Below are 57,671 nucleotides of genomic sequence, written 5' to 3' on the forward strand. Positions count from 1 at the left end.
ATGACCAGCCTTCGTTACATTGTCAGACTCGCTACTTTATTCAGAGTCCTAGGTTCATCTGGTGATACAGATGGTTCACACATTAAGCGGTGAACAGCGCTTCATACGACCTCACGTCGCACGCCCCGAAATGGTTTAGTGTAAATGCCCATCGAACTCTTGACTCCATACCTATTAATTAGCAAAACTTATCCGAATTAACTGGCTGAAGCATTCGATAGAATAACTCTAGAGTATCAAGGTCAATGCCTTACAACGTAGTACTTCTTTTAACCAATTTGACCGGCACCATCATCTTCACCAAGCTACTGTTTTTATTTTTTATTTGATCAACGATGATCTTTACACATTCACGAGCGAGACGACGGAAGTCTTGGCGGAAAGTGGTCAGTTGGTAGCTCAACCATTCCGTTTGTGGAATGTTGTCGAATCCGATGACTTTCAGATCTTGAGGTATGCGAATACCACATTCGATACGCGCAATGTCCATAACAGCCATTGCAAGGTTGTCTGTCGCGCAGAACACGGCTTCCGGACGATTCTTATCGGCCAGCATGGCACGTACTTTATCCAGTGAACCTGCATAGTCGTAGCTTGCTTCAATGATGCGCGGCGTTTTACCTGTTAGATCTTCAAACTCTGAGCAGAAGCCACTTTGGCGTTCGTCGTTGGTAAACGTTGGCACTTCACCTGTCAGGTAAACCGCATTTTCCACACCGCTATCGTGTAACACTTGTGCGGCCTGTTGGCCCGCTTCGTAGTTGTCACTGATGACGTAACTGCTCTTGGTGCCTTCTACGACGCGCGCGTACTGAACTATAGGGATATTGAACTCTTCACACTCTTCATAAAGTGATTTGTTGAAGGTGGCCGAAGCGGCGATCACACCATCCACTCGGTATTGGAAGATGTTTGGGATCGAGTGGTTGTCTTCATCATCCACTTGCCATGGAATCAACACCGCTGAGTAGCCTTGCTTCTGCAATTCACTTGAAATTAATTGAAGTGTTTTCATGTGGATAGGGTAGTCCGCATCTGGGAATACCAAACCGATCAACTTAGATTCGTTTGTGGTCAGGCTACGTGCAAAAGCATTTGGACGGTAGTTTAGGGCTTTCGCGGCTTCGAAGACCTTTTGCTTGGTCTTTTCTGACACTGAGCTGCCCGGAACAAACACACGCGATACAGTAGATTGAGAAACGCCAGCCAGTTTGGCGACGTCCTTCGATGTTACGGTTTGTTTTGCAGGATTCATGTGAGTTGATTCATAAGTCAGTTTAACTGTGACTAGGTTAACACAAATAGGTACGTAGTCATAAGTGGAAATAAGCAAGATTTAAGTAAATAATGGGTTAGTTTGCCTTTGGTGGTGTAATTTGGGTAGAACCCAAGTCACATTTCATATTTAGTATACGAAAAAAGCCTTACCCAAAAAGGTAAGGCTTGCTCTTATTTCCCATTTCCACTGAATCGGATAAGTTACGTAACCGGAATAACTTATCTCGTGGTTATCAGAAGTAGTAGCGAATACCAGCCGCGAATTGGTCATCGCGGTTTTCGAATTTGCTGCCATCGTACTGATCTTTACCTAGGTCGAACTGGTATTCAGTCCAAACTAGGAATTTGTTCTTCTGGAAGTGGTATTCAAGACTAGGAATTAGTAAGTTACGTTCGTAACCTTCCGTCTCGTCACCACGATCTTCCATGTAGTTGTAGTTCAACGTTGGGCGTAGGCCGTTGTCGAAGTGGTAGTAAGTGTAAATTTCACCACCTAGGGTATCGAACATCACCTCCGTACCGCCTTGGCTTACTGCTTCCCAGTTTTCGCCCACATGGAAAGTCGCACCCGCATAGAAGCCGCCGTGGCTATAGTTTGCACCCAATAGCATGATGCGCATGCTGTCGCCGTTTTCTACGCCAACCACGCTTGCGTCTAGATCGGCAACTTCATTTTGATGGTAAGCCGCCCCAAGTGTTACGCCATCAACTGGTTTGTAAGTGATCGACGCACCCATGCCGTTTTTCAGTGAGGCTGTCGCATTGCTTGCTAGGGCAACATCTTCACGCGTGGTTTGGTATGTAAAGCCGTAGCTCACTTTCTCATTGATCGAGTTGCGGTACGTAATAGAGTTTTCTGCACGACCAGCACCTGATGCGATACCCCAGTCTGCTAGGTTGTAAACACCTGAGCCGCGAGTACCAAATACACGACCTAAGTCGGTGTACCATGCTACGTCGTAGAAGGTAGACCACTGCTTAGTACCCGCAGCAATCTTGCCGTATTTTTCGTGATCAACACCTGCGTATAGCAAGCGATCGTAAATGTTGTCGCCGTTCGCGCCAGAGTTGTAGCCCCATTCCGCGTGACCGAAACCAGTCCAGCCGTTATCCAGACCCATTTGGCCTTTCAAACCGAAACGTGAGCTGCCGCTGTTCCATTCGCCGTTGTCATCACCGCCACGGTCTTGGTAGCGAAGATCGAAACGACCATCGATGGTTAGGCTGTCGCCAGCGTCATTAACAAAAGTGTGTGCAGCAAAGGCTGAGCTAGAAGTAAGCGCTGCTAAAATCACTGCAGAAAGGGTCGACTTTTTCATCATCAATCTCATTATTCAGGGTGCAGAAAGCCACCGTACGTTCATGCCCGTTTTGAATAAGGGTTCTATCTTGAGGTTGTGCCCCATCCTTGAGGCACGAGTTGGGAGCATGTCACCTGAACCGAGAGGGGATTCAGGCAACATAAAGGCGGGTTGACAATCCGCCCCTAGGACTTCTTATAGAGAAGGGTTTAGGATCTGTTGAGTACGCTCGAACACGTCTAGACCTTGCTGTTTTAGCCAATAAGGAAGGTCGATCAGTACCCAGTTCTCAGATAGCTTGTCGCCGTCACGGTAGTAAACGTCAACCACTTGCATGTCTGCACGTACTTCACCACCTGTCATACCTAGGAAACCACCGATTGGCGTGTTAGATAGGTTTGGCCAGCCGAAGAAACAAGAGAAGTTACCTTCTGCGAAACGACATACGTGGCCGTTAAACTTCTTGTCTTTTAGGTTGTTACGGAACGGCAATTGGTGCTGCTGTTGGTAACGAGGGATTGTGTAAGACGCACCGATACCACATGGACCGTACCAGATCATGTCTTTAGACCAGCTCTTCGCTAGTACTTCTGGTGGGCATCCCATTGCGCCGCTGTCGTTTAGTGCAGATAGGTCATCAACCATCTTGTTCACTAGTGCTAGTGTTGCTACGCCTTCTTCTGGTGCTGCGTCTTCGAACAGCAGACCGTCGTGGTTACGAGGCCCAGGATATACGAAGTGCTTACCTGTTGATGGTGGTAGTGGGTAGCAACCCGCTTGATCCATCGCACCAAGTAGATCTAGGAACAAGCCAGTTTTAGTGATTTTGCCGTTTTCAACACAGTTAAATTCTGCGTAACGGATGTTCATGATCTTGCCTGTTGGGCGCATGCCTAGGTATTCAGCGTCGAATAGACCCATGAAGTGACCCATGCTCATTACCCAAATTTCACCTGATGTTACTTCGTTCTCACCACCGATGAAGATGTCTTGACGACGCTGCATGCGAGTCATTGATTTCATCAAAGGAGCCCAGAACACGTCAGCCGCTGCTTGAGCGCCTTGTTGCTCACGGAATGGGTAAACACCACGCCATAGGTAATCTTCTGAAGTATGTGCTTTTAGTACTTCTGCCACGTTCTCGTGAGTTGCATTTTCCATTGCGCTGAAGTATTCACGTACAACGCGTTTCGCTTCTTGATATTTAGACATAATAATTTCTCTTTGTGTTGTCGAGTCAACATTCGGAACAGGACTCGATTTGGATTTTGTTACCGGCTGACTATTCAGCCGGATTGATGTTTGTTTCTTGCCTGAGAGACCTTCAACCAAAGGGGATTAAGCTTTTGTTGTTTCCGCTTTTTTGTTTTTGTCGAAGATGCCGCCTTTCAGTGTTTCTGGTAGAGATAGCCACAGTAGACCAGCAACAATCCATACGATTGGTGAGCCCCACATTGCTGTCGCAAGGTCGCTGCGCTCTTGGATGAATACCAACACCATTGGTGCCCACATGCCGATGATACGACCGCCGTGGAACAGTGCTGCACCGAAACTACGTAGGTGAGCAGGGAACAACTCAGAGAAGTAACCACCCCATACCGCAGAAGCCGCTAGACCGAAGTTATAGATAAGACCTAGGATAGCCAGCATGTTTAGGCTGCCGATCATCACGTCGCTTGGCGCTACGAAGAATACTGAAGCCATTACACCCGCAAGGATGAAACCAAACGCGTTCACTTTACGGCCGTACTTATCCGCGATTGCGCCCCATACCCAAGCACCGAATAGAGAACCGAATGCAGAGATAGAGAAGATGATACCGATAGTTGAACCGTCAAACTGGCGAACTTCTTTTAGGTAAGTTGTCACGAAGCCAGAGAAGAATTGGTAGCCGTAGAAGTTAAGGCCCGCCAGTAATAGACAAGTGATGGTTAGCTTGCGGTAAGGCGCGCTTAGCATTTCGCCCCAAGAACCTTTTTGTGCTGGTGTGTTTGACGCTTCAGCTTCTGCTTGTCCTTCTTCGCCGTAAGCGATCACTTTCTTGTCGCTAGGCAGGACGAAGATCATTAATGCAGCGGCAACTAAAGGAGGAATACCACCTACCCACATTAGGCTCTGCCAAGGAGCGTCAATGCTAGAGATAAACGCTGCGTACGCACCCATTGCCATCAGAGCCACAGAGAACATAGAAGAAGCAAATGCCGTTAACTTACCGCGAACCGTTGGTGTAAAGAGGCCGATCATCAAGCTTACCGCTACCGTGAAGTAACCACCTAAAGAAATACCGATAATGAAACGCATCGCTGCCCACATAGCGTAGTCAGTAAACATCATGTTGATGATGGTTGCACCGCCGTTCAGTGCTGTGATGACAATAAGAGTCGACTTCTTACCAAAGTTTGATGCAACCCATGCACAGCTTAGAGCACCAATAAGTGCACCAAGCGACTGCCATGTATAGAACTGAGCGGTATCCGCCAAGTTAATACCATCATACGCATCAACGATGTATGGGCGTACGTAGTCAATAATTACAAAGTTATAACAATAGAAAAAGTAGCCCACTAGAATTGCAAGATAAGCAGCTACCCTTTGAATCATAGGAACTTCGCTCATGTGTTTTTTAGTTGTCATGGCCGATAAACCTTAATTTTATGGGGTGTTTTAAGTTTTGAGTACTGTGTAGTGGTAATTGATGTTCACCACACGATCTTCATTTCGAGAGGGATAATAGATTTTTTATGGTTATTAGATCCGTGATCAAAGTCAATTTTGGAATGAATACGCACCCATTGAGTGTGCGTTGGTGACCTTGATCTCATAATATCGCTAGATTGCGATTTATTGGGCGTTTAATCATCTATATTGGTGATGATAATCACATTTGTTGTGATTTTTTGGGGATTATAGTTATTTTTGAGTAATATTGGTGCGGAATGAATTGCGAAATATTATAAACGGAATCCCATGTATGGTTACGTGCTCAAGCCTTTTTGTTGTTGCTCTTTATGTAATAACCACTTTATTTATCAGTTATTTAGTAAACAGACGCTATAAAGTTGGTGGTGATTTTTCAACGGGTGGAAAACAATTTGGTTGGTTTACGGCAGGTGTGTCGATTCTTGCAACTTATATCAGCGCGATGACATTTGTGGGTATGCCGGGCTGGGTTTATAGCTCTGGCATGGAAGCGATGAGTATTCATCTTAACTATCCCATCGTTATATTTTTCACCGTTATTTTCTTTGTGCCCGTCTTCTACAAGCTAGGGCTGACTTCGATTTATGAATACCTCGAACATCGATTTGGGGTGTATGCAAGAACCATTAACTCGATTGTTTTCATTGTGATTCAATGCATTTCTGCAGGTGTGATTCTGTATGCGGTAGCGTTGATATTAGTGCAAGTTTTGCCAATAAGTATTTCGGAGGCGATTATCTATATCAGTATATTCACCGCTTGTTATACCTATGCCGGTGGGATTTCTACGGTTATCTGGACCGATATGCTGCAATCCGCAGTATTGGTTGCGGGTAGTATCGCCATCTTCGTTATTCTGATGACAGAGATTAATGCGGCAGATTATTTGTCGCCAGATTACCTCAATATCATCAACTTAGACTTTGATTTTGGGGTAGATACGACGCTTTGGGCTGGAGTGGTCGCCGTGAGCTTTTTGCATTTAAGTGTGTACGGCACCAATCAATTGATCATCCAACGTACGCTGGCGACGAAGTGTGAGAAAACCGCACAAAAATCGATGTTGCTTTGTGGCTACGGTTCTTTTTTCATTTACTTGTTCTTTGCTGTACTTGGAGTATTGTTGAGCGTCTTTTATCAAGAGCAATCGTTTGAGAACAGCAATGAAGTGATCTTGGATTTTGTCTTCAACCATACCAATCCAATTGTGGTTGGCTTGGTTATCTCTGCACTCGCAGCGGCAGCGATGTCGACGTTGGATTCGACATACAATTCAATGGCAACCGTTGCCACTTTTGATATCTACAAACGGTTTGTTCGTAAAGGTGCAAATGACGAGCACTACGAGAAAGTAGCAAGGAAGATGAGTCTACTTTCTGCTGCACTGGTGGTTGTGCCTGCACTTCTGGCGGTGTCGAATGAATCGGTACTCAAAACTATCGCAAGTTTGACCTCTATTTTCGTTGGTATTCGCTTGGGTTCATTCGTGCTTGGCTTATTCTGGGCGAAAGCGAATGAGAAAGGCGTCATCGTCGGCAGTATCATGAGTGTGATTGCGGTGTTTACTGCAATGTACCTAGATATGGCTTGGCCGTGGTTCGCGCCAATCGGTACGTTTGTCTTCCTTTTGTTTGGTGTGTTGGTGAGTCGTCGTTGGGGCTCCGTGACTGCCGAACAACAAATCTTTATCAATAATCAAAAACATCTTTTTGCAAAGCCAACTGCAAGCCATTACGGGCTATTGGTGTTCGCCGTGGCGACCATTGCTGCTTGTATGGTTCTCCCTGATTGGCTTTATGCTGTATTGTCGTAATAGGTAAGTTTATGCTGTCCATCTTTGATATTTACAAGATTGGTGTTGGTCCTTCTAGCTCTCACACTAATGGTCCAATGATCGCGGGTTACCGCTTCACACGTTTGATTGAATCGAACTTGGCAAAAGTGGTTCGTATTCAAGTCGATTTATACGGCTCACTTTCGTTAACGGGGATTGGTCACCATACTGACCGTGCAACGATTTTGGGTCTGTTGGGTAACAAGCCAGATACCATCAAAATTGCTTCCGCGAACAGAGCGATGCGCAAGGCGATTGAAGAGGGCATGATGTCTGTCGATGGCCGTCATGAAATCGAATTCAACTACAAAACGGATATGTTGTTCCATGAAGAAAACCTTCCTTTGCATGAGAATGGCATGACGATTACTGCGTTAGATGCGCACGGCAATCAGGTTGGTTTTGAAACTTACTACTCTATCGGTGGTGGTTTTATCGCAACGGCGGATGAACTGCAAAATGGCAGTGCGACTGCACCCGTAGAGGTTGAGTTCCCATTCTCCAGCGCAGACGAAATGTTGGCACAAGCAGAGAAGAACGGTATGAGCCTAGGCGGCATGATTCTGAAAAACGAACAAGCGTTTCAGGATATGGAAGCCACCAATCAGCGCGCAGAACAGATCTGGCGTGTGATGACGCGTTGCATGGAACGCGGTTTCGAAACGGAAGGTATTCTTGATGGTGGTTTGAATGTCACTCGCCGTGCGCCAAATTTGTTGAAAAAGCTCGAAGCAAACGCTGCGGTCGAAAACGACCCAATGGAAATCATGGATTGGATAAACCTGTTTGCGTTTGCCGTAAGTGAAGAAAACGCCGCTGGCGGCCAAGTCGTGACGTCTCCGACCAATGGCGCGGCGGGTGTTATTCCAGCAGTGCTAATGTACTACCATCGTTTTATCAAAGAGCTAGATACAAAACAGTTAAAGGATTTTCTCGCCGTGTCTGGTGCGATTGGCATTTTGTACAAAACCAATGCATCGATCTCAGGGGCTGAAGTAGGGTGTCAGGGCGAAGTGGGGGTCTCTTCTTCTATGGCAGCAGCAGGCTTGACCGCACTTCGAGGTGGTAGCAATGAGCAGATTTGTATTGCTGCTGAGATTGCCATGGAACACTCATTGGGTATGACATGTGACCCCATAGGGGGCTTGGTTCAGGTGCCGTGTATTGAGCGTAATGCCATGGGAGCGATGAAAGCGATTAACGCCTCTCGTATGGCACTCAAACGTAACAGCAAATGCCTGATCTCTTTAGATAAGGTAATTGAAACCATGTACCAAACCGGCAAGGACATGAACAAAAAGTATCGAGAAACGTCATTAGGAGGATTAGCACTAATTCATCTGTCTCCACCTTGTGATTAGGGTGTAATTATTATCTGACATCTAAAATTTATCTACCGTTATGACAATTATGTAAGAATTGCTTACTTAACCCAAGTAGATAAGTAAAAGCTATTTTTCAATACTTAAAGTTATAACTGAACCTCTAATTTAGCAAACTCATTGACGAGGTTCTGTCCAAATCCCTGTTAGTTGATGCGATACTAATAGAAACCCAACCAATGAAGAATTCGTGATTGCTCAGCGGACAGTGGAATGGTTGTAAGATTCAAAGAATATTGAACATCGAAAGTGAGCTGTTAGATAGCTCGCTTTTTTTGTGGGGGGATTCGTTATTATTAGGGTGTTGGTTTTTATCACTAGCAGTGAATCTTTTGAGCATGAGAATCACTGTAAGATGTCAACGCATCACCTTTATGTGTAAGCGAGCTTGTTATGCCTGATACTTCTCATCCTACCGTTGTTCCATGCCTTCTTCAGACTTGGCATTTAACGGAGTCTGAGCTATTTCATTGGCTACTTAAGCAATGTGGTAACAAAGAGCTAGCCTTTGATCTTCTTCAAGAGACATTTTTACGTGCCTTGCTGCAGAAAAAAGCATTTTGTGATATCAAAAATCAACGTTCCTGGTTGTTTCGTGTCGCCAACAATTTACAAGTTGATGAGTGGAGAAAGACGAAAGAGGTAATGTTTGATGATGACGCAATATTGTCATTACATGGCGAATGTGATGAAGATCCGCACGTAATTGATAGCCTCGCGCAATGTTTACCCAAAGCGTTGGATCAACTTTCTCAAGCGGATAAAGCAATCATAGAAGCGTGTGATCTCAATGGCGAACCACAGCAAATATTTGCACGAAAACATGGCTTAACTTTACCGGCAACCAAGTCACGTATTCAACGCGCGCGTTATAAATTAAAGCAGATTCTGAAAATACAATGCCGGATCCGTTTTGATGAACAGCAGCGAGTTTGCTGCTTTTTTCCTGAAAAATAACTCATCCATCTTATATTTGGTCAATTAATCCTAAAACTTTGCATCTTTTTAGCTCGTCTTTCGTCTTATGACAAAGCGATAAGTCGATGTATCAGGTTATCGGCTCAACAATAGCCATATGGGAGCTGTCATGTTTGAAGTATTCTCGCTGCTTGCAGATTGGTTGACCTATTCAGTCTTTTCTATTACGCCCAATTCAAAATTGGCCGATGGCGTACATTTCTTCATTGAAGACACTAGTAAGATCATGGTGTTGCTAGTGGTCATGATTTACGTAATTGCTCTTTTTCGGGCTTCGCTAAATGTAGATAAAGTCCGCCATTACCTTGCGGGCAAAAGACGTATTTTCGGATATGTAACTGGTAGTTTCTTTGGGGCTATTACACCATTTTGTTCATGTTCTAGTATCCCGGTGTTTTTAGGATTTACAACGGCAGGTATTCCGTTAGGGATAACCATGGCTTTTTTGATCACATCTCCATTAATCAATGAAATTGCGGTGTTGTTGTTAGTGAGTTTACTCGGGTGGAAGTTCATGCTGATGTATGTGTTTGTCGGAATGTTAATTGGTGTTACTAGCGGATGGTTTTTAGATTCGATTGGCGCAGAACGTTGGCTTCAACCATTAGCAATGAAAGCACTTCAGCGTGGTCAAAATGTTAAAGCACAAACGTCAATCCCGACTATGACTGCACAGATGACATTGGCAGACCGCCACGCTTTTGCCAAACACGAAATGGTAGTTATTGTTTCGCGAGTTTGGATATGGGTATTTATCGGGGTGGGTATAGGCGCGGGTTTGCATGGGTTTGTGCCCGATGGCTGGATAGAAGCTCACCTAGGGCAAGGGCAATGGTGGTCTGTTCCTGCCTCTGTTTTGTTGGGCATTCCACTTTATTCTAATGCAACTGGAGTGATCCCCATCATGGAAAGTCTGTTGATTAAAGGATTGCCGATTGGGACGACGTTGGCATTTTGTATGAGTACTGTTGCTGCCAGCATTCCGGAGTTTGTGATGCTCAAGCAGGTCATGCAATGGCGTCTATTAGGGCTACTTTTTTGTTTGTTGCTCGCTGCATTTACGGTCATGGGGTGGGTGTTTAATTTATCTATTTGGAATTATTCCCTTCCTACTTGAAGTTGCAGCGGTGTTGGCCACGTTCACTCACCCCAATCACATAGCTTATCTATGCTCATGGGGATGAACTCACTTGCCGCCTACCTGCAACTTCAAGTTGTTTGGGTATATTAGGAGTCGATGATGAAAATATTTAAAGTGCTAGGTTCAGGTTGTGCTAATTGCCTCAATACAGCGAAGCTTATTGAAAAAGTGGCAAATGAGATGGGTGTCACAGTCACCGTTGAGAAGGTGACGGATCTTGAAACGATTATGGATTACGAAGTGATGTCTACACCTGCGGTAGTTTTGGATGAAACGGTTGTCCATTGCGGCTCCATCCCAACAGTGCAAATGATATGTGGCTGGTTGGAGGGTTAACTAGGTTCGCCTAACACACTTTATGCCAGCGATGATGTTAGGCGACCCCTACTAAGTTTTGTTACTGTCACAAGTTTCTCTTTGTGTCGTTCATATCTCATGTTTTGTATATACCATTTCGGTAGACTGAGTTTATCCATATCCTTCCGACTTGAAGTTGCAGCTGTGTTGGCTAGGTGCGCTCATCCCAATCACATCGTTTATCTATGTTCATGGGGATGAACTTACTTGCCGCCTACCTGCCACTTCAAGTGGTTTGGGTATATATTGGTCTATATTTAAGGTTCAGCAAAGTGATGCACTATCAATATCGTGGCGACAATATTATTTTCAATATTCCAATTCAAGCGAGCAATAATATCTTTTTTGTCGGTAACGCAACCAATTGGAAAGTAAAAGAGGATTTTAAGTTTCACCGAGAGGGCGATTCGCTGACGCTGATTAAACCCAAAGAGCTAGCACTGCACATCGGTAATTCTGGTTATTGTGAATACTTTTTTTGGGATCAAGATTTAGAACAAGCGTTACCTTTCGACCACTGTCATCCGCAAGGTTATTTTTTCAACAATCAGTTTAATGGAAGTTTCAACTATTTGCTGTTGGCTGAAAATCCAAGCCAGAATGAATTGGTACAGATACATCAAGCAAGTGAAGCCTCTTTTATGATTAAGCAGCAACGAGAAGATTATTCGAGTGAAGAGTCGCTAGCCAACTTTAGATCAGTATTAGGAGGAGCTTTAAAACCCAAGCGCCTATATCGTTCTTATCATCCGATTTCACCATCTCGATCTCATATAGCAGAACTTAAATCGCTCGAAGAACTCCGACAAATAGCGGTACGTAAACTGCTCTCACAGTACCAGATCGCCAATATCATCAATTTGTCTGAAACGGATCACCAGCTTAAACAAGAAATAGAACAACAGGGGGCCAGTTATTATCAACAGCTCTGGTCTCAAGGGTGTGTCTATTCAGTGCCGATGTCTTACGAGACGGTTTATTTTATGTCGCATCTTAATCAGGCTTTTAATGATAATGAACTTGGTTTTCAAGATGGTATCAAACAGATCATCACGATCATTGCAAACGAGCAAGCACCATTCCATGTTCATTGCCGGTTAGGGTCTGATCGTACTGGCGTCGTTATTGGTTTTTTACAACTGTTTATGGGGGCCACTAAGTCTGATATAGAAAGCAATTACTTGTTGACCAATCAGCTGGGTATTGGTGAGTATCGAAGCTTTAAATTGCTTGAAGTTGCGCTCACCAACGCGCTTGGAGAGAATTGTTTTGATGATGGTCGTCAGGTTGTGTATGGCTATTTATTAAATTTAGGGCTTGAAAAATCAATGATTAATAGTGCGTATCAAAAGTTGAGTTAGAGAATCAGATGGGCGGTTAAATTTTGGTGGTTAATTATAAATCAGGAGTCTTACCTTTATCTGTTTCAAGCTTTGGTTTAATGCTGACATTTTTTCTACATCGTTGGTGGAATACTCAGCGAATTGATACAAAACTTGATGTTAGTGCACACGAAAGTAAAGAGTCTTTAGGAAAAATGAGGAACTTATTCGTTTTAGCTATGCCATACAGTATCATCCACTAATTCAATCAATAATAATACGTCTTGAAATTTATGCTCAATAAACTAAAACCTTACTTCGGTCCCTTGTATCCTATCGTTGCCGTTTTCCTTATGGGGATTGCAATATTTTTCGTATCTCGCTTAGGGCTCGCGATCTGGCATTTTGACAGAGTCAGTGACGCTCACGGTTGGCTGACCATTTTCTTTAGTGGCTTGCGAGTCGATATTGTATCGCTATGTTATCTACTTATTTTACCCGCGCTGCTCTCTTGTTTATTGTCTGGTGACCACATTGTTGGACGCGCCTGGCATTGGGTGTTAAGAGTCTGGATCACACTGGGTCTATGGCTTATCGTGTATATGGAAGTGGCCACTCCGCCATTTATCATGGAATATGATTTACGTCCAAACCGCTTGTTTGTTGAATATCTTATTTACCCGAAAGAAGTGTTCAGCATGCTGTGGACGGGCTACAAGTTAGAGCTGCTTATTGGCGCGGTCGTTTCTACTTTGACGGTTGTTTTAGGTTGGAAGTGGAGCAAGCAGTTAGTTGCTAACTTAAGTTTTCCTAAATGGTACTGGCGACCGCTATTGGCAGTGTTAGTCATTGCTGTGGGGGTGCTAGGTGCGCGTTCTTCATTGGGTCATCGTCCTCTAAACCCAGCCATGGTTTCATTTTCCAGTGATCCATTGATCAACGATTTAACGCTTAACTCATCATTCTCTGTTATTTTTGCGGCTAAACAGATGAAATCTGAAGCGAACGCATTTGAGTTCTATCCCAAAATGGAGAAGCAAGAGGTGATCGATGAGATTCATGCATCGATGAACATTGATGCTCAATATTTTGTTTCAGATACTCAACCAAGTATGGCTAAGCATCAGGCAACATATCAAGGGAAACCAAAGAACATCGTTATCTTACTACTTGAAAGTCACGGTGCACGCTATGTCAGTCGATTAGGCGGGATTGATGTCTCACCTAACATGGATAAGCTGATTGATGAAGGATGGGCACTTACTCGTTTGTACGCAACAGGTACACGTTCGGTACGTGGTATAGAGGCGATGACAACCGGTTTTTCTCCAACACCAGCACGCTCTGTTGTCAAGTTAGGTAAAAGCCAAACTAACTTTTTCTCGATAGCAGACTTGCTAAAGTCGCGTGGCTACCATACTCAATTTATTTATGGTGGTGAAAGCCATTTTGATAATATGAAGAGCTTCTTCTTAGGTAATGGTTTTGTCGACATGCAAGACTTCCCAACCTTTGCTGATCCTAAGTTTGTTGGTTCTTGGGGCGCATCAGATGAAGATCTATACCAAAAAGCAAACCAACAATTCACACAAATGAATGAAGAAGGGAAACCTTTCTTCAGTTTGGTATTTAGCTCATCCAATCACAGCCCATTTGAATATCCTGACAACGTGATTGAGCCATATAATGAGCCGAAACAGACGGTTGAAAATGCGGTGAAATACGCTGACCATGCGTTAGGGCAGTTTGTTGAAGCGGCTAAAAAATCGGATTATTGGGATAACACCATCTTTATTGCGGTTGCAGACCATGACGCAAGAACGCAAGGTAACCAACCAGTACCAGTTGATTACTTCAGAATCCCTGCGGTGATTTTTGGTGGTGGAATTGAACATCAGATCGATGATCGTCTTGTAAGCCAAATTGACCTAGCACCGACGTTGCTTTCACTAGCCGGTATTAGCAGCCAAAACCCAATGATTGGGCATGACTTGACTCGTGATGTTCCTGTTGAAAAACAGCGTGTTATGATGCAGCGTGATAAGAATTACGGTTATATGACAGCTGATAACCAAGTGGTAGTTATCCAACCTGGACAGGGTATCTCAACTTATGAATACGATCGAAAAACAGACACATTAACAGAAAAAGCGGTAGATCCAGATGTGGTGAAGCGAGCTCACGCAAATGCCATGTGGGGAAGTTTAGCGTTTAAAGAAAACTACTACGTTGCTTCTGATAAATATTAGTTTTTAGCGGTTTAGTGAATAATAAAGTACAAGGCGAACCATTGGTTCGCCTTTGTTATTTCTTTCATTCAATGTTTACAATATATCCCCTTCCTACTTGAAATTGCAGCGGTGTTGGCTACGTTATTTCACCCCAATCACATAGTTTATCTATGCTCATGGGGATGAACTCACTTGCCGCCTACCTGCAACTTCAAGTTGTTTGGGTATAGATGATGATTGAAATAAAAATTACCATTTTCTTTAACATAAGAATGACACACTTGAGTTTGTCAGATAATTTATTCATTTATAAAGACATAAAAATCGTATCAATTGAGCTGATGTGAGTATTTGAACTGTATTGTTGTGAACAAGGTATCAAAATTTCGATAAATTAAGAGAGTTAATGGATTTAACCTCTGGGATTCTATTCACTATTTTCGAATCATTCTTGTGCTAAATATTAATTAATCTAATTTATTCCTAGAAATGTGGATAATTAGTCGTTAAGTGACTATTTATCCGGTTTTTTATGGTCTTCTAGAAAATGATAATTTGTACTATGTCACATTTACACCGAGTAAATTTACTTACCATTGCGCCACTTTAATCATTCTTTCCAATACGATCTATTAAATATAAATACGTATTCCTGCAATATATAATAGGATAAATTTCGATATGACTGGCGATATTGTAAAAGTTTCAAGAAATACAGACAACGCACCTAAAAGCACAGTATCTACTCAAACTGTAGCTTTTTCTCATTATAATAATATTTCAGCTCAACTACCTATAGATCCTACAACAGGTGAAATTGTAGTGGGTTGTGTAAAGGACCAAGCCAAACAGTGCTTAAAAAATCTTAAAGCGATAGTGGAAAGTATTGACCACGTTATGGACGATGTGGTGAAGATTAATATCTTCGTTAAGAATATTGCCGATATTGAGGCTATAGATGAAGTTTATCCAGCCTTTTTCCAAAGTTCTCTTCCTACCCGCACGACTGTCGCGGTTGCCGCTTTACCGATGAGCGATGCTTTAGTTCAAATGGATGCGCTTATTTCAAACGGTGAAGGCACTGCTCCACAAGCTCCATGTGCACTTATTAAAGTTTCAAGGAACACAGATAATGCACCACAAGGCTTGTATTCACAAACCGTTGCCTTTTCTCATTACAATAACCTTTCATCTCAATTGCCTATTGATCCAACCACAGGTGTATTGGTTGCAGGTGGTGCTAAAGAGCAAGCAAAACAGTGTTTAAATAACATTAAAGCCATTCTAGAAAGTATCGATCATGTAATGGGCGATATCGTGAAAACAACGATATTCCTTAAAAATATCTCAGATATTGAAGTGGTCAATGAAGTTTGTGCCGAATATTTCCCAAGCTATGTTCCGGCACGCACTGTTGTTAATGCAGCCGCTTTACCTATGGATGCGTTGGTGCAGATTGATACCGCAGTGTCACACGGTGACGGCACACCACCACAATTGCCAGAAGATACTCGTCTACTTGTGATTGAAGCAAATAATACAGAAAATGCACCACAAGCGCCTTACTCGCATACCGTGGCTTTTTCTCATTACAACCATGTTTCTGGTCAATTACCTGTTGTTCCACAAACAAGTGAAATAGTTGCCGGTGATGTAAAAGCGCAAGCGGAACAATGTTTGAAAAATATTAAGGCTATCATAGAAAGTGTTGATCATGTTATGGATGATATTGTTAAAGTAAATATTCAACTTAAACATATTGAAGATATTGACGCGGTAAACGAAGTTTATACTACTTTCTTTAAAGGTGAGCTTCCTGCAAGAACAGTCGTTGGTGTTTCAGCTATTTCTATGGATGCATTAGTACAAATTGATGCAGTTGTTTCTAATTGTGAAGGAACTCCTCCGCAAGAATAAGTAATTTATTGTTATTTACGAAGGTTAAACTATTTATCCTAATTAAATAGAGAATAAGCAGGTCTATTTGTTTGTTGATTTCAGTATCAGTCAAGTGATTATTCCTGCTTTTAGTTTTTAGTTTTTAGTTTTTAGTTTTTAGTGATCAATATAAAAATGTGTGTAATTTAAAATAACTCACTATAACATTTATGTTCGTGGTGGGTTGATTATCGTCTTCATATAAGCACTTGCTGTTAAGCCAAAATTTAGTGCATGGTTCATCCGTACTTCAGACAATAGCTCTCGGTATTGTGTCCCTTCCTGTTTCAATTTACGTATCAACGTCGTCAGACCATTCTTCAGGGTGTGTGATTAGGGTTTTGCCGGCAAAGGTTTCTGCTCGAATATCTTGCGGGTTGTAGATAGCGCATGATTCCATGGATAAGCAACCGCAGCCAATACAGCCTCCGAGATCATTTTGTAGTGCCTTTAGCTGCCGAATACGATGCTCAAGCATAGCGTTCCAATTTGAGGCCATTTTTTCCCACTGCTGACGACTTGGTGCCTGATGTTTTGGTAAATTAGCCAACGATTCTGCTATTTCTTCTAAGGTAAGACCAACCATTTGCGCTGCTTTGATCACCGCAATTCTGCGCAACACATTTCGATGATAGCGACGTTGGTTGCCTTGATTACGCCAACTATAGATAAGCCCTTTCTGTTCATAAAAATGTAAGGTGGAGACTTTAACACCAGCTCTTTGAGCGACTTCACCAACTGTCATTTCCATATTTTTCTCCAATCGACCGAGCTTTGTCCCTAATTAAATGAAAAAGCGCTTTACCTAAAGTTAACTTGAGGCATTAACGTAGCATCAAATTGGCAATCGATGGAATACAAATATGGAATTGAATGTAATAAAAACTCCCACACAATTTTATCTGGCCGGACGCTTTTTTGATGGCATCTCCTCAGGGCTATTTATGATGGCACTACCTTGGATCATGCTATCTACGCCTAATATGGGTTCTTTTGTTGCTATGGTTGCTTTAGCTTGCACAGGTCTTTCTTTTGTTCTGACACCATTTTTCTCAACCTTGATTGATCGTTGTTCGAGAAAGCGACTGCTGATATTGGTTCAATTATTACAAGCAAGTACTGCCGCATTAGTCGCTTTGACTTATGGGTTTGGATATCAATCTCATTGGTTACTCGCCGCAGCCCAGATGGTGTTTTGGACTTCTAGCAATTTAGCTTGGTCAACCAATAATGCTTTTACCCAAGAGAATTTTTATCAACATGAATATGCTTCGATTTCTGGAAAACAAGAGATCATCATGCAGGGAACGACTTTGGGGGCAGGGGCGTTGGGTGTTGTGCTACTAGAAATATGGGGGATGTTTGAATTCTCGTGTTTCGCTGCGATAGCTTCTGCAATCGCGAGTGTTAGCTATATATTGACACCTTATCGCCGACAATTACGTCAGTCAATGTCGGTCTCTTTTATGGCGCAAATGAAGGCGAGTAGAGAGATATTCACGCAGCGACCACACTTTTATGCTTTTTTAATGCTCTCAGCGTTGAGCTACCCAATACTCACTTTTCTCACTAAGTTAGTGCCTATTTGGTTTTCAGAAATAGGCATCTCGGGTGAGTGGTTTGCAGGTTATAACATCGCCTTTGGAATGGGTTCATTAGTGACTGGTCTGTTTGTCGGAAGGTTATTAGGTTTAGGCTCTCATCGAGTTATTATGATTGGCTCAATGGGGCTAGTCGCTATCATGCTCATTGGCATGAGTTTATCATTTTCTCCGCAACTACTACTGATGTTTACGTTCTTCTTTGGCACATTTAACGCCTTAAACCGTGTTGCTCGTACAAACTGGATGCATCACAGTATTAGTATTGCTCAACGTGGCCGAGCAGACGGAGGGCTACAAATGTTTGCAACCTTAGCCCAAAGTATCAGTTATGTCGCCATCGCCTTTTTAAGTCATTTCGATATAACTCAACTCGGTTTTTTGCTTGCAGCCGGTGTTATGGTTATGGCGGTCTTGATTATGATACGCCTGAACAAAGGGCCAGAGCTTACAACGAGGACGATTATTCAACCGAGCGTAGGCTCATAAATGAGTTTGGTTACTGAGGCTGGAGACGGAAGATTTTTCCACTATCGGTTGAAAAGTAAATATAACCATCGGGGCTGATGGTGATGTCTCTTACACGTTCGCTAAGGTTTTTCAGCAACCGACTTGATTCTGTTAGCTTACCGTTTTTAATCGATACCACATTAATGTGTGCTAATTTCAGTGCACCCGCTAATATTTTACCATTCAATTCTGGGTACTTTTCACCACGATACAACACCATATTACTTGGTGCGATCGAAGGAATGTAAACCAACATTGGATCTTCCATGTTCGGCAGAGATTCGGCTTCACCGACATCCAGTGGTCCCCAATATTCTTTACCGTGAGAGACTCTTGCCCACCCGTAATTTGCGCCTTTCTTAATCAGGTTGATCTCGTCACCCCCACGAGGTCCATGCTCGATAGACCATAGTTGTTTGGTTGCTTCGTCATAAAAGAGACCTTGAGGGTTTCGGTGACCGTAGCTCCAGATTTCAGGTTTGGCTTGGGCTGGATGAAAAGGGTTATCTTGAGGAACAGAACCATCGAGATTAAGGCGCAAAATAGCCCCCGCATGCGTTTGGGTATTTTGTCCGTTGTCGCGATTGCCTCGGTCACCAATGGTGAAGTAAACCTTATCGTCGACAAACGCAATGCGGCTCCCATAGTGCCGGCCAGTATCAGTTATCGCGTCAGCAACAAATAGATCTTTCCAGCCGAGCAGAGCATTGTTTTGTAGTGTTGCGGTGGCTAATGCAACAGTATTACCTTTGTCGGTGCGTTTAGTATAAGTGAAGAACAGTTTCGGATTTTGTGCGTCTGTATTAGGTGAGAGTGCAACATCAAGTAACCCACCTTGGCCGCTAGTGTTAACATCTGAGACGCGATGGAGCATTTCTTTTTTTCCAGACGCAATATCGAGCAACGAAACCGTGCCATTTTTCTCTGTCACAACAACGTGTTGATCGTCAAGAAACTCAATTCCCCAAGGGATCTGGAATCCATTAGCCACTTCTTGAGCTCGGTATTCTGCTGCCAAGGTTGAGAGGGATAGACAAATAAGTAGTGTTGTGACAACTGTTCTCATGGTTCTTTCCGATCTGAAGTATGCCTGTATCTACAAATTAGCATCAAATTCGGCTAATGGCAGGGCATCAGTTGTGTATAAATGTAAAATATTCGATATGAACTAAATCGGCTAGTGCAGAGCATTGCTGTTGTAAAACTCATTTTTATCGCTTAGTCGATTTCGATAAACCAAAGCCAAATGGCGATGAACCAAAAATAAAAATCCAGTATCTTGCCGACACTGGATTTTTTATCATGTATTGATCCTAGAATAATTAGATAACGACTTCAGCCTTACTTACAAGTCTCTTTTGACCAACTCACACCATCATTTGAACACTCAAGAAGGCTTGTTCCATTCTGGTAATAATGACCTCTACTCCAGTTACCTTGAGAATATTTAGACGTTATTATTTGAGTATAATCAAACGGAGTATTTTCAATGTACGCACTTTTATGTCTGACCCAGCTATCAGAGCCATATGAACTATTGTCATCATAATCTAAACCATTTTTCTTCTGGCTATTACGCTCAATATGTTTATTTAAAACCAGTTCAGTATTTAGGTCTGCTGAAACTTCATGTTCGATATACCCAAACAACTTGAAGTTTCAGGTAGGCGGCAAGTGAGTTCATCCCCATGAGCATAGATAAACTATGTGATTGGGGTGAAATAACGTAGCCAACACCGCTGCAATTTCAAGTAGGAAGGGTATAACAATCAGCTTGTCAGCGGTCATCACTGTTTTAACTTTATACCACTTATTAATTTCAGTTTTTTTAGAGTCATCCCAATGCTTCCAGTAATAATCAACATAAGCTTGCTGGGCTGTTGGGTTCTCTTTTTGAATGTCTTTGGTCTCTTGATACGACTTTTTGATAGCTGGCATCATTTTCTGCGCTAACTCATAGAGCTCGGTATTTTTGTACAGCACATTGTGCCTCTTAGCATCGGTGACTAGTCACATAGGGAGGGTATCGTCCTGCATATACGATTAACTTGATTCCCATCACCGCAATAGACTATTGAAGTGTAAGATTAACGCAAACAGACATATGGCTTCTTTGGTAAAAAAAATAGTGGGTATATCAATCTGTGCGTCGCTCCCTGTTTGCAATGTTTTTGCAGCGGAATTTACGATTCAAGGGTTGGCTAAACCATTAGAGAAAAACCTCGAATACTATCTCTCGCCATTGTCTGAAACCCCTGCTAAGAACATTTCTCAAGGGCAACTCAGAAAGTTAGTTAATGATGCACTAAACCCATACGGCTATTATCACCCCAAGTTTAATGTATCTAAAAATGCAGATGAACAGGTGTCCATTGATGTGGACGTTGGTCCAGTAACGCTTATCTCGAGCTCTAGCATCTTGATCACGGGAGAAGCAGCCCAAGATCAAGATTTTATTAATTTGACTGATGCCGCCAAGCTTCAACAAGGGCAGCCCCTTTCTCATTCAGACTACGCTTCATTGAAGCGAAACTTATTGTCCCTTGCACAACAAAAAGGCTATTTAGAAGGTCATTTTGTGCAGTCAGTGATAGAAGTGATCCCAAGCATGAACCAAGCGAATGTAAAGGTGCATTTTGATAGTGGTGTTCGTTATCACTTTGGCGAAGTTTCTGTGGTGAGCTCGGTTATAGAAAACGATCGTATTGAAGCTTTAAGTCCATTTGCTAAAGGGGATGGATTTAATTCCATCAAACTGGGCGAATACCAATCTAACCTTTCACAGACTAACTGGTTTCGCAGTGTCGCGGTAAAAGGCAATTTTGATCAAAAAACCGAAGACAACCAAGTGCCTATCGAAGTGTCGACAGTCCCTAATTCGCGAAACATAGTCCAAGTTGGTGGTGGTTATAAGACAGACTTAGGTCCTAGAGCATCACTTAAATGGACTAAGCCCTGGTATAACAGTCGTGGGCATAGTTTGAATGCGGAAGCATCGCTCTCTCAACCTGAACAATCGCTTTTGATGGGTTACAAAATACCGACCAAAAACGTTCTAACGGATTACTACGGTATTCAGTTTGAATCTACGCGTGTCGATTATAGAGATACAGCGAGTTTTACCAACAAACTTACGTTCGAAAAGCACTGGCAGTTAGAACGTGACTGGCAAAGTACGATGCATGTGAGGTATTTACGAGAGCAATATCAACAGGCATCAGAAGATAGTCAGTCACAATTGCTAATGCCAGGCATCACTTTTTCTCAGCTTGAGCGTAAAAATGATCAACTGGAATTGAATCATCGGCATATTTATTCTTTAGAATACTCAGAGCCTTACTTACTTTCAGATTCTCGGTTGCTTCATTTTGAAGGGAACAGCGTGTTATCTTGGGATATAAGCGAGAAGCAAAAATTTCATTTTCGTTCAAATGTCGGCATTAATATTGTTAATTCACTTGAAGATGTTCCTTCGTCGCTTCGTTTTTTTGCTGGTGGTGACGAGAATTTACGTGGGTATGATTATGAGTCGATCTCACCACGAGATGAAAATGGTGCGTTAACAGGGGCTCGTTATATGTTTGCCGCTGGTTTTGAATATCAGTATCAGGTTTACCAGCAAGTTTGGTTGGGCGCGTTCTATGATATTGGTGATGCGTTTAACGACGATATTGCCTTGAAGCGTGGAACAGGCTTGAGCTTAATTTGGAATTCCAAGTACGTACCAATGAAAGTTGATTTTGCTTACGGATTAGATGCACCTGAGGGCGATGAGTTTCGAATCCATTTCTCAATTGGGACTCAGTTCTAACTTAAAATTGTATTAAAAAAGGGCTTAACCAATGGTTAAGCCCTTTTTTGTTGTCGGTTACAGCTCGAACTCAGCGTCCATTTTCCTAAAAATCCAATCGATAAACTCGTGTTCAGCACCATAGTTAGGGTTATCAACGGATGTTTCACTAGGGGATGACCATAGAGGCTCACCTTGTTCATCCAGTGTCACTTTCCAGAACAAGTCTTTGTCTCCCAGTAGATACTCTTGCAAGTGTTTGGCAAAAGCGTCACTGCGGATAAACAATCCAAACTCCAGATTTAAAAAGTCTGATCTGGGGTCAAAGTTGGAAGATCCAATAAAGCTTAGCCTGTCGTCAAAGATTAGCGCCTTGTTATGATAAAAAGTATCACCATGATAGAAATGATCTTCGTTGTGGGCCGTATCTTTATATTCGTACAGGTCAACACCTTTATTTAATAGTGTGATGCGATGCTTTTGGTAATACGCTGGAATAAACCCAGAGTCATTCGATGCCGAAGAGTTGGTGAGTATAGTCACCTCTGTCCCTTGCTTTTCGAGCTGTTCTATTACAGAGAACTTACCTTGCGTCGGCACCATATACGGGGTTGAAATGATCACATTTTTAGCGGCATTCAACTCAGCTTTGATGGTTCGCTCGGCTCGCGTACGAAAATAAGGCTTGTTGTTTTCGAGTTTTTTTAACGAGTCGAAGACAGGAGTAACCTCAGCACTAATCAAATCAGGCTGTTTCAATTTGGCGACTTGGTCATAGATATCTTGGATGACCGGTGTATTGCCTTTGTTTGCCTTTGCCATTGTTTTATAGAAGTCAGCATAACGATGATTCTCATCGACTTCGATAAGTTCTTGGATGGGGGTCACATGCTTACTGTTCCACATATGGTTGTAGTTGGCATCAAAGGCTTTGATGACATCACCTTGGAATAGTACGTCCAAATCAAAGAAATTTGCTTTTTTGTTGTAACCGAAATAATCGCTACCAATATTCCGCCCACCTAAAATCATGTTCGTATGGTCAACATTAAAATATTTCTCATGTAAGCGGTTGTCTAATCTGTCTTGATTCGAGGCAAAGTTAATCGCACGGCCAAGCCACCCTATTTTTCGAGAATCAAACGGGTTGAATATACGGATTTCAATATTTTCGTGGCTATCGAGTTCGGCAAGCCACTTTTCGTCGAATATCATGAGGTCATCAAGGGTGAGCCTTACTTTTACGCCGCGGTTGGCAGCAAATTTGATTTCGCTTAATAGCAAGATGCCTAAGGTGTCTTTCTCCCAGTCGAAATACGTCATATCAATCGATGATTTTGCGTTGCGAACCAATTGGATACGTTTGGCAAAAGCCTCTGGTGCACTGGCGAGCAGGGCAAGCTCTGCATGATAGCTTTGCGCCTGCCAATCTGATTCAAAGTCTGGTTCTACTTTGGGGTAAGGCTGTGCGCATCCTGCGATAAGCGCCACAAGTAGCAGAGAGCAAAAGGTACGAAGTGTTTTAGTCAACATAGTAACTCTCATCGTAAACTGTTGAAATATGGTTATAAAAAAGGCCAGCATGCTGGCCTTTATTAATCAGTCTTGAAGATAGTTCATTAAAATACCAAGATTGTCGAGGCCGGTGAGTCGACCATCACGAAGCGCAGGGTCCACACCTTTATTTTCTTTGCTATCCCAGTCTTGCTCAGAAAGGTGAACGCCGTTTTCATCAATCAGTAATATAGAATCTTGAGTCGCATCATATTGATAATCTGAGAACAATTCGTCGCTGAACCATACACGTGACATTTCGTTCATTAGTTGCTTATCTTTTGAGCTAGGGTGAGTTTCTGTACCATCCATTTTGACTGCTTTGTTAAACACAAACGGAAGTTCAGAACCGTTACAAGCACCAGTGATACAGCTGATAGATTTAAGTAAGTCACCGAAATCAACTTCACCATTCGGCCCTGTGTTGTAAGTCCAGACATTAAAGCTCGGGTTATGAGCAAAGTAATACATGGTGGCAGCTTCACTTTGAGCCGCTTTCAATCGAGCTGGGCCTGTGAACAAGGTATCGTTCATGATCGTGCGGTATTGCCCCATGTTGTCAAAGGCACCACTTAACTCGTGCTCATCATTTGGATAGAAGTCAGCTAGCGCAAGCAAGTTGCTGCCAGTATCGTTCTTCAAACCAAAGAAAAGAGGAGTGATGGCTTCATAAGCTGACTTTGGCAATTGCTCAATCAAGTCTTCGAGAGCTAGTTGCGCACTAAACTCATCACTGTTTGCCAGCATTTGCATACGTGCTTCAACAAGTTGTTTGTTTTCGTCAACAGATAACCATTCCGCAATACGTTGCGCTGTGTATTTAGCATCACCCATGTCTTCACCCATTAGGTCAATGATAAGTGGTACTAAAGACATTAAGTTTGGTAGAAAACTCATGCTACCCGAGTCTTTCGTATTAACACCAATAACGGTTGGGACAACGAAGTTCTCTTGACTGGGTTGTGGTTTTCCCATTCCATCTTTACAAGTGTCTGTCTTACCACCCAAAATTGAATCTTTAAGCTCAGAACACTCCAAATAGGGGGCGTACGGCATCAGCGCTGCCATAGGGGTATTGTCGGATTTTGGACTCAGTAAAGGAATATTAAGTGCCGACAATAGCCAGTTTTCAAGCTTCTGCAGTGGGTCTAAGCTTACACTTTGTGTTTCAAGTACTTGCTCCATAGAAGTACTACGTAGGCTCTCTACATCAGCCGCTTGCTCTTTCGCAACGTTATAGCTCTTGAACTCATAACCATATGGCATACTTTGCATGATGGTGCGTTGGAAGTAAGACTCGTCAAGGTTGCGCTCTGCCACTTTTTGTTGCAATAAAGCGATCGACATAGCACCTGAGCCTTGGCCCATCAGCGTGACGTTACCAGCGTTACCACCAAAGTATTGAATGTTGTCTTGCACCCATTTTAATAGGGATTCTTGGTCACCAAGACCATAGTTACCATTTACGTCGGTACCTTTTACCCAGTTGGAACCAAGTAAGCCCAAGCGGTAGTTAAACGTCACGGCAATAAATGGATTACCTTCATCTGCGCCTTGCGCCACCACTTTGTCACCGTGGATCATCGGGTTTGCACCTGAGCCGTATTCAAAATCACCACCGTGAATAAATACATAAACAGGTAGGTCTTCACCTTGAACGGTGCCTTCAGGGCGCCAGATGTTAAGGTTTAAACAGTCTTCGCTCTGTGCTTGAGTCGTTGCTTTGATTTGTGGACAAGCATCACCAAATTGAGTCGCATCTATATCACCTGAGAAATCAACGGTTTTGCTGTGATCAAACCGTGTGGCCTCAGCAAAGGTAAGACCTTTGAAAGATTCAACAGAGCCAAGCTTTTCTTCACCTTCAGTAGTTGTGATAACTAGAGATTCTTTCATTGCTTTAACGTTGGCATTGCCAACTGCAACATCAACCGTTTGTGCTGGTTGAGGCTTTAATGGTTCAGGTTTCACTGGCGCACCAGAGTTTCCAGAGTCATCGCTGCCACAGGCAGAAAGTAAAGCTGCAATAGAGATTGCAAGTATTGAGCGTTTAGTGATTTGCATTGTCATGTCCACAGTTGTTTGTTGTTATCAAACAAGCGGCTCCATGCGCTAGTTTCATCCTGAAGTATTGCTTGATATATTTATTTCGCTGATGGGATGTATCTTAAAGCTATTTCTTATATCGATGTAATCGCATAAAGAGGACTCTCTCCTACAAGAGCAGCCCGCAGGTGATTCTTATAGGAGAGTCTGTCTATCACAACGGATTAGAATCGATATCCAAAGTTAATCGTGAAGGCACTTCGAGTTTCACCAGTGTTATACAAGCCAGTGATATTGTAGTTTTTGCCAATTTGCTTGTTAAAACCGATTAAGTAAGCCCATTGGTTGAGATCTACACCGATATCGTAATCAAACTCAACATCACCAGCGATAACATGACCATCCATACGGGCATCAAGACCCTGGTATTCTGCACCGACGAAGATTTGTGCGCGGTAATCAACCAACTGATAGCCCAACATAGGTTGTACGGTTACGATGCCGTCGCCCCAGTCTTGACCGCCTTTGATACGTGTTTGCGAGTATGTGCCTGTGACTGATGCAAAGAACTCTTTATAACCAATCGATAGCGTAGTACCTACACCGCGTAAGTCGTATTCCAAGTGTAGTGGCACATTTAAGCGGCCACGATTACATACTGCCGATAAGCCACCGCTGCAGAATTCATCGCCTAACCCAGGGAACTTATTGTTTAACTTGTCTTGAAGGTACTCTCCTGCAGCGCCAGTATATCCGGCGTCAATATTTGCTTTCACATCTATCTTGCCGACGTAGCCGAAGACATTCCAAAATGGCAGAATGTTAATATCACCACGAATATTCATACTTTCTGCAGAGACAACACCAACCGTATCTTCGGGGTCAAACAGGTCATTTAAACGCACACCCTGAATGGTAAAGTCGTTAAACGGGATGTTCATTTCTTGGTTACGGTATGCGACAGAAACGCCAAATGGTAATGGTAAATCAATACCTTGACGGCGGACCATGTCCCCCATTAGTGGAAAGACGCGGTTAAGTTCGACACTTTCTTCACGCATACGCGGATCAGAGACTTCTTTAAGTTTCTCTTCGTTCATAATTTGTACGTCGACACCTTCATCATAAAAGGCCACAGGCTCTATTTTGGTGATGATCTCAAGCGGTTTCTTTTTATGTTTACCAAGCAGTTGTGTATGTTTGGTCTCGATAATGACCTTACCTGACTCCAAGGTGCTAAAGGTGAGCTCTTGCTTATAGGATTCGATATCATTGCCATCAAAATTGAACGGCTTTTTGTTGGTGATCAGCATGTTTTTAGGCTCACCGTCGACCAAAAAGATTTTGACTGTCAGAAAGCGGAAGTAAGCAATATCTTGTGGCAAACCATACTTAGAGTAGTTAAAGCTAATCTCAACATTACCTTTTCCGTCATCTTTGGCTTCAACACTTGATGAGTCATACGCCTCAGCATAGTTTCTTAGGCGGTATTCATTACGTGTTAAGGTTTCAATCTGATCAATCACATTTTCATGTTTATCCAGATGACTCGGATCATACTTTATATGAAGATCGATATTGCCTTTGGTATCGGTATTTTTAATCAGATACACGGATGACTCTTGAACGTCTTCACCGATAGTTACTTTTCGGTAAGCGTGCTCTACGAGGTGATCGCCTTGCATCAGCGAACTCAGAGCAAGTTTAGGTAGGTCATGATCAATACCATATTGCTCAAATACTTTTTTACCATGAGTACTGATTTCAGAATACGTGGTTAGAGTTTGAGTATGCTCTTCGGCAGAAACAACAGGTGATGTTGCTAGCAACACTGAGCTAGCAATAAGTGACAGTGTCGCCATTTTTGTTGAACGGTTAGGTGTTTTAGTAAAAATCATGTCTAAGTCATTTCCAGTATAAGATTTTCAATACTATGAAAACTCGGCTGTTAATTTATCGCTGGACACCCTGTCCCACATTTTTATTAATGAATAAGTTTCTATTTAGCGTTTAAATGTGAGTTTGAATTTCACATTGGCTTGGCTGATGGATTTATTTTAGGTAGGGAAGGGCAAAACCAATAATCGGTTATGGAGGACAATATCCATCAAAAATTAGATGAGGTTAGTGATAAACGAAAAGTGTTGAGATAATAAAGAGTTAGCTTGTGGTTTGAGACGGATTGAACAACGAACCAATGATTTGGGTTACCGCTAAAACAATAAACAGGACAGTGATCATGACAAACGACGTAGTTATCTCTTCTCTGATACTGACAAAATCATGGTATAGCGTTGGCAGAAAATCCTGCATCACATGAAATAGCTCATTCTCTGCATCTTCAATCGCTATTGGTAAATGACATCGTAATGCTTTAATGGACTGAGTGAAAATAACTCCGTACTCAGCCGCGAGTCCTCTGATTTGGTTGGCCAGTGCAGTTCCATTCTCTACTAAACGGTTATTGATGATGTCATCCTACATTCGCGAGTACTTAACCAAATAAAAATCCGATATGATTAGTGAGGTTAATATTATTTGAGCAAAATTATGAAAGGTATACTTTCGATTCAGAGTCATGTCGTTTATGGACATGCAGGGAACAGTTCTGCTGTATTTCCCATTCAGAGAATGGGACTGGAAACATGGCCGATTCATACCGTCCAATATTCTAACCACACGCAATATGAACAGGGTTGGAAAGGGCAAAGGTTTAATGCTGATGATATCACAACCATTGTCAACGGCCTTGATGATATTGGTCAACTTTCCAATTGCGAAGCGGTTATTTCTGGATACTTAGGCAGCGCGCAGCAATGTCATGTTGTCGCCGAGGTTGTAGAGCGAGTGAAAGAGAACAATCATTCAGCACTCTATGTTTGCGATCCAGTTATGGGTGACCCAGATAAAGGCTGTATCTTACCCGAAGGCGTAACAGAAGAATTGATTCAAACCTTAATGCCAATCGCGGATGTTATCGTACCCAATCAGTTTGAACTAACCCAATTTACCGGTGTGAATATAACCTCTCTCTATGACGCGATTACGGCGTGCAAGAAAGCGATAGAGCTTGGTCCAAGGTTTGTGCTGGTAAAACATTTGAGCACCTTATCTGAGGGTGTATTTAGTTCGTTGCTTGCCACGCCGAAAGCTTGTTACTTGGTTCAGCGCCCTGAAATTGAATTTGATAAGCCACCGGTTGGCGTGGGTGATTTAATTACCTCCGTGTTTACCGCTTGTCTAGTGAAAGGTATGTCGCCAGTAGCCGCATTCCGTCATACCAATAATGCCGTTTATGGGGTGCTAGAGGTCACACAAGATAATGGTGAGTGGGAATTGCAGACCATTTTAGGCCAATATGAGTTTGTAGAACCCACCCATGATTTTGAACCGAAAAAAGTGGCTTGATCGAAAATGAAAGCCTAGCCATATAGTGCTGGACTCTACTGATATTCGCTTCTTTCCGTTGTGTTAAGCTGACATCCCATATCTATTGTTTGGGCACCATCAGACAGTGAGACGGAACTCTTTTCAGCATGAGCTCTGAGGCTGCCTTTTACTCTTGATATCCTTGTGGAAAATCGACCAGTATTTTATCGACGTCAAGTCCCAATCGTTTCGCCAATACAATGCGCTGGTCAAGGCCGTCGTTTTCCATTGGGTTGCGTTGCTCTGGTTGACTGGTCATGGGATGATTTTCTTGTTGAATGAATGCTGCTAATAGAATAGTAGCAATGAAAGACAAAACCATCATCATAGTGTGCCTTCTAAATATTACATTTACCTGAATAATCATAGCGAGTGAAGGTTATTGGTTTATACAATGATTGAAGGGCAAAGTCCTACATATGTGAGTTATGTATCTGCAAATTACAGCTTAAAATAGGTACATTCAGTAACCAACTCACCTCATATTGGTGACAAACTAAGAAGACACAATGAAAAAAATTCAGACGCTTTTAACGACTTTTTCTATTGTTGCAGTACTTGCAGGTTGTACTTCAACTGCTCACCAAATTGAAACGCGAGTGACGCAAGACAACTACCGCCAAGTAGAACTGCCAATTGAAGAGCATAACCCGACCGCGGAACCAATGAGAACTTGGATGGGCGATGGTACACAATATTTTTATTCAGAAGAGACGCAGACTACACCAATCCGTGTTACTGGCGATCAATTAAATGTGATGGTTCTTTCAGGAGGCGGTGCCAATGGTGCCTTTGGTGTGGGTTTTATAAATGGTTTGTATGAACAAGACAAATTGGATGACTACTCTATCGTTACTGGTATCAGTGCCGGGGCGCTCATGGCACCTTTTGTCTTTGTGGGTGGTGAAGAAATTCCTAAATTGAAAAATACCATTTTGGGATTGGATGACAAAATGGTGCTCGGTAAGAAAAACTTCTTAAATGCCATTTTTAAAGATGCTTTATCCAAAGGTGACAGCTTTATGTCGTATATTGCAAAAGTATATGACGAGGAGCTAATCGAGAAGATTGCCATTGAGCACGAGAAGGGGCGACGTATCTTGATTGGAACGACACAATTTGACTCTGATGAATTAGTGATCTGGAACCTAGGTCAGATAGCAGCAAGCGATTCTGAGCACAAGGTTGATTTAATCCACCAAATACTCGCGGCGAGTTCGTCTATTCCTGGTGTATTTCCACCGCAGTTTATTGATGTCAATTACAAAGGCCAAAAATTAGAAGAATTGCATGTGGACGGAGGGCTATCGGCTCAAATGTTCCTCCAAGCTGTAGATATCGATTTTAAGAAAATTAATCAAGCATTAGGTCTAAAGAAGAAGCCTCAGGTTCATGTAGTAAGAAATGGCATGTTCAAAATGCCGTATGAGACTGTTGAAGATAAAGGTATCAACTTGCTCAGTCGAACTCTTAAATCAATGACTACCTTACAAAGTCGAGGTGATTTGTATCGCATGATGTATTACAGCGAAATACAAGGTTTCGACCTCCAGTTTACTTACATCGCTGATGACGTTTCTGCGACCAAAACAACTAAGAAAATGTTTGACCACAATTACATGAACTCACTTTACCAATACGGCTATCTTAAAGCTCAAGGCTTAACACCTTGGACGCAAGATGTCCCATTTTAAGAAGGCTATACCACAACTTGATCAAGAGATGGCTTCGTGACAAACATCAATCGCTGAACAAGGTGTTATCTAGGTTGATTTTGATTCAAGCTATGAAGCCGCAGGGTATTCTGGTGATGTGGTTAACCTATACTGACTACAGTTCTAACTAAACATGCCCGCTAATTTTAGCGGGCATGTTTAGTTTTACTGGACGCCAACGTGCATATGAGCGATTCTTCTACTAAAGTATTGAATATTAATACTGAACATTGATCCTAACTCGCTCGGTAATAATTGCTATGAATTTTAGTCTAGAACAACTCCTCGCTTTTGTTGCGGTATACGATGAACTTTCGTTCAGCAAAGCAGCCGTTAAACTCAATAAACATCGCACGACAATTGGACAAGTGGTAACGAACCTCGAAGACCAGCTTGCGGTGACATTATTTGATCGTATAGGGCGTTCAGTGGTGCCAACCGAAGATGGTGAATTGTTATACCATTACGCTAAACAAATTATTGAGCGCGCTCGTACACTGGATAAAATTGCATTAAGCCTCTCATATGGTGGTTTAGAAAATGTTACTATTGCTTATCCGAGTTTTGTCCCTCACCGTGTTCTGACGGATATCAGAATACAGCTAGCAAAAGATTTCCCTCTAATGAAAGTTAACTTCCTTGTCAGAGGAAAAGCGGAAATCAAGCAAGGAATGGAGTCTGGTGATATCCACTTTGGTATCGTCAATTCTCATGATAGTACTGCCATACACAGTGTTGATGGAGTATATATAGGACATGTTGAATTTCTCCCCTTCGTGAAAAAAAATGGTCGTTTTTCTCACTTGTCTCCCGACAAAGCGTTCTCTGAATTGTCCAGTGCGCGCCAATTTGTTTTAAGAACCTTTTTTGAAGAGGGAATCGACGAGAAAGTTGTCCTGAGCTCAGAACATGAAGTAGTCGATCAGCTTGCTCTGGCCATAAAGTTTGTAGGTGAAGATTTAGGATGGTCGCTGTTGCCTAAAATGCTGGGAGAGTCAGAGTATTTAACTGATAAGATTGAAGTGCTACAAATATCCCAAATGAAACAAGGCTTTAAGTTTGGCGTTGCGCTGTGGTCGCAACATTCTAAGCAAGTGAAAGAAGTCAAAAAATCGATTGTTAAAGTACTAGACGACTATATTGAGAGGGTTAAAGTTTCGTAGAACGGCGCAACTGTGATGGGTTTGGTCCTACATAACCGATTATCACTTCTCTCTCTTTATGCTTAATATAACTCTGTTGTCAATAATTACTGCAGCATAGTGTTTTACATATTTATGTCCTGCATGGACGCAATATTTAGCCGGATTAATCATCCGGCTCTTTTTTTAGAGAGATGACTGTGAAAATAAAATCGATCGCTTTTCTTACCATGTTAAGTTCTTTTGCGTCCTATGCTAGTGACATTTCTTTTACGGATCCTGTCGATCAGCGTTTTGACATGGGTGAGTACATGGCCGAAAAAGCAGTCGGATTTTTACCTGTTCCAATTATTATCACTGAACCTGCTGTCGGTTATGGCGGTGGTATTGTGGGGCTGTTTCTTCATGAAACCGAAGAAGAAAAGCAGCAACGCAAGGTAGCTTCATTATCCGCGATTGATGGTGGTGCACAGCTTGTTCCAGCGGCGATGAGTGTCGTTGGGGCGCTAGGTACGGAAAATGGCACTTGGTTTGCTTTTGGTGGGCACCGTCGTTCTTGGAAAGGTGATTCTATTCGCTATACTGGTGGTGGTGGCCTTGGGGTGGCAAATATCGATATTTATAAAAACATTTCGACGCCTGAAATTGAAATCCCCGCATTTCCTGGATTTCCTGGATTTACCATAGGTCCTATAGATAAGACGTTTTCTTTTGGGACTAAAACAAGGGTAGCAGCTTTAATGCAACAGGTGCAGTTCCGTGTTTCGAATACACCATTGATGCTGGGCATTAAACAGGTTGCTGCGATATCTAGCGTTGAATCAGATAACGAGTTCGTGTCAAAAATAATGCAGTATGCGCTTGGTGATGAAGCAGTTTCATCAGGGTTAGGAATACTGGCCGAATACGATACGCGTGATAACTTGTTCTACCCAACCAAAGGTTTTCAATTAAGCGCTGACTATATGATTTATGACGAGGCGTTGGGGAGCGATTATAATTACGATCATTTCAACTTTGATGGACAAGGCTTTATTCCATTAGCGTCCAAGTGGACCTTAGGTTTGGCGGGGAACTACCAATACTTTAAAGAAAAAGATACGCAAGTGACCCCAACGTCAAAACCTTACGTTAAGTTACGTGGTGTCTCTTCTTTTCGCTATCAAGGTGACGAAATTAGCACCGTGCAGAGCCAAATTACCTACAGCATTGATAATCGCTGGAAGGTTTCTGCATTTTACGGTATTGGGAAAGCGATCAATGATCATGATGATGCTACCAGTGACTCTGTACAGGCCGGAGGCGTGGGCTTCCGTTACCAAATTGCTCGACGATATGGTCTACATATAGGTATGGATTACGCGAGAAGTAAAGATGAAGATGCTATTTACTTCAATGTCGGAAGTGGTTTTTAGACTAATAATTGAATGGACAAAAATAATCGTCAGTAAAAATCCCTAGTTGTGGCAATACGGCTTTCTAGGGTTAATCAGCTTCAGTTACAAGTCACATCAATTAAAATAGCCAGCACAAAGTTGCTGGCTATTCCAAATTATCGAATACTCACTACATCTTAGCAAACAGGTAAGTACGGTAACCACCAAGTAGGTTGCGTGCTTTATAGCCGTTGTTCACTAACTGACGGTATGCCACGTTTCCGCGCAGACCTACCTGACAGTAGATCACAATCTCTTTGTCTTTTGGTAGCTCGTCCATACGTTGACGAAGTTGGTCAACAGGAATGTTAACTGCACCTGGTAGGTAACCATTTTGTAGCTCACCTGGGTTACGAACGTCTAACAACAGTTGGTCTTCGGTTAGGTTATCAATCTCATCAAAGTGAATTGCTGTTGAATCACCTTTGATTAGGTTGTTCGCTACGAATGCCGCTTGGTTAATTACGTCTTTCGCACTGCCGTATGGTGGCGCGTAAGTCAGCTCTAGGTGTTGTAGTTGTTCTACTGTCATGCCTGCACGTTGAGCTACCGCCATCACGTCGATACGCTTGTCGATGCCGTCTTTGCCCACTGCTTGCGCACCGAAGATTTTGCCTGATTTTGGATCGAACAGCATTTTGAACGACACCACTTCAGCGCCCGGATAGTAGCTCGCATGGCTGGCGGTGTGTACGTACACTTTTTCGTACTCAACGCCTTCGCGTTTTAGCTGCTTCTCGTTCTTACCTGTTGAAGCCACCGCTAGGTCAAAGATCTTACAAATAGCAGTACCTTGAGTACCTTGGTAAGTTTCGCTGCGGCCAAGCATGTTATCTGCTGCCATACGACCTTGACGGTTAGCTGGCCCTGCTAGAGGAACCATAGTTTGTTTGCCAGTGACGAAGTCTTTCTCTTCGATGGCATCACCGACCGCGTAGATAGATGGATCGCTGGTTTGCAGGTATTCGTTAGTATAAATACCACCAAGCTCACCAATTTGCAGACCAGCTTCTGAAGCTAATTTAGTCTCAGGGCGTACACCAATCGCCATGATTAGGATATCAGTAGTGAGTGTATCACCATCGCTTAGCGTCAACTCAAGTTCGCCATTAATATGTTGGTGTTCTTTCTGACCAGAATCCATGCTTGCTAATGATGTTGTTGGCTTAAATTCTACTGATTTCAGTGCTGTAGATAGGCGTAAATCAATGCCTTTTGCGCGAATTTCTGCGTGAGCAAAACCTGCCATTTCACGGTCTACTGGCGTCATCACTTGGTCTGCCATTTCTAGCAAGGTTGTTTTAATGCCAAGTTGGTGGAATGCTTCCATCATTTCCAAACCGATAAAACCACCACCCACAACCGTTGCGTGGTCAACTTGGTTGGTATTAATGGTTTGGATAATTTTATCCATATCAGGGATATTGCGCAGTGAATGCGTCAATGGGTTATCTAAACCTGGGATCGGCGGAACAACTGGGCCGGCACCTGGGCTTAGAAGTAGGAAATCGTAGCTTTCAGTGTATTCACTTTGGTCTAACAGATTACGAACCGTAATGGTTTTCTTATCGCGGTTGATACGAAGTACTTCATTCATCACACGTACGTCTACATTAAAACGTGCAAGGAAACTTTCCGGCGTTTGAAGTAGAAGATTACCGCGTTCTTTGATGTCTCCACCGATATGGTACGGCAACCCGCAATTGGCGAATGACAACTGCATGTTATACTACATATATTATGGTCAGGAACGTGTAAGAAAAAATGAATAAGTATCATCTATATCAACGTGTTAGTAAGCAAATTCAGGCTGAGGAAGGTCAGGGTATACAAAGACAAGAACAGGCTTGTGAGCATTGGATTTCTGATTACAACAAGCGCCTCTTAAGTGAGGGGAAATCGGCTTACTCAAAGGGATTAATTTATGAAGATCGTGGTAAGAGTGCTTACACAGCCGCGAACTTTAAAAGGGGTGAACTGGGTGCTTTGATTAATGATATTGAAAATGGAAAGATCGAGAAAGGCGACCTTATTGTTATTGAGTTAATAGATAGATTTAGTCGAGCTAATGTTGACTTTGTCAGAGGTGAATTTCAAAGGATTCTCGATGCTGGCGTTAAAATTGCAATTACGAAATGGAATCTTGTTTTTGAAGAAAATATGGAATCTGTATCTAGTGTAACAGGAAGAATACTACTTGAAATCGGAATGTACTTAGCATACCAAGAATCAAGTCAAAAAAGTGCAAGAATAAAAGCCAGTAGAAAATTGCTTGAAGATTCAGGAAGGAAATCTATAGCGAAACCACCATTTTGGTTAGCTAGAAACTTAGATTTAAAATCTTATACAATAATTGAAGAGAACGCAGAAATTATTAGGAAAATATTTGACTTAAAACTTAATTTAAATTATGGGCCTCAAAAGATTATTAAGAGTCTCGGTGATTTGGATATCTACAGATACAGTATTGATGAAAATGGAAACCTAATAAAAACAACAAAAAATAGTCCTCTTAATGAATCATCTATTAATGCGTACTTCAGAAATACGAATGTAATTGGAAAGTTAAAAGGTAAGGATTACTATCCTAGGATTATTGATGATAGAACATTCTATGCAGTTCAAAAAAGAACTCGTGAAAATACAGGTGGAGTTGGTGAAATCTTCCGAAATATTTTTGTTGGTGTTGGTAAATGTGGTTGCTTAATACGGCAGGAAAATGAGAACGGTTGTGGTGGTTTAGCTAAATGTGGCTATATAATGGCATTCTCTAGTAGAAAAGTTAAGAATCCAACTAAAGGTATGTATCTGAAATGTAACAGAAAAAGAAAAAGCACAAGATGCGAAGCTGAAAATATAAATTATTACTTAGCTCAGAATAAAATTTATAATGTACTTAAGTCTCTAAAATTTGATATTGAGCAAAGTGTAGACATTTCTCACTTAGAAGAGAAAATTAATGCGATTGATAAGAGTATGTCAAAGATACGTGAATATATGACACAATATTCTGATGATGAAGAATGGGAAAATCAATATAATATTAAAAGAATTGAAAGAGAAAAAATTGAAAATGAAATCAAGGCTAGTAAATCACGTGTCACAGGAAAACTGTCTAACCTTGATATTAATTTTTCTGAAGAAAAGGATAGAGTTTTATTCAATCAGTTTTTGAAAGATAACCGTATAACGGTGTACTTCACAAAAGAGAAAATGGAAATAATTATAGGCTCTTTAAACAATTTTTCAATAAAATGTGGATATGATGATAATGAACGTGAAATAGATCAACTTGTTGAATCTATTTCGCAACAAGGTTTTGTGGGATTAGAAGTAAGATCTAGGAAATCAGAAGGTAAAGAATTACTGAGATTTAATCTACCCACAGTATTAGATTCATAGCCGTATCAAAATCAATCAATATTTTTTAGTCCTCAATTTTTGTTGCGTTAGAGCTGGATATTGTGCTTCCCAAAGACTGTATAATTATCAGCTGACTGGATGAAAGGGTGTGGGTAGAATAAATCGGATAAATAGGCGTTTTATTCTACATTTTTGCGTTTATATGTTCATCTAGTGAAGACAAAGATTATACGAATTGCAATTATACAGAATTATTTACAGGGTCTTACGACTGGATTTCAGCCGCTTGTATATCGTCCGTTTTACTACGTAGAACTAAGTATAATAGCCAAGTTATTATCGCATCAGCAGTAATGCCCAAGCCAAACATTATGGCGATTCGTTCAAGAGTTGGGACAAAGATACCGATTTGATAAAGCACAAAAGTACAACCGTAAAACAAGGTGTTTACGATAAGTGATTGATACAGCATTAAATCCGTGCGTCCAATACCATAAAAGTAACTGTCGATGACATTGTTTAAACTTAAAATGACATAGAACCCAACCATTAGCCAAACTAGACTGGTGATTGATTCTGGGTTCTCTATCCCCATGATATTGGCTATAAAGCTGTTCCAAAGCGGTGCGGTGAGTATCCAGACAGCAATAATTCCTAACGTTATCCAAAGGTAGCTATTGACTCGCTCAGATGTTAATCCATTGTTTGTCGCAGCATCTTGCTTAACCAGATATCCTAATGTCAAAACGGGGAGTAGTAGCCAGCCCCAAATAAATTGATTAGCAACCCAGAATGTTCCCGCTTGTTGCACTTGGTTAATAAGCTGAAGAATCATGACAATAAAGGCAGTATTTCGCACGAGTGACTCAAGCCCTGACTTCCATCCAATCTTTGCCCATTCTTTGAGCCATTGCGATTGATCTCCTTTAGAAAACTTGAAGCTCAGAGTGATCCCTGATTTCGATAAATAAATCAGGGTAAACAGTGCGAGAAGACTATTGACTACGATATTACTCAGAGCAATACCATTCACTCCTAACTGAAGGGAGTAAGGTAGTTGACTGACGAAGATGCTGTCACAAATGACAGTCATGAGCATTTGTACTATTAGGAGACCATACAGCGCCTTTCGTTCATTTCTTAGGACGAGAACCAAAGACAAAAAAGCATAGAAGCTGGAGAGCAAAATAGCGGCAGATTCCAATCGAATGTATTGGATCGTTTGGGTCAATAATTCAGCCTGTTGCTGCATAGCATCTACAAAGTTCGGGGCTAGCCACAATACCATTACGGTCACCACAAAGTAGCAAGTTAAGGTAACCAAAAGAGATAGACTGGCTCGTTCGCGAAAAGCTTCATTACTATGAATAACTCTGCCTAGAATAAATGCTAGAGGGATAAGTAATGCTTCGCTGAGGACTTCATATCCTACATTTAGCCATGCAACTTGTGCTGCAATGCTAAAAGTCCATGGGCTAGGGATGCTGCCCAAGAAATGGATTCGTGTAGTTGAGTAGATTAATGGTATTAAGCTTGTCAGAATCAGCACTAGCCACAGTTGGTAGTTGATTGTTTTTATTTGATGATTTTTCAATTTTTAAGCCTTGTTATCTTCGCTAGGGATCTCATGGAGAAAGCTATTCTCCACAGAGAAATAGCCATTACTTTTAATCAGTTGTTTCTTTCTAAGCCGTTCGAACAGTGTGATTAGGTACTGATAAAGTTCAGTATATTGCACTGTACTGATATGAGTTGCTGAGCCTTTAAATACTTGCCATGGGAAGTCAATCAATGTTGTAGCAGCGTGCTTGGGAAGGTAGTTGTGTTTAAACTCACTTAGCAATAAATGTTCTAGCTGAACACAATAGTGCTGGATGATAGAGCAGTGAAAGTGGTACTTGTAACTGTCTTTGTTAGCGATAAGGTTCGGTAAGGAGCAAAATAAAAAGTAAACCTGAGCGGCCAACTCTTTGGCTTGCTTTCGCTCGCTTGTATGTGTTTTGGTAACGGCGTCTAATTGTTCTGCAAGGCCAAGCTCATCCTTTAAAATAGTGAAGTGAACGTTGTAGATTTGTGACTCGCGATAATAAAGAGAAATGTCAGACAACGGTTGGCCTATAACGATTTCTATAAGCAATCGGTCTTGTGTTCTAAGAGTGATTTTCGACCCCAAAATATCGGTATGAGCCAATTGTTCACCGAACAATCTGAGGAGCCTTTCATGCCAACCCTGAACCGAAATCGATGACTGAATAAATAAATCGATATCAGAGCGCTTTGTTAACTGATTAGCCCCCAAGCTTCCGTAAAGTAGAGCTGTAGGTGCGCTTGTATCTGTGAATAATACTTTATTCAGCTTACTGACCCAAGTGTGTTGAGATAATGGGAAGGCCGACCAGAAGGAATCAAAGTTATCAGAGAAGTCAAAACTGTAAGACTGCCAAATCTGTCTTTGCCAGTGACTTTCTAGTTCTGTCGGTATGATTTTATCTTTCAAATATCTAATAGTTTCATCAACAGATTGCAGTCTTTTGTAGGATGATGGGTAAGGGATTTTTGAGTATTTCTCATCATCAATTGCATTGATGCTCTGCTCAATATCTCTAGTGCAACAGATTAATATGCCTGTTTTCCTATCTAATTGATTGGTAAGAAGGCTAGCTGTTTGACCGTATCCTGTAAATTCAACAATCGCATTTTCCTGTTGTTTAACCGCAGCAAGGAAATGCTCACAAGCAAGTTGCTCACCTTGCTCGGTTCCATCGCCAAAGCGAATTCGATACTCATCTAATGATAAATAAGTGAACTCAGGCAAACGTCCTTGCATTTGTTTGCTTAACATTGTTTTGCCTGAATTTAGGTTACCAAAAATATAGATATGCATTGTGATATTCTGTTGTTAATCAGGCTAAAATTGGCCAACCTAGCCCAATAAGGGTTATGCTAACTGATAAATCTCTGCTTCCAACTAAGAGATTGACACTAAATATGGTTTTTGTCTGCCAAAGCAATTTTTACGATCTCATCAGGACGCCAATCATTTCAAAAGGTTTCATCTTCAAAAAATAAATAATATCAATTTCTTAGATACCATCGTACTTATCCAATAAACTGCTAAATAATGGCTGATTCATCTATTGTCTCTTGCTTCTTATCTACATCATGCCAGTGTTTACGAAACCATCCATTAACGTCATCTTATCCTGCATTTTTGAGCGAAGTAAGAATGGATCTCGAGATAATGTCGGATTCAGATAGTTTTGATTTGTCTAATGTTGATTTCATATGATTAGCCAGCTCAGTACAAATTCATTTCATAAGAATATCAAAGAATGCATAAAACCGAAAAGGTAATGGTTTGTCAGTGAATTAGCTTACGATCTGTATCGCTTGTGTACGAGTTTACACTATATTTAATTAAATGATTGGGAGAATGAAAGATAGTGTGGTGATCATTTTTCAATGAGCAATTCAATTGTTAGTTATTTTAACATAGAGTGCGTTTGAAAAACTAACGGCTTATATTGATCTTGTGTTGAAAAATCAATCTACAGTCACTCTAAATTAATTAGTTATTAATTATCAGTGAGTAAATTATTTTCATCATGAATGTGAAATAAATCACTCGTTTCTTATACTATAATAATAAGACATTGAACAACAACTTAACTTTTAAGTATCTTAGCTTGTTTTTTACTTAATCAGTAAGTAGGCTAAAAGCAATAATGCATTGGGGTATTTGTAACTGACTGATTATTATGTGTTTATTCAATTTTCATATGTTGATGCTTGTTTTGTTTTTTTAATGATAACTTTAAATATACAAGGTTAAAAATATTTGTTGAAATTAATGGTGTTATAAAGTGATAATATAAAAAATGGATTTTGAAGCAAGCTGTGTCTGCGCGTTTATTTGTCCCAAATAAAAACTCCGACAAATACTCCGCCCATTCTGGTTGGTTGCACTAACCCCCTTCGGTGTTAGCGCTGGTTTATCATATGCTGTTAGTCTTAGATCTTAATAGCTATATCTAATTATTTGAGAGGTGAGTATAGATACAATAAAAGGTAATAATTATGAACAACGATATGTTAGACATTTTCAGAAATGTAGGTGCAAAAGATTTTAGAGCTATTGAAACTGCCATTAAGACAGTAAAAAAAGAGAAATACAAATCTCGTAAAGAACCTGCTGATTTGCAGATTAAATCAGTAAAGACAAATCTCACCGAAAAAGAATATCAAGAGCTAGTTAAAAAGCAATGCATGGCTGGTTATTCAAAGCTTTCAGCATTTACTCGTGACGTCATCAATAATGCTGTAAAAGTCAAACCCATCATTTTAGAGGCATCTAAAGAGTTCTTCTCAGAAACTTCAGAACTCAGTGATCAAATTAAAACAATTGCCACCGATATTGAGAATAGTAAAGCTCTCACAAGAGATGAAATAGGAAGTACTCTTGTAGTACTAGCGGGACTATTAAGAGAGTTTCAGGCAACTCGTCACTTGCTAGTGAATAGCTTTACTCAAGAATCGGCTTATGAAATAGCAAAACAGCATTTAAGTGAAGACAAGCTTGTTCGTGCACTGAAAGAATTAAGAGGGTCAAGTCATGATCTATAAGGAACCTGAACAAAAAGGCGGTAAGCACACTGAGCAGACCGCAGATACTCTCATAAAGTATGTGGCTGGTGACGATGAACGAGTGGCTAAATATTTAGTAAATTATGGTGCAGGAGCCACTAAAAGCGCTGATGCAGTAACAGAATTTATTTATGCAAATAATATTATACATATCCCTGTAAATGCTAAAAATGCACCAGGGGAGATGTTAGATATGACACTTTTGATCAGGGAGATGCAAGAGTCTATAAGGCTTAATCCAACCGCCAAACAGCAGTTTAAGCACATGATTGTAAGCTTAGATACTAATGAGAGTTTAACTAATTTCCAATGGTGCAAAACAGCTAAAAAGTTGATGAACCATCTAGGTTACGCAAATTGCCGATATATTGCTTTTAAACATAATGATACCGATGAACAACATATACATGTAGTCACATCTACCATCGATATAGTGACAAGAAAGCGCGTCAAAGACTCATATAGCAAGATCCGAGCGCAAGAAGTTATGAGAGAGCTAGAGAAAGAATTTGGACTTCGAGAATTAGTAAGCAGTAATGATATTGGTTACGATACCTATGCTGATATTAATGACGCTAAAAAATTTAACAAAAAGGCTCAAATCGCTCGGCTAGTAAAAACAGGTATCAATAAGTTAAAGCCTGGCTCTAATCTTGCAGAGTTTGTCATTGCTGTTGAGTCAACACATTCAAGTCTCAAAGTAGAACTACAAACAAAGAAGGGGATTGCGGTGGGTATCGTATTTAATCTCGACGGGGTTCGAATGTCTGCCTCTCAACTAGGCGGAAATCGAAAATATACACTCGGAAAGCTTATTTCAAACGGTATTCTAGATGATGCCTGTAAGGACCTGAGTAACTATGAAGAAGAACTTGAAAGAGCGGCTGCGCACGCTCAAGAACAATCAGATAATGCGCTTAGAGTTTATGAAAGTAAGCAAGAGCAAGATATGATGACTTATCTTGTGATGCTTTCTGTGAATGTGAGATATCGCACGGAAGTGGAACAATTAATAGATGATATGAAGTGGAAACTGAGAGCACGTAAAAGATTAAAAGGCGCTTCTGATGTCGTGTATGTCGTTGAGATGATTTCTACGCTTAAAGATGTTGAAATGGGTTTTGAAACTGTCATTGAAGCGCTTTTCTTGGATACGATTGATAAGGCATTAAGTTGTTTCACTAAGCGAAAAGCAATGGAAAACGTCTTTGAAAATTTAAGCACAAAACACATTTCCGAGAGTGACTATAAGACTTTTATTGCTAGTGCTCATGTTGAGTTCTTACATAAGAATGATAAACCACAACGAAGATCGGTGAACAAACTATTAGAACATATCATTAGCATGGTTCACAAAGGTATAAAGAAGTAGCCTAATATTTATAGCCGTAATTAAATGTAATGATATTACTTTTATATATAATTCCCTAGTCATTGTTTTTTAATGCCTCGTTGATTATTAAAAATCAATGATTCGGTCATAGTTAATAAATATTTTATAAAATTTCCGCCAATAATAATGGAATATTAGTTAGTTTGTATTAGATAGAGATTGAAAATCAATCTTTTAAAATTATCTCTTTGGCAAATTTCAGTTTCTTTACTTATATTAATTTGACTGGTATCTTATATTAAAAGATAAAAATAAATGATAAGGTTTTAATCATGGCTAATAACGCAGATGCAATTAATGTAGCAGTAGATAAACAAAGAGATAACAAAAATAATGATGGTATGTATTATACGCCGTATCGACATAGAAAAGGTATGACTCTTTATCTTCGATTAAATATAAAGATAAATAATGAAGATTCTAGAAATAGATCTCCAATGACCATGGTGATTAATGTTGCTCAAAAACGTATTGATGAGTACCCCAAGTATACATTTGAAGAATTTGTAAGTAACAATGCTTCTGAATGTGTCAAGTCGGGGGAGTTCGAGATTACGCGGGGTGCATATGAGAAATTTTTAGCTAAGCATAAATACTATTACGGAATATATCAAAAAGCAAAAGTGAATGAATGTCGCGGGTACTTCTCTATTGACAGAGCTGGAATTAAGAAAGAGGCTGCAAAGATATCAAAGCCAGTTCATGATGTCGCAGATATGGCTGAAAAGCTTGCTTTAGATGGTCTTTTGACCGCTGTAGAAGCACAAGATCTGTATCAGTCAATGTACAGAATTAAACAAGTATTAGACGCATACGTTATGCCTGATATTCTTTTTCAGAATATGCTTTTCTATGATAAAAAATTAACTGATAAAATTAAAACCTACAATTATTTATCTAACTTCAAAATTTCAAGTAAAGCAAATGCTGATCGTTTTGTTAAACACATGAGTAAAATAGACAGTTTTGAAACTGGTAATAGAGTTAAAAAATTAAGCACTGAAAGAAAGATATTAGAGTCTTTGTGTTCCAGTCTTTAATAAAACCTCATTGATATCTGCCAGATCAACGATCTGGCTTTTCATATTATATGCAAGTGTACACTTTGTAATCTAATAGATGAATAGTATTGTTTTCCTGAACATCATGGATTAGTATTCAATCATATTTTCTACCGACATGTAATAGGGATGACTATGATAGATGATATTCATGAACAACTTGGCGTCAATAAGTCCTTTCTTAACGAAACATTTGCAATGATCCGTGTGTCAAAAAACGGCGAAGTTTGGGTGCAATATCAAGATAAGATGGATATACCATCAGGCACTAATGCAATTAATATTACTGCTGATGTCCTGAAGCTTATTGCTAGTCATCAAAGTAGCGAATAATGAGAGAGTGGTTTAAAGAAATTTTATATTTAGGTTTGAGAAATATTCTGTAATTTCTCAGAATTATCACTCTTTTTACTTTAAGTTAAAGGAAATTATTATATTGTTGTTAACATGGATAAACTATGAAAGCTAGAATCGGAATAGCCTCGGAAGAACTCGTTCGCAAGTATATATTGGATGTTGCATCTGGTAAAATAAACCATGTCGAAGATATGCCTAATATCTGGTTTGCATCTTTAACAGAGCTGTCTCAGGTTTTAACTAACGATAATATTAAGCTCTTGAAAATGATGGCTTATGAGAGACCAAATAGTTTAGCGAAGTTAGCAGAGATAACAGATCTTAGTGTCGAAGAGCTTGAGGTTTCTATTGAGAAACTTACATCTAAGGGTTTTGTTCGTATTGAGATATGTGGAAACGAAGAGCGTGTTACTGCTAATTATACCTCTTTTGAGATCAGCATGGGCAAAGAAGTTGAAACACAACTTCTACAGCTCATCAATTTTTAATACAAGCTTCTGATATTTAAATTCTGATGAACTACTCATTTCCTTGCTATAAATGTGGTAAATGCTGTTCTAACGTCCATCACTAACCCATAATCTATGCCTAGATGATAATGGGGTATTTCTTTGCTAGAAGATGCCAATTGTCTCGATTCTAAGTTCTGACGGGACAAATTGTCCCTCTATAACGTTGATGGACAGAAATCAGTTTCGCAAATCAGAACATCAATATGTCATGAATTAAGTGGAGTATGGAAAAATCGCTTAACTTGGTGTCTAGCATTGATGATGCGGGTCACACTAAGTGAGCACACATTGTCTTTGACTTGATAATATTGTGATAATTAATATGAGATTTATTCCTTATTTTGTGTTTTTAACCATCACTATTTTTCCAATGTTGAGGTGTGCATGAGAAATCGTTCTATTTTTGGGTGGAAGCTAAGCGAAAGTAGAGTTGTTTCTGTTGTTGAGCTAGAAAGTGGCACTCAGGATGACGTTATCTGCCCTTGCTGCGGAGACTTCATGGTTGCCGCACATAGTAATAAAGGCATAGCTAGCTACTTACGCCATCAAAGTAACGCAGAATGTCGCTATTCGTATGAAACCCAGTTGCATTTGAGTGCAAAGGAGTTCATTGAACGGGAGAAGCTCATTCCTCATCCATATTCCAGTGGCATCTTTGATTCTAGTGATTGTGAAATGATAGGTGTGAAAAATGTCCGTTTAGAGGTCTATCGAGACGGTAGGATTCCAGATATCGTCTGCCAGATCGGTAGGGAAGAGTATTACGTGGAAGTTACTAATACTCATGAAACCCCACCAGATAAAATAGTGGACTTTCGAAAGCAGGGCAGGAGTGCCCTTGAGTTATTTCTAGTCGGATTGGACTCAGATTCGCTGCTGAACAGCTATGAAAATGTAAAAGTTCAGATAACAGCATTAAATCCGCTTAATCCATTCTGGGATTTTATTGAGCAGCAAGCCGCGATGAGTATCAGCAAAGAAAGAAGTATGTTGTTGAGAAAGATAGCAAGGCATCGCAAACAAGTTCAAAGAATTACTGAAAACATTTCTGAGCGTGAGGAACAAGCAGAGGAAAGGGTAGCCCGAATAAAACAAAGAGTTGAAAAGTGGCAAGAAAAAGAGCGGGAGCAAAAAGAGCTATATCAGCAGATAAAGTCCCTAGCGAATGACCTTCAAGTTGCGATACTGCGACTTGAAGAAGATAAGTCATCTTTAAATCAAGAATTAGAACAACTCAAGCAAACCATCTATCTTAACAAGTTAGAAGCGGGAAGAATCATTAACAATGCAAGAGTTGAAGCAGAACAACAACGTGAAAAGGTCAGAATAGAAGTTAGAGGTGATGTTCTAGCTGAGTTAGCTTCGGAAATAGAAGATGCTAGAAAGAATGCTCAAATGATTACCGAGAATGCTCTAAAGCAAGAGTTATCAGTGGTTGAAAGCGCTCAAAGAACAGCGCAACAAATATTGGATGGAGCACATTACAAAGTCACGAGTGAGCTTGAAGCTGCACTTGATAGAAAAGGTGTATCAAGTGAAGCGTTGACCGAGTTAGAAAACCGTGTCAAATGGTTAAGACAAGAAACGGAGAATCTAGAGGAAAAGAAAGCTGAGCTAGAAAGTGGTGTAAATTTAGATGAACTTTGGAGTAAGCAACAACACTTGTTGGAGGCGATTGACAAGGAAACAAACCGTTTGAATGATCTTAAAGAAGTTGGTGATAAATATGTCAAAATCATTAATGATATTGCCATAGATTTCAAACAACTAGATACTGCGGATTATGCCTCTCTTTTGCCTGAACGTATTCAAAAGAAAATAAAAGTTAATCGAATGATCTTAGAGATGCAAAACTCAATAGAATACGAGCCGCTGTAACTAACTGCATGTGTTATGGATTCTATGACTGTTACATACATTGAGCGCTTAAGTAGGAGTCCTGACGAACGTTAGCGCCCTCAAAAAAGGTGTCCATTATTCCTATCATGTTCACCCCGTAAGTTCGACATCCAAAAAACATCGTTCCTGCGCCTCAAATGCCAGTAGAGCCTTTTGTAAGCTAAAAATCCGTAAAAGGTTTTGAAAGTTTGTGACAACTTTAGGGCGATTTACAGGGCATCGTTCGCCACTGATCACTTGACACAGAAATGCCTTGCTATCTAAAAATAGCTGCCTGCCATCATATGAGCACAATTCAAGCGATTTCGGCCGCTAACGAAAGGCATTATTGTCTCCGAAACTCCTAATGGGGCATATTTGAGCTGGAATTGCTTCCATATAAAAAAGGCAGAATCAAATGACTCAGCCTTCGAACTTGCCTTTCGCTGTGTCTATAGTTTAGCAAGAATGTATTCGTCTTTAAAGAGCGTTACCTTGACAAAGTTTGGGGCAAAAAAGCGTTGAACCGTATGTGCAAAGGTGGCGTTAATACGGTAACTCAAGACCAAAAGCCATTACGTACTTCACCCCCTCTCTCAGTAAAACTTCATTAAAGTTGATCGATAGGCCTGCATCGGTCAATACAATTATTAAAAGTATGTCATCGTCCACCAAGTCGTTCATTAAATGCCAATCGATTTCTGCGGAATCGGTTCGCATCAAAGCTTGACTCATCATATCGAGAAGCTCGACTAAACATTTGTCACTATCCAGTTTTGCTCGATGGATTTGGGCTAGAAGGAAGGTCTTTGTATTCATACCACTAGGGTAGTGACTTTTGAATATCAGTAAGTATAAGATTCGACTGATATATTGTGGCCTTTAACAAACTTCTGTCGGATAGGCAACACCTGTTACCCAGCAACTCACAAAGCAGTGGCGACAGGATCAAACCATGAGTTGCGACCTGTATTTTTCACCTTACTTTCATTGAGAAAACCTTCCCAAAAAGGATCAAACGGATTCGCTTGACTCATGATTTTAACATGTCGCTTAATTAGCACCTTAGCGATGTCAAACAGCCTGATCACGCCATACTTTCCTGCCGTTTTGAACCAGCCATGGAAAGTCCATTGACCTTGCAAGTTCAGAAAATACTTATGTGCGACCCACTTGCGCCCCTTGTTTGGGTGACGCCTAACTGACCATCGCCATAACGCTAGAAACATCTGATGACCAACATAGCCGAAGGTTTGTTTAGCAACACAATGGCGATAGTAATTCGCCCATCCTCGTAGCTTTGGATTTATCATCTTGATGAGATCGGCTACTGGGATTGTTGCGTGTTTTCTAATGAGGTCACGCATGTTTCGTAAGAATGATAATACGTTGGACTTGCTCGGTTTAATGAGCAGTTTCCCTTTGTACTTTCTGGCGTTAAAACCAAGAAAGTCAAAACCATCATTTATATGAGTTACGTGCGTTTTCTCTTCAGAAAGCGTTAAACCTCTTTCTTGTAGGAAAGCCATCAGTTGCGGCTTGATGTCATTCACAAGAACTTCCTTTGAAGACCCAGTGATAACAAAGTCGCCAGCATAACCTATAAAGTTTACTCTGCTGCCTGTCTTGCGAGCGATAGACTTAGTTAGCTTTTCTAGTCCGACAAGAGTGAGCAACATCAGGGTGGGTGAAATTATTCCGCCTTGTGGTGTTCCCTCCGCCGTTTTGTAGAAGAGACCTTTGTCTATATAGCCACATTCCAGCCATTGCTTGAGCATCCTTTTGTCTGTCGGGATATTATCAAGTAGCCATTGGTGACCTATCTTGTCGAAACAAGCTTTGATATACCCCTCAAGAACCCATTGTGCTGCTCCCTTTTTGCATAGACATTTGAAGCACTGTTGTATTGCATCGGCTGCGCTTCGATTGGGTCTAAACCCATAGCTGTTAGGGTCGGCAATTGTTTCAGATTTGGTTCTAGTGCTAGAAGGTGTAACGCTTGTTGCGCACGGTCTATCATGCACGGGATACCTAATGGTCTGAGCTTGCCGTTTTTCTTCGGGATATAGATCCTTCTGAGCGGTTTGGCTCGATAGCCTTTTCTGCTCAGTAAACTGACTGCCGCCATTCGACGTGCATCGGTGTTCCAGATGTCGCCGTCAATTCCTGGCGTTTTACTGCCTTTGTTTTGTGAGACTCGACGAACAGCGAGAAGCTTTGCTGCTTTCGAGTGAGTCAGTATCCACTGTAGTGCTTTCGCCTTACCGTGTTTACCTTCTCGGATTGCTTTTGCAATGCGCATCTGGAGCCTTAACACATGGCGCTCAACCGCTTTCCAGTCGATGGATTGCCATTGGGCGCTGCCAGAAGGGGCACTCACTTCATGAGAAGAGATCATCTGCGTTCCTTCTTAAATAAAGTTTTCCAAATCATCTTGCAATGGTAGACCAGTTGGAAGTGGGCCCACTTTCGTGTCAGACATCCGTCTGTATCTGCATCATTACAATGCACCATTCGCTTTTTCCAACCTCCTTTACCAGCACCGCTATCGGCTCTCTTCACAGACAGCTTTCCCTAAGGAACGATACTGGCTTACCGTGTTCCGCATGTCGCGCAATATCAGGTTAGATGCCCACTATAAGTGCGAGGAGCCTGTCGATCACGAAAGAGCACTGTCCAATCTCTTTCCTACTCCCATCGTCGTTTTGGCCACAGCGTATTAACCACTTCCGCTGCTTCATCGCATAACGCACCTTACATGGATTCACTTTCGTTCATCATACTGATTCCCTAGCACTCACCCAATTCGTGGTTATCAGGAGGAGCATCCCCTCACGGTTTTGCTCCCGTTTGGCACAGTGCCAAACTTCGTTACATTGTCAGGCTCGCTTCTTTATTCAGACCCTAGGGTCGTCTGGTGATACAAACGGTTCACTCTTATCGCGGTGAACAGCGCTTCATACGACTTCACGTCGCACGGACAGAAACGTGTCAGTGAACTTTCTAAATTAGCATCTCACGGGTAACTTCAGGTATTGGAAACCTCCAAGATAGTTGCTTCAAACCATCATCTTCAACACCGACAGATTTTAGTCCTTTAGAATCGCCCTAAGCCTCAACTTTTCGCAAACATACTCAACCTAATCCATATAATGTGATTTCGGTTCATGATTTAATCTAACTAATACTTCTTTAAGGCTAGCCTTGACTATCTAACTGATTAAAATGACGGCAAAAATAAAATAATAACTGTAAGGGAACGTCAGTGACATATAAAGCCGTTCGTATCACCGAGTTGATGGCTCATGAGTTTGCGCAAATTGAAGGCGCACTCGATTCGTTAGATAAAAAAGCCCTTAAGGCCGCTATCCCCTCTAATTTTAGTGTTGACAAATTTATTGAGCAGGTAGAGCAAGGTCATTGGCTGTTGTTAAATGATTCGCCTGTTACTCCTATGCTGGTCAAAGAATCAAACGAAATGGGTATCTCACATTGGGTGCTCAACAGCCAAACTATCGACCACTTCGAACCTGCCGCGCAAAAAGCATTGCTTGCTCGAACCAATCTTACAGGCGCTGTTTCTGGGGCAACGCAAAGTCGCAATTTGCATCCACCCTTACCAATGCCACCCTATGTCCCCGAGCCTCCAATACGAAATAATCCCGACGAGCCTCTTTCGTTGAAATACGAATATTGCTTTGACATCGCTTGCTCTGATGAATCGTTTCGTCAGCAAGTCAGTTGTTCTTTTGTGTTAGCTAAGACCAAAAATGAGGTCATGCTCGGTCGCTGGACGGAATCTAAAGCAGCACACGGCACCCGATACACTATTCTTACCGCCATTGATGAACCAAAACGCTTGGTCGCCGAAGTCGCCTCATACCCAATGGGAATTTCACTTGAAGAGACTGTCAAGGTTAAACCTATCGGGACACAAACTGCTTATGAAGGTTTTATTCCCGTTTGCCCTGCGGTGCAATTAGGTGAGCGGCTTGGCCTTCCTACTGAAGGTTATTTTTATCATTTTCACGATGGGAAATTGGTCCAAGAGTACAAATTGCTTGGCGATAACAAATGGAGTTTTTACGGGACTCGCTCTACACCACATCGATTAGATGACACTCAAGCCTATAACATTTACCAAAGTGCTTTACTGGTTTATTGGAAAATTGGCGGCAAAGTCGTCGATAATCAATATCTGGTTTATCTTGAGCAGCAAATTACCCGTGAAGCGCTCGACAACCTAGATGACGAGTGGCTAAGTAAACATGGCGTTAAATTAGATATTCCTACATTACTGGACGCGACTCAGCAACCTATTATTGCAAGAGAAGATAAACACCAAGCTGAAACGCAGCAGGAAAATATCACCGTTTATGGCCTGCCGCCTGTTTCTCCGAAATCATTTAATCACCCATTAAATACGTTTTATGACTATACCGAACGCTGCTTAGTCGATACTAGTGTTAGAGCGATTAAGAGCGAAAGCATGGCAGGGAAAGATATTGCTATCGTTAATGTAAAACCTGAACGAACATTGCGTATTGGAGTGTTCTTTGATGGTACAGGGCAAAACAACCCCAATGATGAATATAAGGAAACTTACGGTAATAAATCGCGAACGAACATAGCGCGTTTATTTGAGGCGTATCCAGAGCAAGAAGGGCAATCAGCTAAAATTTATATATCGGGCGTGGGAACGGTGGATGGTATTCCCATTTCGCCAGGAGAGCCGAATCCGATCATCGATGCAGGCGGCGATGAGAAATTAGCAGGCCAAGCGATGGGCGCTTTTGATGATACAGGCGGGTTATGGAAGTGGCAGAGCTTATTACAAGGTATTAATGGTATTATTCGCCGCCTTGGTGAAGATTTTAAACAAATCCAACACATCCAATTTGACGTGTTTGGCTTTAGTCGCGGTGCGGCGCTGGCAAGGCATTTTATTAATGCAGTGAGTGAAGGATTTCCTGATTACATTAATCCCAATAGAAGCTCTAATCCTAGTTCGTTGGTCCCTAACTTATTAGGCAATGAAAGCTATAAACGTTTTGACTCACTTTCCAAAGAGTTTTATGCCATTGATACTACTCGTCGTGTTTCGGTCCGTTTTGTGGGTTTATTTGATACGGTAGGATCGTTTTACTTACCAGGCAATGAAAATGAAGGTAATTACCAACTTGGATTAAAACCCAATGCCGCAGAAAGAGTATTTCAGATTTGCGCTCAACATGAATACCGTAAAAACTTCCCTCTCACTTCATTAGGGCAAGGTCATCAAGAGGCCATAGCGTTTGCTGACGGTATTTTCTGCCAAGAAGTATTCCCTGGTAGCCATACTGATGTAGGCGGTGGTTACCCATCGAAAAAGCAATATAGTCGAACGGATTTACCTTCACGTCTCAACACACCTGTTGATTCAACCTACAACCGACATCTTATCAAGCAGGAATCATTTTTCGAAAAGTACAAAGGCGAATTGCAGTCAATTCGAGAAGCGAATGCAGGAGCGGCATTTGTTCAGCAGAAATTGGTTGTTGAAAATCAAACATGGCAAAAAGAAACATTAGAAAAAGACGGTATATATGGAGAAGTTAAGTCAGTAGATGGTCAATTACTCTATTATCATTTCGTGCCGATTAGCAATGCCATTTCTGCTCTGGCCTTTGAAAGAATGAAACAACAAGCGGAACTTCATGGCATTATTTGGGCGGAAAATGTTTTAGAAAAACAAAAAACAATAGTTTCATTTGATGGTAATGAGGATTCATTTATAGCTAATATTTGGGAAAACATTAGATTTCTCCCTCTGGGGAGCATTAATAATCAATGGGAAGTGGATAAAGATGCCCTCCTAGACTCATATATCCATCGTCCCCATGATGCATTAATCAACCCTGGTTATGGCGACATTACTGATGCCTTAGTTAACGTTCTTAGTCTAGACAATAATCGCCAGCCTAAACGCAAGGTATTTAATAATGGATAATTGGAAAAGTAGTCTCTATCTCATATTGTTCTTTAGCTTATGGGGCTGTGGGCCAGAGCCTTATGTGGTAGATGTTGGGCTTACTAATGGCAGTTCTACAGGGCGACATTCTGTATATAGAATGACTGTTACTACAGTCTCAGGGGGGAAAGTAAACTTTGCTATGGGAGCCATCAGTGGTTATCCTGGCGCTCATTCGTCAGGTGGGCGCATGGATGCCCCTGTCTATATCGAAGGGGAGTGGGATGAAGGATGGGGATGGAAAGACGATGAGACTAGCTCTATGCCTTACCACCGAATATCTGCCGTTATTCCTAAAGACGCTGAAGCTAAAATGAAAGTAATGGATAACTATTACAAGAACTTTAAGCGTAATTATGGATCTATGGAGGTGATTGTTGATGGGCCTAGAGTCAGAGTTTTTTATACTAAATCATGCGTTGAAATGTATGACGATTGTAGCCCTAGGAATGGTGCTGATCCAAATGGTTGGGTTGTTCGTTCACCGAAAAATCAAACAGATGTCGTTGTTCTTTTTGATGGCGTTGGCGAAACTTCCGCTACGCCTTTTCCTGACACGCACTTTTCAGAATTAGAAAGTCGTAAGAAAGCTAACCAATAAGTGGGGGCGGATTTAATCGCCTCAAAGTATTTAATAATGGTTAACTGGAAAAATGGTCTCTATCTCGCATTGATCTTTAGCTTATGGGGCTGTGGTCCCGAGTCTTATATGGTAGACGTTGGGTTCACCAATGGAAGTACGACAGGTGAGCATGGTGTTACGAATATGTCAATTACTTCCGAATCTGGTGGTAAGGCTAATTTTGCTATGGGGGCAATCAGTAGCTATCCAGGCGCTCATTCATCAGGAGGGAGAATAGGAGTGCCAGTTCATATCGATGGTTATTGGGCAAAAGGATGGGAATATCCTTTTGAATCTTACCACCGAATATCTGCCGCTATTCCTAAAGACGCTGAAGCTAAAATGAAAGTAATGGATAACTATTACAAGAACTTCAAATCTAATTCAGGCTCAATGCAGGTCATTGTTGATGGGCCTAGAGTTAGAGTTTTTTATACTATGAATTGCTTTGATAAATTTAGTGATTGTACTGCTAAAAAAAATAGTGACCCTAATAATTGGGTTATTAAATCACCTCAGAATGTAACAGACGTTGTTGTTCTTTTTGATGGTGTTGGTGAATCTTCCTCTACCCCTTTTCCTGACACGCACTTTTCAGAATTAGAAAGTCGTAAGAAAGCTAACCAATAAGTGAAGGGTGGATTTAACAGCCTCAAGGTATTTAACAATGGTTAATTGGAAAAACCGTTTCTTCCTCCTATTCACCATCGGCGTTTTATGGGGTTGTGGTATTACGGATGTGATGAAGTTAAAAAAGGGCGATTCTATTCTTCGCTATCATTGAAAAAGACATTAACATTAACATTAAGAACCACAGCCAGATTGTGTAAGATTTCATCCGTCACACGTATCATACCTGTTTCAATCTTAGCTAATTTACTGCGAGTCAGATCCATACCGCGTAATGTTGCAATACGCTCAACATCCTGCTGAGACAAGCCTTTGTCTAAACGGGTCTTTTTTATCCTTTCGCCAGTGATGTTCTTTGGTTTTGTGATCGAGTTCATAATATTCAGTGCACCTAAATGGGTGCATTGAACTATCTCAGATAGTACTATATCCATGTGCACCCATATGGGTGCAATTTGTATTTATAAGAGGAATAGTGCGAATGAATAATAAAAAGACCTTACTAGCAGTGAGTTTGGCGGGCATCATCACAGGATGTGGTGGAAGCGACGGAGATAGTGGTAGTAATACTTCAGAACTACAGGCTCAAATCATTGATGGTTACTTAGTTAATGCAGAAGTGTATGTTGACCGCAATGGTAATAAGGTCGCTGATGAAGATGAGAAACTGGAGGGGACAACGAATGCTGAAGGCTACATTAGTTTGGCTGAAAGCGATAAAGATTATGTGCTCATTGCCCGTGCTGTAGCAGGTCAAACGTTTGATACGGATAAAGGTGGCACCATTACAGCAAGCTTTGAATTATCGGCACCAGCAGGTGCTATGGTACTCAACCCTTACACTACACTTGCTGTTATTGAAGATAAAACCATTGATGAAGTTGCGAGTGATCTCAATATCAATTCGGCGTTAATGTCTGGTGACTACGTAAAGGCTAAAAGCGGTATTGATGCCGATGAAGCTAAAAAGGTACATCTCGTCGCTCGTTCTTTAGCTCTAAAGTTAGAAGATAATATTATTCAATCTGCTTCTAATGTCAGCACTATCAAGACGGAGTTATCTAATATTCAAAGTCACGTTGACTCAGAAGTGAACAAAGGGACAGATCTTGACGGAATTGTCATCAAAGATGGGAATGTAGCTGCTGCACCTAAAACCGCTCAAGAATTACTCGTGGGAAATACTTATGACGCGATTCCAACCAATTCCTTCTACTTTACAGATGAAGGTGTGTTACAGGTAACCTTCACATCTGAGAACGTATCGTGGCTAGATGATAATGGTGCTCCTGCGGGAAGTATGCCAATTAAATACGCCTACAGTGGATACCAAACCAATGATGGGCATGAAGAAATTCTCTTTATCGCTGATAATTTCTACCTTTCTGTTACTCCACAGAATGACATGACTTTAATGGCAAATAGTACGCTTGGTATCAATAAAAACAGTTATCCTCAAGATACCAGTATTGTAAACGCTGATTTTGCGGGTAAAACGCTTTATCACTTCTGGGATGATTCGAGAACATCATCGGCACAGCCTAGTTTATCTAAATTTGCCTTTCATAACGATGGTACAGTTACTGTTTCGGAAAGAAATGTCCAAGGGAGTTGGGTTGAACATGCAGCAGTTAACTGGGAAGTCGCTAATGCTCAACTGATTATGGATGTGCCAGAGGAGGCAGGTAAACAATTTACTTGGTCGTTTAGTACTCTACAGCACGATGGCTTACGTATTGCGTATGATGATCGTCGTATCCCTCTCTTTTTTACAGAAAATGAAGATCTTGCTACTAGCCTATATCTGAAGTGGATCGCTTTATCAAAATAATTTAATGCCATCTCCTCAAGCTGTCTTGGGGAGATATCTCTATCAACTAGTGTAATTAAACAGCAGTAAGATAATGATAAAGCGAGATTTTAAATGGAACTAGCCATTCATCATTCAAAGGTAAGATCAGGAAATGGAAAAGCGAAATACTTTGTCCGTACAGGTGAAGTAATTTCCTCTAATCTTGAATCCACAACACATACCTATTCTGATACAACCGTAACAGGTAGGTCGTACATAACCAGTAGAACTAAAAAGAAAACGGTATTTTGGCTTAGATTTGAGAACGGACAGGAAAGAAAGTATGTACTCAATAGTGATGTAGATATTCTGTCAGGTCAAAAAATTAGCTTACTGTATTTGGAAGGGAAGAAATCAACTTGCTTGGTTGGTATCGCGAATCATACCGCAACTGAATACATTCCATACTTTAGTAGAACAGAGTTCCGTAAAGTGTTTAAACCAAACAGAGAAAATATGACATTGCTCGCTAGCGTTGGTTTAGTGGGTAGTGTCGCCCTTTATCATTCTGAGGTCTGGAAGCATGATCTAAACATCGCCGAATGGCTGGTCGGCGGATTCTTCTATGCCATGGGTATCTTTTTTGTGTCTGGTTTAGTGTTTCTATTTATTGCATTAATTCAAACTATTTTAGACTTTGATTATTATTTATTTAAGAAAGAAGTTAAAAATAACTTAAATAAAATTCTTTAATGACTTAATTAAAAGGCATTGTTATTAATAGCATGTCTATAAATAATTTCATGTTTCAGTTATCATTGAATAGTGTTTTAAATATCTTCAACTAGGAACGATGTGTATCTAAGTTACCTTGATGACTGTGTCCAGTTATCAAGGTAACTATCGATTCTGCTCTACAAAATCTAGTCATTCGACCCCTGCGGCGTTAGCCGCTCGCAATCAGCACTGCTTTCGCAGTGCATCAATCGATGTTTGATTCATAGTCCACAAACCATCTTTACCCCTGATAAGGGGTAGCCTGTCGTTTACCCCTTATCAGGGGTAAAACCGATTCTTTGTTTTTATTAGATACAAATTGAATCATAAGTCAATAACCTACTGTTTTAATTGAAATAAATCATTGACGAAAAGGTTTTTATACGTTTTAATAAGCTTGAACACTCTCTATCTCAATTTGTATAAAGATTGAGTTAAATAAATTAAACAATATCAAATAATTCATCACCTTAGAGGTGAGGGGGGACTTTACTAGTATATAAATGGAGAAAAAAAATGGTTAAACAAAAAAACAAGCTTGTCCGTGAGCTACATGACTCAGAAAAATCTATAGTAGAGCCTAAAGAGGCTAAGCACACCATTGATGATGTGAAAGATGGTGTAAGAGAAATTGTAGCGACTTCTAATAACGACTTTACTAACACAGTCAAGTTGGCTTCAAGTTCCATTGATAGAGAAGATATTGATACAGAAAAAGTTAAGATTATTACGCACTTTCAAGAGGCTTTCCCCTGGGATTATGGAGACGGATTTAACGCCATTGTAACAGCTAGTATACAGAGTGAAGAGCATCAGTGGTCTGGTGACCTATTTGTTCAATTATACGATGGAGAATTCTCATCTGATTGCCAAGTTTCGGCCCTAGATTTATATCACCAGAATTGTCTAATGTCTGACTATGATAACCTTACAGAATTCAGTTCATA

General features: G+C 41.0%; 41 protein-coding genes and 6 pseudogenes (1 of these 47 running past the window's edge). 27 read left to right on the forward strand and 20 right to left on the reverse strand.

Annotated features, from left to right (window positions below; genetic code table 11):
- Positions 1 to 250 precede the first annotated feature (250 nt).
- The 4 genes from EYW48_RS08680 to EYW48_RS08695 form a co-directional block, all read right to left on the reverse strand.
- A complete protein-coding gene (locus tag EYW48_RS08680) occupies positions 251 to 1,255 on the reverse strand; it encodes a LacI family DNA-binding transcriptional regulator (RefSeq protein WP_053310594.1) in 1,005 nt (334 codons plus the stop codon).
- 256 nt (positions 1,256 to 1,511) lie between these two features.
- Entirely contained in the window at positions 1,512 to 2,597 is a 1,086-nt protein-coding gene (locus EYW48_RS08685) for a porin (RefSeq protein WP_277432258.1), read from the reverse strand.
- 177 nt (positions 2,598 to 2,774) lie between these two features.
- Complete coding sequence (locus EYW48_RS08690) at positions 2,775 to 3,791, reverse strand: nuclear transport factor 2 family protein (protein ID WP_277432259.1); 1,017 nt, start codon at positions 3,789 to 3,791, stop codon at positions 2,775 to 2,777.
- A gap of 126 nt (positions 3,792 to 3,917) precedes the next feature.
- Positions 3,918 to 5,213 (reverse strand): MFS transporter, encoded by a 1,296-nt coding sequence (locus EYW48_RS08695; protein WP_277432260.1) that lies wholly within the window; start codon positions 5,211 to 5,213, stop codon positions 3,918 to 3,920.
- Positions 5,214 to 5,550: 337 nt separating this feature from the next.
- Here EYW48_RS08695 and EYW48_RS08700 point away from each other — a divergent pair, with 337 nt between their 5' ends.
- The 8 genes from EYW48_RS08700 (at position 5,551) to EYW48_RS08735 (ending at position 16,441) form a co-directional block, all read left to right on the forward strand.
- The gene (locus EYW48_RS08700) at positions 5,551 to 7,092 is read left to right on the forward strand and encodes a sodium:solute symporter (protein WP_277432261.1); all 1,542 of its coding nucleotides are present in this window, start codon (positions 5,551 to 5,553) and stop codon (positions 7,090 to 7,092) included.
- Between the two features lie 11 nt (positions 7,093 to 7,103).
- On the forward strand, positions 7,104 to 8,474 hold the full coding sequence (locus EYW48_RS08705; RefSeq protein WP_274700159.1) for an L-serine ammonia-lyase: 1,371 nt from the start codon (positions 7,104 to 7,106) through the stop codon (positions 8,472 to 8,474).
- Positions 8,475 to 8,888: 414 nt separating this feature from the next.
- Positions 8,889 to 9,452 (forward strand): sigma-70 family RNA polymerase sigma factor, encoded by a 564-nt coding sequence (locus EYW48_RS08710; RefSeq protein ID WP_171981189.1) that lies wholly within the window; start codon positions 8,889 to 8,891, stop codon positions 9,450 to 9,452.
- A 130-nt stretch (positions 9,453 to 9,582) separates the two neighbouring features.
- Positions 9,583 to 10,590 carry a permease gene (locus EYW48_RS08715; RefSeq protein ID WP_171981190.1) on the forward strand — a complete coding sequence of 336 codons (1,008 nt, stop codon included), beginning with the start codon at positions 9,583 to 9,585 and terminating at the stop codon, positions 10,588 to 10,590.
- A 120-nt stretch (positions 10,591 to 10,710) separates the two neighbouring features.
- Positions 10,711 to 10,950 (forward strand): thioredoxin family protein, encoded by a 240-nt coding sequence (locus EYW48_RS08720; RefSeq protein WP_253910169.1) that lies wholly within the window; start codon positions 10,711 to 10,713, stop codon positions 10,948 to 10,950.
- 218 nt (positions 10,951 to 11,168) lie between these two features.
- Complete coding sequence (locus EYW48_RS08725) at positions 11,169 to 12,332, forward strand: tyrosine-protein phosphatase (RefSeq protein ID WP_277432262.1); 1,164 nt, start codon at positions 11,169 to 11,171, stop codon at positions 12,330 to 12,332.
- Between the two features lie 254 nt (positions 12,333 to 12,586).
- Entirely contained in the window at positions 12,587 to 14,542 is a 1,956-nt protein-coding gene (locus EYW48_RS08730; RefSeq protein ID WP_277432263.1) for an LTA synthase family protein, read from the forward strand.
- A gap of 663 nt (positions 14,543 to 15,205) precedes the next feature.
- The gene (locus EYW48_RS08735; protein WP_277432264.1) at positions 15,206 to 16,441 is read left to right on the forward strand and encodes a Rid family detoxifying hydrolase; all 1,236 of its coding nucleotides are present in this window, start codon (positions 15,206 to 15,208) and stop codon (positions 16,439 to 16,441) included.
- Positions 16,442 to 16,630: 189 nt separating this feature from the next.
- Here EYW48_RS08735 and EYW48_RS08740 read toward each other — a convergent pair.
- Positions 16,631 to 16,768 (reverse strand): annotated as a pseudogene (locus tag EYW48_RS08740) (AraC family transcriptional regulator); the annotation flags it as partial.
- The gene (soxR, locus tag EYW48_RS08745; RefSeq protein WP_176247102.1) at positions 16,755 to 17,213 is read right to left on the reverse strand and encodes a redox-sensitive transcriptional activator SoxR; all 459 of its coding nucleotides are present in this window, start codon (positions 17,211 to 17,213) and stop codon (positions 16,755 to 16,757) included. The gene soxR and the pseudogene EYW48_RS08740, both read right to left, overlap by 14 nt.
- Positions 17,214 to 17,325: 112 nt before the next feature.
- Between soxR and EYW48_RS08750 the strand changes: the two genes are divergently transcribed.
- Positions 17,326 to 18,552, forward strand: a complete 1,227-nt coding sequence (locus EYW48_RS08750) for an MFS transporter (protein WP_274671782.1) — start codon at positions 17,326 to 17,328, stop codon at positions 18,550 to 18,552.
- A gap of 10 nt (positions 18,553 to 18,562) precedes the next feature.
- Here EYW48_RS08750 and EYW48_RS08755 read toward each other — a convergent pair whose 3' ends face one another.
- From EYW48_RS08755 to EYW48_RS08760, 3 genes and pseudogenes are all read right to left on the reverse strand, one after another.
- On the reverse strand, positions 18,563 to 19,639 hold the full coding sequence (locus EYW48_RS08755) for a PQQ-dependent sugar dehydrogenase (RefSeq protein WP_277432265.1): 1,077 nt from the start codon (positions 19,637 to 19,639) through the stop codon (positions 18,563 to 18,565).
- A 275-nt stretch (positions 19,640 to 19,914) separates the two neighbouring features.
- Positions 19,915 to 20,127 (reverse strand): annotated as a pseudogene (locus tag EYW48_RS22015) (hypothetical protein); the annotation flags it as partial.
- 207 nt (positions 20,128 to 20,334) lie between these two features.
- Positions 20,335 to 20,547: pseudogene (locus EYW48_RS08760) on the reverse strand (hypothetical protein); the annotation flags it as partial.
- A gap of 130 nt (positions 20,548 to 20,677) precedes the next feature.
- Here EYW48_RS08760 and EYW48_RS08765 point away from each other — a divergent pair.
- Positions 20,678 to 22,384 carry an autotransporter assembly complex family protein gene (locus tag EYW48_RS08765; protein WP_277432266.1) on the forward strand — a complete coding sequence of 569 codons (1,707 nt, stop codon included), beginning with the start codon at positions 20,678 to 20,680 and terminating at the stop codon, positions 22,382 to 22,384.
- 57 nt (positions 22,385 to 22,441) lie between these two features.
- On the opposite strand, the gene EYW48_RS08770 is transcribed toward EYW48_RS08765, so the two are convergent.
- The 4 genes and pseudogenes from EYW48_RS08770 to EYW48_RS08785 form a co-directional block, all read right to left on the reverse strand.
- Positions 22,442 to 23,896 carry a phospholipase D family protein gene (locus EYW48_RS08770; RefSeq protein WP_277432267.1) on the reverse strand — a complete coding sequence of 485 codons (1,455 nt, stop codon included), beginning with the start codon at positions 23,894 to 23,896 and terminating at the stop codon, positions 22,442 to 22,444.
- 66 nt (positions 23,897 to 23,962) lie between these two features.
- A complete protein-coding gene (locus EYW48_RS08775) occupies positions 23,963 to 25,981 on the reverse strand; it encodes a carboxylesterase family protein (RefSeq protein WP_277432268.1) in 2,019 nt (672 codons plus the stop codon).
- A 206-nt stretch (positions 25,982 to 26,187) separates the two neighbouring features.
- On the reverse strand, positions 26,188 to 27,861 hold the full coding sequence (locus EYW48_RS08780; RefSeq protein ID WP_261927084.1) for a hypothetical protein: 1,674 nt from the start codon (positions 27,859 to 27,861) through the stop codon (positions 26,188 to 26,190).
- Positions 27,862 to 28,219: 358 nt separating this feature from the next.
- A pseudogene (locus EYW48_RS08785) lies at positions 28,220 to 28,423 on the reverse strand (IS110 family transposase); the annotation flags it as partial.
- Positions 28,424 to 28,513: 90 nt separating this feature from the next.
- Between EYW48_RS08785 and pdxY the strand changes: the two are divergent.
- On the forward strand, positions 28,514 to 29,371 hold the full coding sequence (gene pdxY, locus EYW48_RS08790) for a pyridoxal kinase PdxY (RefSeq protein WP_171980480.1): 858 nt from the start codon (positions 28,514 to 28,516) through the stop codon (positions 29,369 to 29,371).
- A gap of 148 nt (positions 29,372 to 29,519) precedes the next feature.
- On the opposite strand, the gene EYW48_RS08795 is transcribed toward pdxY, so the two are convergent.
- Positions 29,520 to 29,720 carry a hypothetical protein gene (locus tag EYW48_RS08795; RefSeq protein WP_171980481.1) on the reverse strand — a complete coding sequence of 67 codons (201 nt, stop codon included), beginning with the start codon at positions 29,718 to 29,720 and terminating at the stop codon, positions 29,520 to 29,522.
- 181 nt (positions 29,721 to 29,901) lie between these two features.
- Between EYW48_RS08795 and EYW48_RS08800 the strand changes: the two genes are divergently transcribed.
- From EYW48_RS08800 to EYW48_RS08810, 3 genes are all read left to right on the forward strand, one after another.
- Positions 29,902 to 31,086, forward strand: a complete 1,185-nt coding sequence (locus EYW48_RS08800) for a patatin-like phospholipase family protein (protein WP_171980482.1) — start codon at positions 29,902 to 29,904, stop codon at positions 31,084 to 31,086.
- Positions 31,087 to 31,367: 281 nt separating this feature from the next.
- On the forward strand, positions 31,368 to 32,270 hold the full coding sequence (locus EYW48_RS08805) for a LysR family transcriptional regulator (protein ID WP_261918651.1): 903 nt from the start codon (positions 31,368 to 31,370) through the stop codon (positions 32,268 to 32,270).
- 173 nt (positions 32,271 to 32,443) lie between these two features.
- Positions 32,444 to 33,664 carry a BamA/TamA family outer membrane protein gene (locus EYW48_RS08810; RefSeq protein WP_261916262.1) on the forward strand — a complete coding sequence of 407 codons (1,221 nt, stop codon included), beginning with the start codon at positions 32,444 to 32,446 and terminating at the stop codon, positions 33,662 to 33,664.
- Between the two features lie 151 nt (positions 33,665 to 33,815).
- Here the strand turns inward: EYW48_RS08810 and EYW48_RS08815 are convergent.
- Positions 33,816 to 35,402, reverse strand: a pseudogene (locus EYW48_RS08815) (FAD-dependent oxidoreductase); the annotation flags it as partial.
- A 47-nt stretch (positions 35,403 to 35,449) separates the two neighbouring features.
- On the opposite strand from EYW48_RS08815, the gene EYW48_RS08820 reads away from it, so the two are divergent.
- The gene (locus EYW48_RS08820; protein WP_208892839.1) at positions 35,450 to 37,087 is read left to right on the forward strand and encodes a recombinase family protein; all 1,638 of its coding nucleotides are present in this window, start codon (positions 35,450 to 35,452) and stop codon (positions 37,085 to 37,087) included.
- Positions 37,088 to 37,313: 226 nt separating this feature from the next.
- Here the strand turns inward: EYW48_RS08820 and EYW48_RS08825 are convergent, their stop codons facing one another.
- Positions 37,314 to 38,642 (reverse strand): MATE family Na+-driven efflux transporter, encoded by a 1,329-nt coding sequence (locus EYW48_RS08825; protein WP_040122867.1) that lies wholly within the window; start codon positions 38,640 to 38,642, stop codon positions 37,314 to 37,316.
- 3 nt (positions 38,643 to 38,645) lie between these two features.
- A complete protein-coding gene (locus EYW48_RS08830; protein WP_277432269.1) occupies positions 38,646 to 39,890 on the reverse strand; it encodes a hypothetical protein in 1,245 nt (414 codons plus the stop codon).
- Positions 39,891 to 41,125: 1,235 nt separating this feature from the next.
- Between EYW48_RS08830 and EYW48_RS08835 the strand changes: the two genes are divergently transcribed.
- From EYW48_RS08835 to EYW48_RS08860, 6 genes are all read left to right on the forward strand, one after another.
- Entirely contained in the window at positions 41,126 to 41,671 is a 546-nt protein-coding gene (locus EYW48_RS08835; RefSeq protein ID WP_277432270.1) for a chromosome partitioning protein ParA, read from the forward strand.
- The gene (locus EYW48_RS08840) at positions 41,661 to 43,064 is read left to right on the forward strand and encodes a relaxase/mobilization nuclease domain-containing protein (protein WP_277432271.1); all 1,404 of its coding nucleotides are present in this window, start codon (positions 41,661 to 41,663) and stop codon (positions 43,062 to 43,064) included. Before EYW48_RS08835 ends, EYW48_RS08840 begins: the two co-directional genes overlap by 11 nt.
- A gap of 293 nt (positions 43,065 to 43,357) precedes the next feature.
- A complete protein-coding gene (locus tag EYW48_RS08845; protein ID WP_261927970.1) occupies positions 43,358 to 44,125 on the forward strand; it encodes a hypothetical protein in 768 nt (255 codons plus the stop codon).
- 156 nt (positions 44,126 to 44,281) lie between these two features.
- Positions 44,282 to 44,479, forward strand: a complete 198-nt coding sequence (locus EYW48_RS08850; RefSeq protein WP_171981203.1) for a hypothetical protein — start codon at positions 44,282 to 44,284, stop codon at positions 44,477 to 44,479.
- 125 nt (positions 44,480 to 44,604) lie between these two features.
- A complete protein-coding gene (locus EYW48_RS08855; protein ID WP_208892836.1) occupies positions 44,605 to 44,991 on the forward strand; it encodes a transcriptional regulator in 387 nt (128 codons plus the stop codon).
- A 408-nt stretch (positions 44,992 to 45,399) separates the two neighbouring features.
- Positions 45,400 to 46,893 carry a hypothetical protein gene (locus EYW48_RS08860; RefSeq protein WP_274682837.1) on the forward strand — a complete coding sequence of 498 codons (1,494 nt, stop codon included), beginning with the start codon at positions 45,400 to 45,402 and terminating at the stop codon, positions 46,891 to 46,893.
- Positions 46,894 to 47,439: 546 nt separating this feature from the next.
- Here EYW48_RS08860 and EYW48_RS08865 read toward each other — a convergent pair.
- A complete protein-coding gene (locus EYW48_RS08865) occupies positions 47,440 to 47,712 on the reverse strand; it encodes a hypothetical protein (RefSeq protein WP_274682838.1) in 273 nt (90 codons plus the stop codon).
- A 107-nt stretch (positions 47,713 to 47,819) separates the two neighbouring features.
- A pseudogene (gene ltrA / locus EYW48_RS08870) lies at positions 47,820 to 49,291 on the reverse strand (group II intron reverse transcriptase/maturase).
- Between the two features lie 867 nt (positions 49,292 to 50,158).
- On the opposite strand from ltrA, the gene EYW48_RS08875 reads away from it, so the two are divergent.
- The 3 genes from EYW48_RS08875 to EYW48_RS08885 are packed head-to-tail and all read left to right on the forward strand — an operon-like array spanning position 50,159 to position 54,155.
- On the forward strand, positions 50,159 to 52,882 hold the full coding sequence (locus tag EYW48_RS08875; RefSeq protein ID WP_277432272.1) for a DUF2235 domain-containing protein: 2,724 nt from the start codon (positions 50,159 to 50,161) through the stop codon (positions 52,880 to 52,882).
- A complete protein-coding gene (locus EYW48_RS08880; protein WP_277432273.1) occupies positions 52,875 to 53,504 on the forward strand; it encodes a hypothetical protein in 630 nt (209 codons plus the stop codon). The genes EYW48_RS08875 and EYW48_RS08880 overlap by 8 nt, the downstream gene beginning before the upstream one ends.
- Before the next feature lie 36 nt (positions 53,505 to 53,540).
- Positions 53,541 to 54,155 (forward strand): hypothetical protein, encoded by a 615-nt coding sequence (locus EYW48_RS08885; RefSeq protein WP_277432274.1) that lies wholly within the window; start codon positions 53,541 to 53,543, stop codon positions 54,153 to 54,155.
- 134 nt (positions 54,156 to 54,289) lie between these two features.
- Here EYW48_RS08885 and EYW48_RS08890 read toward each other — a convergent pair whose 3' ends face one another.
- The gene (locus EYW48_RS08890; RefSeq protein WP_026028618.1) at positions 54,290 to 54,532 is read right to left on the reverse strand and encodes a helix-turn-helix transcriptional regulator; all 243 of its coding nucleotides are present in this window, start codon (positions 54,530 to 54,532) and stop codon (positions 54,290 to 54,292) included.
- A 104-nt stretch (positions 54,533 to 54,636) separates the two neighbouring features.
- Between EYW48_RS08890 and EYW48_RS08895 the strand changes: the two genes are divergently transcribed.
- The 3 genes from EYW48_RS08895 to EYW48_RS08905 form a co-directional block, all read left to right on the forward strand.
- On the forward strand, positions 54,637 to 55,986 hold the full coding sequence (locus EYW48_RS08895) for a hypothetical protein (RefSeq protein ID WP_277432275.1): 1,350 nt from the start codon (positions 54,637 to 54,639) through the stop codon (positions 55,984 to 55,986).
- Between the two features lie 93 nt (positions 55,987 to 56,079).
- Positions 56,080 to 56,700 (forward strand): hypothetical protein, encoded by a 621-nt coding sequence (locus tag EYW48_RS08900; protein WP_277432276.1) that lies wholly within the window; start codon positions 56,080 to 56,082, stop codon positions 56,698 to 56,700.
- A gap of 540 nt (positions 56,701 to 57,240) precedes the next feature.
- Positions 57,241 to 57,671, forward strand: partial view of a hypothetical protein gene (locus EYW48_RS08905; protein WP_208892287.1) — the 5' portion only. It continues 397 nt past the right edge of the window; 431 of the gene's 828 nt are visible here — the first part of the coding sequence; the start codon lies at positions 57,241 to 57,243; its stop codon lies beyond the right edge, outside the window.

Origin of the sequence: Vibrio sp. 1180_3 (genome assembly GCF_029478545.1) — a bacterium.
Taxonomy (GTDB): Bacteria; Pseudomonadota; Gammaproteobacteria; order Enterobacterales; family Vibrionaceae; genus Vibrio; species Vibrio aestuarianus.

Coding starts and splice junctions, on each gene's coding strand:
- EYW48_RS08680 (WP_053310594.1), bottom strand. CDS start 1,255: ATGAATCCTGCAAAACAAACCGTAACATCGAAGGACGTCGCCAAACTG.
- EYW48_RS08685 (WP_277432258.1), bottom strand. CDS start 2,597: ATGAAAAAGTCGACCCTTTCTGCAGTGATTTTAGCAGCGCTTACTTCT.
- EYW48_RS08690 (WP_277432259.1), bottom strand. CDS start 3,791: ATGTCTAAATATCAAGAAGCGAAACGCGTTGTACGTGAATACTTCAGC.
- EYW48_RS08695 (WP_277432260.1), bottom strand. CDS start 5,213: ATGACAACTAAAAAACACATGAGCGAAGTTCCTATGATTCAAAGGGTA.
- EYW48_RS08700 (WP_277432261.1), top strand. CDS start 5,551: ATGGTTACGTGCTCAAGCCTTTTTGTTGTTGCTCTTTATGTAATAACC.
- EYW48_RS08705 (WP_274700159.1), top strand. CDS start 7,104: ATGCTGTCCATCTTTGATATTTACAAGATTGGTGTTGGTCCTTCTAGC.
- EYW48_RS08710 (WP_171981189.1), top strand. CDS start 8,889: ATGCCTGATACTTCTCATCCTACCGTTGTTCCATGCCTTCTTCAGACT.
- EYW48_RS08715 (WP_171981190.1), top strand. CDS start 9,583: ATGTTTGAAGTATTCTCGCTGCTTGCAGATTGGTTGACCTATTCAGTC.
- EYW48_RS08720 (WP_253910169.1), top strand. CDS start 10,711: ATGATGAAAATATTTAAAGTGCTAGGTTCAGGTTGTGCTAATTGCCTC.
- EYW48_RS08725 (WP_277432262.1), top strand. CDS start 11,169: ATGAACTTACTTGCCGCCTACCTGCCACTTCAAGTGGTTTGGGTATAT.
- EYW48_RS08730 (WP_277432263.1), top strand. CDS start 12,587: ATGCTCAATAAACTAAAACCTTACTTCGGTCCCTTGTATCCTATCGTT.
- EYW48_RS08735 (WP_277432264.1), top strand. CDS start 15,206: ATGACTGGCGATATTGTAAAAGTTTCAAGAAATACAGACAACGCACCT.
- soxR (WP_176247102.1), bottom strand. CDS start 17,213: ATGGAAATGACAGTTGGTGAAGTCGCTCAAAGAGCTGGTGTTAAAGTC.
- EYW48_RS08750 (WP_274671782.1), top strand. CDS start 17,326: ATGGAATTGAATGTAATAAAAACTCCCACACAATTTTATCTGGCCGGA.
- EYW48_RS08755 (WP_277432265.1), bottom strand. CDS start 19,639: ATGAGAACAGTTGTCACAACACTACTTATTTGTCTATCCCTCTCAACC.
- EYW48_RS08765 (WP_277432266.1), top strand. CDS start 20,678: ATGGCTTCTTTGGTAAAAAAAATAGTGGGTATATCAATCTGTGCGTCG.
- EYW48_RS08770 (WP_277432267.1), bottom strand. CDS start 23,896: ATGTTGACTAAAACACTTCGTACCTTTTGCTCTCTGCTACTTGTGGCG.
- EYW48_RS08775 (WP_277432268.1), bottom strand. CDS start 25,981: ATGCAAATCACTAAACGCTCAATACTTGCAATCTCTATTGCAGCTTTA.
- EYW48_RS08780 (WP_261927084.1), bottom strand. CDS start 27,861: ATGATTTTTACTAAAACACCTAACCGTTCAACAAAAATGGCGACACTG.
- pdxY (WP_171980480.1), top strand. CDS start 28,514: ATGAAAGGTATACTTTCGATTCAGAGTCATGTCGTTTATGGACATGCA.
- EYW48_RS08795 (WP_171980481.1), bottom strand. CDS start 29,720: ATGATGATGGTTTTGTCTTTCATTGCTACTATTCTATTAGCAGCATTC.
- EYW48_RS08800 (WP_171980482.1), top strand. CDS start 29,902: ATGAAAAAAATTCAGACGCTTTTAACGACTTTTTCTATTGTTGCAGTA.
- EYW48_RS08805 (WP_261918651.1), top strand. CDS start 31,368: ATGAATTTTAGTCTAGAACAACTCCTCGCTTTTGTTGCGGTATACGAT.
- EYW48_RS08810 (WP_261916262.1), top strand. CDS start 32,444: ATGACTGTGAAAATAAAATCGATCGCTTTTCTTACCATGTTAAGTTCT.
- EYW48_RS08820 (WP_208892839.1), top strand. CDS start 35,450: ATGAATAAGTATCATCTATATCAACGTGTTAGTAAGCAAATTCAGGCT.
- EYW48_RS08830 (WP_277432269.1), bottom strand. CDS start 39,890: ATGTTAAGCAAACAAATGCAAGGACGTTTGCCTGAGTTCACTTATTTA.
- EYW48_RS08835 (WP_277432270.1), top strand. CDS start 41,126: ATGAACAACGATATGTTAGACATTTTCAGAAATGTAGGTGCAAAAGAT.
- EYW48_RS08840 (WP_277432271.1), top strand. CDS start 41,661: ATGATCTATAAGGAACCTGAACAAAAAGGCGGTAAGCACACTGAGCAG.
- EYW48_RS08845 (WP_261927970.1), top strand. CDS start 43,358: ATGGCTAATAACGCAGATGCAATTAATGTAGCAGTAGATAAACAAAGA.
- EYW48_RS08850 (WP_171981203.1), top strand. CDS start 44,282: ATGATAGATGATATTCATGAACAACTTGGCGTCAATAAGTCCTTTCTT.
- EYW48_RS08855 (WP_208892836.1), top strand. CDS start 44,605: ATGAAAGCTAGAATCGGAATAGCCTCGGAAGAACTCGTTCGCAAGTAT.
- EYW48_RS08860 (WP_274682837.1), top strand. CDS start 45,400: ATGAGAAATCGTTCTATTTTTGGGTGGAAGCTAAGCGAAAGTAGAGTT.
- EYW48_RS08865 (WP_274682838.1), bottom strand. CDS start 47,712: ATGAATACAAAGACCTTCCTTCTAGCCCAAATCCATCGAGCAAAACTG.
- EYW48_RS08880 (WP_277432273.1), top strand. CDS start 52,875: ATGGATAATTGGAAAAGTAGTCTCTATCTCATATTGTTCTTTAGCTTA.
- EYW48_RS08885 (WP_277432274.1), top strand. CDS start 53,541: ATGGTTAACTGGAAAAATGGTCTCTATCTCGCATTGATCTTTAGCTTA.
- EYW48_RS08890 (WP_026028618.1), bottom strand. CDS start 54,532: ATGAACTCGATCACAAAACCAAAGAACATCACTGGCGAAAGGATAAAA.
- EYW48_RS08895 (WP_277432275.1), top strand. CDS start 54,637: ATGAATAATAAAAAGACCTTACTAGCAGTGAGTTTGGCGGGCATCATC.
- EYW48_RS08900 (WP_277432276.1), top strand. CDS start 56,080: ATGGAACTAGCCATTCATCATTCAAAGGTAAGATCAGGAAATGGAAAA.